The organism is Azospirillum sp. BE72, from assembly GCF_031455875.1.
Taxonomy (GTDB): Bacteria; Pseudomonadota; Alphaproteobacteria; order Azospirillales; family Azospirillaceae; genus Azospirillum.
Genome location: NZ_JAVDTO010000026.1, coordinates 1 through 50,901 on the forward strand (window position 1 = coordinate 1; position 50,901 = coordinate 50,901).

The 50,901-nt window shown below is 67.8% G+C and carries 45 protein-coding genes and 1 pseudogene; 25 read left to right on the forward strand and 21 right to left on the reverse strand.

From position 1 onward, the window contains the following. Positions 1 to 415: 415 nt before the first annotated feature. The 5 genes from J2Y49_RS30575 to J2Y49_RS30595 all read left to right on the forward strand — a co-directional run bounded on the left by J2Y49_RS30575 (position 416) and on the right by J2Y49_RS30595 (position 5,161). The gene (locus J2Y49_RS30575; RefSeq protein ID WP_098735551.1) at positions 416 to 1,189 is read left to right on the forward strand and encodes an ABC transporter ATP-binding protein; all 774 of its coding nucleotides are present in this window, start codon (positions 416 to 418) and stop codon (positions 1,187 to 1,189) included. Beyond that, the gene (locus J2Y49_RS30580; RefSeq protein ID WP_098735550.1) at positions 1,189 to 1,914 is read left to right on the forward strand and encodes an ABC transporter ATP-binding protein; all 726 of its coding nucleotides are present in this window, start codon (positions 1,189 to 1,191) and stop codon (positions 1,912 to 1,914) included. The genes J2Y49_RS30575 and J2Y49_RS30580 overlap by 1 nt, the downstream gene beginning before the upstream one ends. A 105-nt stretch (positions 1,915 to 2,019) precedes the next feature. Continuing rightward, positions 2,020 to 2,907 carry a branched-chain amino acid ABC transporter permease gene (locus J2Y49_RS30585; RefSeq protein ID WP_310119423.1) on the forward strand — a complete coding sequence of 296 codons (888 nt, stop codon included), beginning with the start codon at positions 2,020 to 2,022 and terminating at the stop codon, positions 2,905 to 2,907. A 5-nt stretch (positions 2,908 to 2,912) separates the two neighbouring features. Continuing rightward, positions 2,913 to 3,896, forward strand: a complete 984-nt coding sequence (locus J2Y49_RS30590) for a branched-chain amino acid ABC transporter permease (protein WP_310119425.1) — start codon at positions 2,913 to 2,915, stop codon at positions 3,894 to 3,896. Between the two features lie 50 nt (positions 3,897 to 3,946). Beyond that, complete coding sequence (locus J2Y49_RS30595; RefSeq protein ID WP_310119426.1) at positions 3,947 to 5,161, forward strand: ABC transporter substrate-binding protein; 1,215 nt, start codon at positions 3,947 to 3,949, stop codon at positions 5,159 to 5,161. Positions 5,162 to 5,227: 66 nt separating this feature from the next. Here J2Y49_RS30595 and J2Y49_RS30600 read toward each other — a convergent pair whose 3' ends face one another. Continuing rightward, a complete protein-coding gene (locus J2Y49_RS30600; protein ID WP_310119427.1) occupies positions 5,228 to 6,142 on the reverse strand; it encodes a LysR family transcriptional regulator in 915 nt (304 codons plus the stop codon). 151 nt (positions 6,143 to 6,293) lie between these two features. Between J2Y49_RS30600 and J2Y49_RS30605 the strand changes: the two genes are divergently transcribed. From J2Y49_RS30605 to J2Y49_RS30645, 9 genes are read left to right on the forward strand one after another with little or no spacing between them, the layout of a single operon-like run. Beyond that, positions 6,294 to 7,403 carry a glycoside hydrolase family 88 protein gene (locus J2Y49_RS30605; protein WP_310119429.1) on the forward strand — a complete coding sequence of 370 codons (1,110 nt, stop codon included), beginning with the start codon at positions 6,294 to 6,296 and terminating at the stop codon, positions 7,401 to 7,403. 37 nt (positions 7,404 to 7,440) lie between these two features. Further along, entirely contained in the window at positions 7,441 to 7,896 is a 456-nt protein-coding gene (locus J2Y49_RS30610; RefSeq protein WP_310119430.1) for a MaoC/PaaZ C-terminal domain-containing protein, read from the forward strand. 7 nt (positions 7,897 to 7,903) lie between these two features. Beyond that, positions 7,904 to 9,472 (forward strand): CoA-transferase, encoded by a 1,569-nt coding sequence (locus J2Y49_RS30615; protein ID WP_310119431.1) that lies wholly within the window; start codon positions 7,904 to 7,906, stop codon positions 9,470 to 9,472. A gap of 30 nt (positions 9,473 to 9,502) precedes the next feature. Next, the gene (locus J2Y49_RS30620; RefSeq protein ID WP_310119432.1) at positions 9,503 to 10,639 is read left to right on the forward strand and encodes an iron-containing alcohol dehydrogenase; all 1,137 of its coding nucleotides are present in this window, start codon (positions 9,503 to 9,505) and stop codon (positions 10,637 to 10,639) included. 5 nt (positions 10,640 to 10,644) lie between these two features. Next, positions 10,645 to 12,093, forward strand: a complete 1,449-nt coding sequence (locus J2Y49_RS30625; RefSeq protein WP_310119434.1) for an aldehyde dehydrogenase family protein — start codon at positions 10,645 to 10,647, stop codon at positions 12,091 to 12,093. Between the two features lie 28 nt (positions 12,094 to 12,121). Then, positions 12,122 to 13,267 carry an acyl-CoA dehydrogenase family protein gene (locus tag J2Y49_RS30630; RefSeq protein ID WP_310119436.1) on the forward strand — a complete coding sequence of 382 codons (1,146 nt, stop codon included), beginning with the start codon at positions 12,122 to 12,124 and terminating at the stop codon, positions 13,265 to 13,267. Between the two features lie 49 nt (positions 13,268 to 13,316). Continuing rightward, positions 13,317 to 14,975, forward strand: coding sequence for an acyl-CoA synthetase (locus J2Y49_RS30635; RefSeq protein ID WP_310119438.1), 1,659 nt, complete (start codon positions 13,317 to 13,319; stop codon positions 14,973 to 14,975). Next, a complete protein-coding gene (locus J2Y49_RS30640; protein WP_098735538.1) occupies positions 14,972 to 15,721 on the forward strand; it encodes an electron transfer flavoprotein subunit beta/FixA family protein in 750 nt (249 codons plus the stop codon). The genes J2Y49_RS30635 and J2Y49_RS30640 overlap by 4 nt, the downstream gene beginning before the upstream one ends. A gap of 18 nt (positions 15,722 to 15,739) precedes the next feature. Next, complete coding sequence (locus tag J2Y49_RS30645; RefSeq protein ID WP_109152132.1) at positions 15,740 to 16,678, forward strand: electron transfer flavoprotein subunit alpha/FixB family protein; 939 nt, start codon at positions 15,740 to 15,742, stop codon at positions 16,676 to 16,678. Positions 16,679 to 16,819: 141 nt separating this feature from the next. Here the strand turns inward: J2Y49_RS30645 and J2Y49_RS30650 are convergent. Continuing rightward, a protein-coding gene (locus J2Y49_RS30650) for an IS5 family transposase (protein ID WP_098736672.1) occupies positions 16,820 to 17,583 on the reverse strand; the annotation gives its coding sequence in 2 pieces (ribosomal slippage) (positions 16,820 to 17,253 and positions 17,253 to 17,583; 765 coding nt in all). Between the two features lie 208 nt (positions 17,584 to 17,791). On the opposite strand from J2Y49_RS30650, the gene J2Y49_RS30655 reads away from it, so the two are divergent. Continuing rightward, on the forward strand, positions 17,792 to 18,790 hold the full coding sequence (locus J2Y49_RS30655; protein ID WP_161958029.1) for a sensor domain-containing diguanylate cyclase: 999 nt from the start codon (positions 17,792 to 17,794) through the stop codon (positions 18,788 to 18,790). A gap of 466 nt (positions 18,791 to 19,256) precedes the next feature. Here the strand turns inward: J2Y49_RS30655 and J2Y49_RS30660 are convergent, their stop codons facing one another. The 17 genes from J2Y49_RS30660 to J2Y49_RS30740 form a co-directional block, all read right to left on the reverse strand. Then, complete coding sequence (locus J2Y49_RS30660) at positions 19,257 to 20,873, reverse strand: class I adenylate-forming enzyme family protein (RefSeq protein WP_244592444.1); 1,617 nt, start codon at positions 20,871 to 20,873, stop codon at positions 19,257 to 19,259. Positions 20,874 to 20,887: 14 nt separating this feature from the next. Then, entirely contained in the window at positions 20,888 to 21,961 is a 1,074-nt protein-coding gene (locus J2Y49_RS30665; RefSeq protein ID WP_098736675.1) for an SDR family oxidoreductase, read from the reverse strand. A gap of 27 nt (positions 21,962 to 21,988) precedes the next feature. Then, a complete protein-coding gene (locus J2Y49_RS30670; RefSeq protein ID WP_098736676.1) occupies positions 21,989 to 22,723 on the reverse strand; it encodes an ABC transporter ATP-binding protein in 735 nt (244 codons plus the stop codon). Next, positions 22,720 to 24,420 (reverse strand): ABC transporter permease subunit, encoded by a 1,701-nt coding sequence (locus J2Y49_RS30675; RefSeq protein ID WP_098736677.1) that lies wholly within the window; start codon positions 24,418 to 24,420, stop codon positions 22,720 to 22,722. Before J2Y49_RS30675 ends, J2Y49_RS30670 begins: the two co-directional genes overlap by 4 nt. A 15-nt stretch (positions 24,421 to 24,435) precedes the next feature. Beyond that, positions 24,436 to 25,296, reverse strand: a complete 861-nt coding sequence (locus tag J2Y49_RS30680; protein WP_098736678.1) for a branched-chain amino acid ABC transporter permease — start codon at positions 25,294 to 25,296, stop codon at positions 24,436 to 24,438. 109 nt (positions 25,297 to 25,405) lie between these two features. Continuing rightward, entirely contained in the window at positions 25,406 to 26,548 is a 1,143-nt protein-coding gene (locus tag J2Y49_RS30685) for an ABC transporter substrate-binding protein (RefSeq protein WP_098736679.1), read from the reverse strand. A 78-nt stretch (positions 26,549 to 26,626) separates the two neighbouring features. Further along, positions 26,627 to 27,373 carry an enoyl-CoA hydratase/isomerase family protein gene (locus J2Y49_RS30690; RefSeq protein ID WP_098736680.1) on the reverse strand — a complete coding sequence of 249 codons (747 nt, stop codon included), beginning with the start codon at positions 27,371 to 27,373 and terminating at the stop codon, positions 26,627 to 26,629. Beyond that, positions 27,370 to 27,756, reverse strand: coding sequence for a MaoC family dehydratase (locus tag J2Y49_RS30695; protein WP_098736681.1), 387 nt, complete (start codon positions 27,754 to 27,756; stop codon positions 27,370 to 27,372). The genes J2Y49_RS30690 and J2Y49_RS30695 overlap by 4 nt, the downstream gene beginning before the upstream one ends. A gap of 14 nt (positions 27,757 to 27,770) precedes the next feature. After that, on the reverse strand, positions 27,771 to 28,154 hold the full coding sequence (locus J2Y49_RS30700) for a hypothetical protein (RefSeq protein ID WP_098736682.1): 384 nt from the start codon (positions 28,152 to 28,154) through the stop codon (positions 27,771 to 27,773). Positions 28,155 to 28,174: 20 nt separating this feature from the next. Further along, positions 28,175 to 28,585, reverse strand: a complete 411-nt coding sequence (locus tag J2Y49_RS30705) for a Zn-ribbon domain-containing OB-fold protein (protein ID WP_098736683.1) — start codon at positions 28,583 to 28,585, stop codon at positions 28,175 to 28,177. Between the two features lies 1 nt (position 28,586). Beyond that, positions 28,587 to 29,747: a thiolase family protein gene (locus J2Y49_RS30710; RefSeq protein ID WP_161958030.1), complete on the reverse strand. Its 1,161-nt coding sequence runs from the start codon at positions 29,745 to 29,747 to the stop codon at positions 28,587 to 28,589. Then, positions 29,744 to 30,586, reverse strand: a complete 843-nt coding sequence (locus tag J2Y49_RS30715) for an IclR family transcriptional regulator (RefSeq protein ID WP_098736684.1) — start codon at positions 30,584 to 30,586, stop codon at positions 29,744 to 29,746. Before J2Y49_RS30715 ends, J2Y49_RS30710 begins: the two co-directional genes overlap by 4 nt. A 265-nt stretch (positions 30,587 to 30,851) precedes the next feature. Next, on the reverse strand, positions 30,852 to 32,018 hold the full coding sequence (locus J2Y49_RS30720; protein ID WP_098736685.1) for an iron-containing alcohol dehydrogenase: 1,167 nt from the start codon (positions 32,016 to 32,018) through the stop codon (positions 30,852 to 30,854). Between the two features lie 27 nt (positions 32,019 to 32,045). Further along, positions 32,046 to 32,768, reverse strand: a complete 723-nt coding sequence (locus J2Y49_RS30725) for an ABC transporter ATP-binding protein (protein ID WP_098736686.1) — start codon at positions 32,766 to 32,768, stop codon at positions 32,046 to 32,048. Beyond that, positions 32,761 to 34,557, reverse strand: a complete 1,797-nt coding sequence (locus tag J2Y49_RS30730) for an ATP-binding cassette domain-containing protein (RefSeq protein WP_098736687.1) — start codon at positions 34,555 to 34,557, stop codon at positions 32,761 to 32,763. The genes J2Y49_RS30725 and J2Y49_RS30730 overlap by 8 nt, the downstream gene beginning before the upstream one ends. Before the next feature lie 10 nt (positions 34,558 to 34,567). Further along, complete coding sequence (locus tag J2Y49_RS30735) at positions 34,568 to 35,452, reverse strand: branched-chain amino acid ABC transporter permease (RefSeq protein ID WP_098736688.1); 885 nt, start codon at positions 35,450 to 35,452, stop codon at positions 34,568 to 34,570. Positions 35,453 to 35,510: 58 nt separating this feature from the next. Next, positions 35,511 to 36,734 (reverse strand): ABC transporter substrate-binding protein, encoded by a 1,224-nt coding sequence (locus J2Y49_RS30740; protein ID WP_098736689.1) that lies wholly within the window; start codon positions 36,732 to 36,734, stop codon positions 35,511 to 35,513. Between the two features lie 364 nt (positions 36,735 to 37,098). On the opposite strand from J2Y49_RS30740, the gene J2Y49_RS30745 reads away from it, so the two are divergent. From J2Y49_RS30745 to J2Y49_RS30780, 8 genes are all read left to right on the forward strand, one after another. Then, the gene (locus tag J2Y49_RS30745) at positions 37,099 to 38,097 is read left to right on the forward strand and encodes a thiamine pyrophosphate-dependent dehydrogenase E1 component subunit alpha (protein ID WP_098736690.1); all 999 of its coding nucleotides are present in this window, start codon (positions 37,099 to 37,101) and stop codon (positions 38,095 to 38,097) included. 6 nt (positions 38,098 to 38,103) lie between these two features. Continuing rightward, positions 38,104 to 39,078: an alpha-ketoacid dehydrogenase subunit beta gene (locus tag J2Y49_RS30750; protein ID WP_098736691.1), complete on the forward strand. Its 975-nt coding sequence runs from the start codon at positions 38,104 to 38,106 to the stop codon at positions 39,076 to 39,078. 25 nt (positions 39,079 to 39,103) lie between these two features. Continuing rightward, positions 39,104 to 39,907 (forward strand): enoyl-CoA hydratase/isomerase family protein, encoded by an 804-nt coding sequence (locus J2Y49_RS30755; RefSeq protein ID WP_098736692.1) that lies wholly within the window; start codon positions 39,104 to 39,106, stop codon positions 39,905 to 39,907. A gap of 3 nt (positions 39,908 to 39,910) precedes the next feature. Continuing rightward, positions 39,911 to 41,185, forward strand: a complete 1,275-nt coding sequence (locus tag J2Y49_RS30760; protein ID WP_098736693.1) for a dihydrolipoamide acetyltransferase family protein — start codon at positions 39,911 to 39,913, stop codon at positions 41,183 to 41,185. Between the two features lie 33 nt (positions 41,186 to 41,218). Next, on the forward strand, positions 41,219 to 42,391 hold the full coding sequence (locus J2Y49_RS30765) for an acyl-CoA dehydrogenase family protein (RefSeq protein ID WP_098736694.1): 1,173 nt from the start codon (positions 41,219 to 41,221) through the stop codon (positions 42,389 to 42,391). Between the two features lie 67 nt (positions 42,392 to 42,458). After that, entirely contained in the window at positions 42,459 to 43,988 is a 1,530-nt protein-coding gene (locus J2Y49_RS30770; RefSeq protein WP_098736695.1) for an AMP-binding protein, read from the forward strand. Then, complete coding sequence (locus J2Y49_RS30775) at positions 43,985 to 45,376, forward strand: MmgE/PrpD family protein (protein ID WP_310119462.1); 1,392 nt, start codon at positions 43,985 to 43,987, stop codon at positions 45,374 to 45,376. The genes J2Y49_RS30770 and J2Y49_RS30775 overlap by 4 nt, the downstream gene beginning before the upstream one ends. Positions 45,377 to 45,447: 71 nt before the next feature. Further along, entirely contained in the window at positions 45,448 to 46,101 is a 654-nt protein-coding gene (locus tag J2Y49_RS30780) for a TetR/AcrR family transcriptional regulator (RefSeq protein WP_247870754.1), read from the forward strand. 57 nt (positions 46,102 to 46,158) lie between these two features. On the opposite strand, the pseudogene J2Y49_RS30785 reads toward J2Y49_RS30780, so the two are convergent. Further along, positions 46,159 to 46,299 (reverse strand): annotated as a pseudogene (locus J2Y49_RS30785) (IS5/IS1182 family transposase); the annotation flags it as partial. Positions 46,300 to 46,361: 62 nt separating this feature from the next. On the opposite strand from J2Y49_RS30785, the gene J2Y49_RS30790 reads away from it, so the two are divergent. Next, on the forward strand, positions 46,362 to 47,735 hold the full coding sequence (locus J2Y49_RS30790; RefSeq protein WP_098737006.1) for an ISKra4 family transposase: 1,374 nt from the start codon (positions 46,362 to 46,364) through the stop codon (positions 47,733 to 47,735). Between the two features lie 63 nt (positions 47,736 to 47,798). Here the strand turns inward: J2Y49_RS30790 and J2Y49_RS30795 are convergent, their stop codons facing one another. Then, a complete protein-coding gene (locus J2Y49_RS30795) occupies positions 47,799 to 48,437 on the reverse strand; it encodes a recombinase family protein (protein ID WP_310119465.1) in 639 nt (212 codons plus the stop codon). 95 nt (positions 48,438 to 48,532) lie between these two features. Between J2Y49_RS30795 and J2Y49_RS30800 the strand changes: the two genes are divergently transcribed. Further along, positions 48,533 to 50,901, forward strand: a 2,369-nt coding sequence (locus J2Y49_RS30800; RefSeq protein WP_310119467.1) for a Tn3 family transposase, incomplete at its 3' end; no start/stop codon positions are given.

Consider the following 50,901-nt stretch of genomic DNA (forward strand, 5'->3'; position numbering starts at 1 on the left):
GCCAGCGACTGCACTCGGCTCTCGGCTACATCACCCCGGACCAGGCCGAGCTTCGAGCCGCTTAACCCGGTGTCCTTTCTGCCGGGGGAAGGTCAGCCTGAACCAAGCCCCGAACTCAGGAAACAGCGACCGATGCCCGGACCGTGCGGCCATCCGCGCGGCTGGGCTCGATTCGGTGTCGATGGACGATGCCTTATATGAAGCCGATATAAATAAAATACTAATAATATATTTGTGGCGCCCTATCCTCTGCCCTACAGTCTTTCCGTACCAACAATCCCGTCCGCCAGCAATTCTCATCCAGTGGATGCTGGCGATTCTCGCGCGGTCACTGTGAACCAATGGTCACGGTTACCGCGTTACATGCGCCTTCTTGCGCTAGGAAAGACAAATCGGGACGGAAAGAGGAAGCGCCATGGACGATTTCGTCCTTCAGACCTATGGCATGACCAAGGAATTCAAGGGCTTTACGGCCGTCAACTGCGTCGATCTCAAGGTCCAGCGCGGACACATCCACGCGCTGATCGGACCCAACGGCGCAGGCAAGACGACCTGCTTCAATCTGCTCACCAAGTTTCTGGAACCGACCCGTGGCCGGATTCTGTTCAACGGGACCGACATCACCGGCGAAAAGCCGGCACAGGTCGCGCGCCGGGGCATCGTGCGCTCCTTTCAAATCTCGGCGGTGTTTCCGCATCTGACGGCCCTTCAGAATGTCCGCGTGGCCATGCAGCGCGGTCTCGGGACCTCCCTCCATTTTTGGAAGTCGAACCGGTCACTTGATGGCCTGAACGACCGGGCAGCGGAGATTCTGGACCTTGTCGGGCTGAAAAGTTTTTCCGGCATGGCCGCCGTGGAAATGCCCTATGGCCGGAAACGGGCGCTGGAAATCGCCACCACCCTGGCGCTCGACCCCGAGGTGATGCTGCTCGACGAACCGACCCAGGGCATGGGGCACGAGGACGTCGACCGCGTCATGGACCTGATCAAGCGGGTGTCGGCCAACCGCACCATCCTGATGGTCGAGCACAACATGAAGGTCGTCGCCGGCATCAGCGACGCCATCACCGTGCTCGCCCGCGGAGCCGTCCTCGCCGAGGGCTCCTACGCCGAGGTGTCGGACGACCCGCGCGTCATCGAGGCCTACATGGGGTCCGCCGCCAACGACGAACTGGTGGAGGCACTGTGATGAGCCGTCGGATCGAGCATACGCCCGTCGAATATCTGCGCGTCACCGATCTGCACGCGTTCTACGGCGAATCGCACGTGCTGCACGGCATGGACTTCGTCGTCAACCAAGGCGAATGCGTGTCGCTGCTGGGCCGCAACGGCGCCGGGCGCACCACGACAATGCGCGCCATCCTGGGACTCACCGGGCGACGGTCAGGGTCGATCATGCTCGATGGAAAGGATGTCATCCGGTTGCCGCCGCACCGCATCGCGCGGCTGGGTGTCGGCTATTGCCCGGAGGAGCGTGGCATCTATTCCAGCCTGTCCTGCGAGGAGAACCTGCTTCTCCTGCCCAAGGTCGCCAGCGGCGGCATGAGCGTGGAGGAAATCTACGCCATGTTCCCGAACCTGAAGGAACGGCGCCACAGCCAGGGGACCCGCCTGTCCGGCGGCGAGCAGCAGATGCTGGCGATGGCCCGCATCCTGCGCACCGGCGCCCGCCTGCTGCTGCTCGACGAAATATCCGAAGGGCTGGCGCCGGTCATCGTCGAAAAGCTTGGCGAGATCATCCGCGATCTGAAGGCCAAGGGCTATACGATCCTGCTGGTCGAGCAGAATTTCCGCTTCGCCGCGCCGCTGGCCGACCGGATGTACGTCGTGGAGCATGGTCGGGTGGCCACGGAAATCGAACGACGCGACCTGCCGTCGAAGATGGGGTTGCTGCGCGACTATCTCGGCGTCTGACCGCACCGGCGCTCCTTTGCGACGCCCCCGAAAGCGCCCCCAAACGGCGCCCCCAACGGCGCCCCTGGAAGGCGCCGCGACCACATAATTCGGAAGGTTTGGAGAATGACCGAGATCTTCGGTTTTCCCATCCAGGCGCTCATGGGGCAACTGGTCCTCGGCCTGGTGAACGGATCCTTTTACGCGATGCTCAGCATCGGGCTCTCGGTGATCTTCGGGATGCTCAACATCATCAACTTCGCTCATGGCGCCTTCTACATGATCGGTGCCTTCCTGGCGTGGATGGGACTGTATTACTGGGGGATCAGCTATTGGTGGTCGCTGATCCTTGTGCCGCTGGCGGTGGCGCTGATCGGGATCGCCGTCGAACGCACCCTGCTGCAATGGATCTACAAGCTCGACCATCTCTACGGGCTGCTGCTGACCTTCGGCATCGCGCTGGTGATCGAGGGCATGTTCCGGCACTGGTTCGGCGTCGCCGGCCAGCCGTTCGACATGCCGGACGGCCTGACCGGCGGCTTCAATCTGGGCTTCATGTTCCTGCCGAAATACCGGGCCTGGGTGATTGTCGCGTCGCTGACCGTTTGCGTCGGGACCTGGTTCGTCATCGAGAAGACCCGCCTCGGCTCCTATCTGCGGGCCGCCACCGAGAATCCGAAGCTGACGCAAGCCTTCGGAATCAACGTCCCCATCATGGTGATGCTGATCTATGGGCTTGGTGTCGGGCTGGCCGGCTTCGCCGGCGTATTGGCGGCTCCGGTGCTCCAGGTCAGTCCGCTGATGGGCTCCAACATGATCATCGTCGTGTTTGCCGTGGTCGTCATCGGCGGCATGGGATCGATCGTCGGCTCGATCGCGACCGGGCTGATGCTCGGGGTCGTCGAAGCCATCCCCAAGGTGCTCTACCCGGAAATCTCCTCGACCATGGTCTTCATCATCATGGCGATCGTGCTGCTCCTACGGCCGGCCGGACTGTTCGGCAAGGAAAGATAAAACCGATGACCGACACTCCCGTCACTTTTGACCGGTTCACCGTCAACCGCGTCCGCATTCTAGCCCTTCTCGCCCTGGCGATGGCGGCGCCGTTCGTGACCTACCCGGTGCTGGGCATGACCGTCCTGTGCTTCGGTCTGTTCGCCTGCTCGTTTAATCTTCTGCTCGGCTACACCGGGCTGCTGTCCTTCGGCCACGCCGCCTTCCTGGGCACGGCGGCCTATGTGACCGCCCACGCGCTGAAGGCGTGGGAGTTGCCGACCCTGCCCAGCCTCGCACTCGGCGCCGGAGCCGCCGCGCTGCTGGGCGCCGTGTTCGGGCTGATCGCCATCCGCCGCCATGGCATCTATTTCGCGATGGTGACGCTGGCGCTCGCCCAGATGATGTTCTTCGTCTTCTTGAAGGCGCCATTCACCGGCGGCGAGGACGGTTTGCAGGGCGTGCCGCGCGGCAGCCTGTTCGGCCTGATCGACCTTTCCGACGACACCACGCTCTATTACGTGGTTCTGGCCATCGTCGTCTTCGGGCTGTGGGTGATCCACCGGGCCATCCACTCGCCCTTCGGCGAGATCCTGAAGGCGATCCGCGAGAACGAGGCTCGGGTGACCTCGCTCGGCTACGACGTCGCGCGCTACAAGCTGCTCGCCTTCGTGCTGTCGGCCGGGCTGGCGGGGCTGGCCGGCGCCACCAAGGTGCTGGTGTTCAAGTTCGCCACGCTGGCCGATGTCCATTGGCACGTGTCGGGCGAGGTGGTGCTGATGACGCTGCTGGGCGGTGTCGGCACCGTGATCGGCCCGATGCTGGGAGCCGGCGTGGTCGTCGTGCTTCAGAACGAGTTGGCCGACAAGGTCGGATCCTTCGTGACCATCATCATCGGGGCGATCTTCATCCTGTGCGTCCTGACTTTCCGGCGTGGCATCGCCGGAGAGTTGAACGATCTGCGCCGCCGCGTCCTGGGCGATGCACGCTCCGGATCCGCGGACGGCTGATGAGGCGCTCCGCGCGCCATCCACAAACACATCCAAGAGGGGAGGAAGCCATGTTGAAGGGAAGTTCCATCGGCCTGTGCGTCGGCGCTCTGCTGAGCCTTGGCACGGCGCACGCCGAGATCACCGATGGCGTCGTCCGCATCGGCGTGCTGAATGACCAGTCCGGGATCTACGCCGGGCTGTCCGGACCGGGATCGATCTGGGCGGCCAGGAAGGCCGTCGAGGACTTCCAGCCTGAAAAACATGGGCTGAAGGTCGAGGTCGTGGCCGCCGACCACCAGAACAAGCCCGACATCGGGTCGAGCATCGCCCGCAAATGGATCGACGTCGACAAGGTCGACATGATCGTCGACGTGCCGACCTCCTCGGTGATCCTCGCGGTCAATCAGGTGGTCCAGGAAAAGAACAAGGTGATGATCGTCTCCGGCGGCGGAACCGCCGACCTGACGGGCGCCGCCTGCACCCCCAACTCGATCCATTGGACCTACGACACCTGGGCCCTGGCCAATGCCACCGGCAAGGCGGTGGTGAAGACCGGCGGCGACAGCTGGTACTTCCTGACCGCCGACTACGCCTTCGGTCATGCACTGGAACGGGACACCGAGGCCGTCGTCCTCAAGAACGGCGGCAAGGTCCTGGGCAGGATCCGGCACCCCTTCCCCGGCACCGATTTCTCCTCCTTCCTGCTCCAGGCACAGGCATCAAGGGCCAAGATCATCGGCCTGGCCAACGCCGGCGGCGACACCATCAACGCCATCAAGCAGGCCGCGGAGTTCGGCATCACCCAGGGCGGTCAGAATCTCGCCGGCCTGCTGGTGTTCATGAGCGACGTGCAGGCGTTGGGACTGAATGCCGCGCAGGGCCTGATCCTGACCGAAGCCTGGTACTGGGACATGACCGACGAGAACCGCAAGTTCGCCCAGGCCTTCACCGCCGCCAACCGGGGAGCCTTCCCGACCAGCGCCCAGGCCGGCGTCTATTCGGCGGTGACCCATTATCTGAAGACTGTGGCGACGCTGAAGGAGGATGGCGACGGCGCCAAGGTGGTCGCGGCGATGAAGGCCACGCCGACCGACGATCCGCTGTTCGGCAAGGGCACCATCCGCGCCGATGGCCGCAAGATCCACCCGCTCTATCTGTTCGAGGTCAAGAAGCCGTCCGAATCCAAGAAGCCGGGCGACTTCTACAAGCTGCGCGCCACGATCCCGGCCGAGGAGGCCTTCCGTCCGCTGGAAGACGGCGGCTGTCCGCTGGTCAAGAAGTAGAACCCGACGTCACATCGCCTCACGCCCGCCAAGCCCGACGGCTTGGCGGGCTTTCTTTGTTCCATATCATCCAGCGGCGCGCGGCGTCGGCGCGCTCATGCCGCGCACGACCGTTTTCGCGGTATCGATGAACGCCTTCAACAAGGGGGACGGCGTGCGTTGCGTCCATCCCAACAGCACCTCGATCCGGGCGTCGTCGCCCGACAGGGTCTTGTAGACGACCTGCTCGAAATGCACCCGGCGCACGGCGGACGGCACGAACGCGATCCCGGCGCCCGAGCTGACCAGCCCGAGCGCGGTGTAGACCTGCGCCACCTCCGCAGCGACCTTGGGAACGAAGCCGGCCGCGGCGCACATGCCGGCGATCATGCCGTGAAAGTCCGGGGCCGATTTCTGGCTGTAGATGATGAAGCTTTCCGAAGCACAGTCGGCGAACGGCACAGTCTCCAGCTCCGCGAAGGGATGGTCCGACGGAACGGCGAGCACGAAGGGCTCCTTGAGCAGGGAGTCGCTCGTGATGTCTTCGGAATTGAAGACCGGCCGCAGGAACGAGACGTCGATATCGCCGCGCAACAGGGCGTCGACCTGATCGACGACCGGAAACCAGCGCAATTGCACATCGACCATCGGATAGCGTTCTCGATAGGCGCGCAGGATCGGCGGCAGCACGGTGTAGGAGGTGTGCTCGAAGAATCCGACCGCCAATTGCCCGATCTCGCCACGCTGGGCGCGCTGGGCCTGGACCGCCGCCGCTTCGACCGACCGCAGAATCTGCCGGGCCAGTTCCAGATAGATGCGCCCGCTGTCGGTCAGCTCGACATGACGGCGCGTCCGGTACAGCAGGGAGACGCCGAGTTCGTCCTCAAGCTGGCGGATCTGCTGGCTGAGCGGCGGTTGGGCGATGTGCAGCCGTTCGGCCGCCCGCGTGAAGCTCAGCTCTTCCGCGACCGCGACGAAGTAACGGAGATGGCGCAGATCCATATTTATATCTTTTCCGTATAAATAACGCTTCTATAATATATTGGACGGTTGCTTTCAGCAATCCTTATCATCGCCCATATCACAGAGGGCAATGCGGACAATCGGCGACCGAAACGGTCTGCGCGACCGAACCGCCAAGAGGAAACGCATCATGATTGATCGGACCAACGCCATCGCGCGCGTGCTGGCGCGTGTCGACTCCACCCTGGCACAGCCCGGTTCGGGCTTTCCCCATTACGCCGATCCGGCCGACGGCGTGTGGGTGCGCAGCCCGGCCGGTGATTGGACCGGCGGCTTCTGGTGCGGCATGCTGTGGCTTGCCGCGCTGCGCACAGGCGACACAGCCTACCGCGACCATGCCCGCGACTGGGCCTCGCGGCTGCGTGTCCGCGCGGACTCCAACTCCGTCTTCAAGGGGTTCCTGTTCTGGTACGGCGCCGGCCTCGGCGACGTCCTGCTCGGCGATCCGGTGGCCCGCGACCTCGCCGCCGCCGGCACCGCCGGGCTGATGCGGATGTACAACCCGCGCGCCCGGCTGATCCCGCTCGGCACCGAGGCGGAGGAGGCCTTCGACGTCGGCGTGAACGAGGCCAACATCGATGCCCTGCCGGGAACCATCGCGCTGCTGCTGTCCCAGGGCGGCGACGCGGCGGTGGTCGCCCGCAACCATCTGCTCCAGCATGTCGCGCTGTGCGTACGCGACGACGGGTCGGTCTGCCAGTCGGCCAGCTTCGATCCCGAGACCGGCGCCCTGCTGCGCCGCTACACCCACAAGGGCATCCACGAGAACAGCACCTGGGGCCGTGCGCAGGGCTGGGCGATGATCGGGCTGGCCCAGGCGCTGGCGCGGGGCGAGACGGAGTTCCGCGCCGACGCCGTCCGCGTCGCCGACTGGTGGCTCGCCAACATTCCGGCCGACGGGGTCGCCTTCTGGGATTTCGACGACCCGGCGATCCCGGCGACCGAGCGCGACAGCTCGGCCACCGCCATCGGCGCCGCCGCCCTGCTGAAGCTGGCGGCGCTGATTCCCGAACACCGCGAGCGCTACGAGGCGGCGGCGCGCAAGTCCGTGGATGCGCTGGTGAACGGCTATCTGACGCCGACCGCCCCCGGCGACGCCCGCCAACCCGGCATCCTGACCGAAGGCTGCTTCAACAAGCGGAACGGCGCCGCCACCGCCCATGAACTGATCTGGGGCGACTACTTCCTGTTCGAAGCCCTGCTGGCGCTGGAGGGAGACCTCGCGCCCGAGCGGCTCTGACGGCCACACACGCCCCCGTTTTCCCGGAGGAATTCCCATGTCCGAACACCAGTATCCGCCGCCCCGCATCAACCATCGCGGCCCGGTTTCCACGCTGATCGGCACCGAGACCAGCTACACGCGCACCATCGGCGAATACGACATCTACGCCTTCGCCGGTATCAGCGGCGACAACCATCCCAATCATTGCGACGAGGAATACGCCCGCCGCGTCGGGTTGGGCGGCCGCGTCGCCCAGGGGTCGATGATGGTCGGCTACGTGTCGGGCGCCGTCACCAAATACCTCGATTGGGCCGGTCGCCCGGCCGTGTCCTACGGCTATGACCGCGTCCGTTTCACCAAACCGGTCCGCATCGGCGACACGCTGACCGTCCATTACCGCATCGTGCGGGCCGACGACGCGAAGAAGCGGCTGTGGGCCGACGCGACGCTGACCAACCAGCACGGCGAAACGGTCTGCGTCTGCACCCACATCATCCATTTCCAGGAGTGACGCCGCGATGAGCAAGGTCTGCACCGCGCAAGAGGCGGTCGCGCTCATCCAGCCCGGCCAGACCGTGGCCAGCGTCGGCGTGATCGGCTGGCTGACTCCGGACGCCCTGCTCGGCGCGCTGGCCCAGCGGTTCCGCGACACCGGCAGCCCGCGCGACCTCACCTTCTTCTTCCCGGTCAGCGTCGGTGACGCGCTGGGGATCAAGGGAATGGACCATGTCGCCATCGAAGGGCTGATGAAGCGCGTGGTGTCTGGCAACTACCTGAACGCGCTGGACCCCGCGACAGGCAAGCGGCCCGAGATGATGCGCCTGATCCGCGAGAACCGGGTCGAGGCCTATTGCTGGCCCATCGGCGCCACCATGCATTGGCTGCGCGAGGTCGCGCGGCGCGGCCCCGGCTATCTGACACCCATCGGCATCGGCTCCTACATCGACCCGCGCCAGCAGGGCGGCAAATACACCGAGCGGGCGCGGGAGGATCTGGTCCGCCTGCACAGCATCGACGGCCACGAATACCTGCATTACCCGACCTGGCCGCTGAACGTCGGCTTCATCCGCGCGACCAGCGCCGACGAGCACGGCAACCTCAGCTTCGAGGACGAGCCGATCACCTCTTCGGCCCTGGCCGTGGCGCTGGCGGTGAAGGCGTCGGGCGGCACCGTGATCGCGCAGGTCCGCAAGCTGGTACCCCGCCGCTCGCGGTCCGTCCATGAGGTGCGCGTGCCGGGCGAACTGGTCGATCATGTCGTGGTCGCGCCCGAACCGATGATGACCACCGGCATCCGCTACGACGACCGCTACCTCGGCCGCCAGATCTTCGACGGGCGGACGACCGAGCGGCTGCCGCAGGGCGCCGACAAGGTCATCGCGCGGCGCGCGGCGGCGGAGGTGCGCCCGGGCGTGGTCACCATCTTCGGCTTCGGCGCCTCGTCCGACGTGCCGACGGTGATGATGGAGGATGGCGCCTTCGCCGACGACGGCCTGCTGCGCTACAACTTCACCACCGAACACGGCCCCTTCGGCGGCGTGGTCATGAGCGGCTGGCAGTTCTCCGCCAACATGTACCCCGAGGCGCTGATCGACGGTCCGTCGCAGTTCGACTTCATCGACGGCGGCAACTGCGAGGCGGCGGCGCTGGCCTTCGCCCAGTTCGACCGGGCCGGCAACGTCAACGTCAGCCGCTTCGGCGCCGCCAACCCCGGCCCCGGCGGCTTCATCGACATCGCCTACAACGCCCGCGAGCTTGTCTTCACCGGCACCTTCACCACCGCCGGGCTGGGGGTGGTGGTCGGCGACGGGCGGCTGACCATCCAGCGCGAGGGCAAGGTCCGCAAGTTCGTCGAGCGGGTCGACGAGATCACCTACCCGTTGCTGCGCAACGTGGCGGAGCGCGGGCAGAAAGCGAAGATCGTCACCGAACGGGCGGTCTTCGCGGTGGAGCCGGACGGTCTGGTGCTGACCGAGGTGGCGCCGGGCATCGACGCGAAGACCCAGGTCATCGACCTGATGGACTGCCCGCCGCACCGCGTTCTCGACCCGCTGCCGCGCATGGCGGACCGGCTGTTCCGCGACTGACGCGCTCACGAAGAAATCCGAGGGAAAATCATGGCGACCATCAGTTATCTGACGACGATCCAGTTCGATTACGGCGCGCTCGGCACGCTGCCGGCCGAATTGCGCCGGCTCGGCATCCGCCGTCCCTTCCTGGCCACCGACAAGGGCGTCGGCGCGGCGGGGCTGCTCCAGCGCGTGCTCGACGCCATGGGCGACAGCGAGGGCACCGTCGTCTATGACGACACCCCGCCCAATCCGACAGAGGACGCCGTCGTCGCCGCCACGGACCTGTACCGCGACCACGGTTGCGACGGCATCGTCGCGGTCGGCGGCGGGTCGGCGATCGATCTGGCGAAGGCGGTGGCGCTGCTGGCGACCCACCCGGCCCCGTTGCAGCAATACGCAGCGGTGGAGGGCGGCGCCGCCCGCATCACCGCCCAGGTGGCTCCGCTGGTCGCCATCCCGACCACGGCCGGCACCGGCAGCGAGGTCGGGCGCGGTAGCGTCATCGTCATGCGCGACGGCCGCAAGCTGGGCCTGCTCAGCCCGCATCTGCTGCCCAAGGTGGCAATCTGCGATCCGGAACTGACGCTCAGCCTGCCGCCGCTGCTGACGGCGGCGACCGGCATGGACGCCATCGCCCATTGCATCGAGACCTTCCTCGCCCCCGCGGTCAACCCGCCGGCCGAGGCCATCGCCCTGGACGGCCTGCGGCGCGGTGTCCGCCACATCGAGCGGGCGACCGCCGACGGGACCGACCGCGAGGCGCGCTGGAACATGATGATGGCGGCGATGGAAGGCGCGATGGCGTTCCAAAAGGGTCTCGGCGCCGTGCACGCCCTGTCGCATCCGCTGGGTGCCGTGCCGCTGCGGCTGCATCACGGCACCTTGAACGCCATCCTGCTGCCCGCCGTGCTGCGCTTCAACAAGCCGGCGGTCGCGGCGAAATGGGCAACGCTGTGCGAGGCGATGGGACTGCCGCAGGACGGCGATCCCGCCGCCTTCATCGCGGATCTCAACCGCCGCCTGGGTCTGCCCTCCGGGCTGGAGGCGCTGGGGCTGGAGCGGGCGCAACTGCCGGAGATCGCTGAAAAGGCGCTGAAGGACCATTGCCACGCCACCAACCCGCGGACGGCCACGGCCGACGACTATCTGGGCATGCTCAACGATTCCTATCCGGCCGGGTGATTGCGATGACCAGCACGACCACCATCCACAAGAACTTCATCGACGGCGAATGGCTGGCCGGCAGCGACGCCACGGTCAACGTCAACCCGTCCGATCTCGACGACGTGATCGGCCGCTACGCCGTCGCCGACGCGGCGCAGGTCGAACACGCAGTCGCGGCGGCCCGGCGCGCCTTCAAGCCCTGGTCCGCCGTCGGCGTCCAGGAGCGCTCCGACATCCTGGACCGGGTCGGCACCGAAATCCTGGCGCGGCGCGAGGAACTCGGCCGCCTGCTGTCGCGGGAGGAGGGCAAGACCCTGCCCGAGGGCATCGGCGAGGCGACGCGCGCCGGCCAGATCTTCCGCTTCTTCGCCGCCGAGGTGCTGCGCGGGCGCGGCGAGCTGCTGGATTCCGTCCGCCCCGGCGTCGGCGTGGAGATCACGCGCGAGCCGGTCGGCGTGGTCGGCCTGATCACCCCGTGGAACTTCCCGCTGGCGATCCCGGCCTGGAAGATCGCGCCGGCGCTGGCCTATGGCAATTGCGTCGTCTTCAAGCCGGCCGAGCTGGTGCCCGGCTGCGCCTGGGCGCTGTCCGACATCCTGTCGCGCGCCGGCCTTCCCGACGGCGTGTTCAATCTGGTGATGGGACCGGGCGCCGTGGTCGGCGACGCCATCGCCCGCTCTGCCGGGGTGGACGCCATCAGCTTCACCGGATCGGTCTCTACCGGCAAGCGGGTGGCGGCGGTCGCCGCCGAACGTCTTGCCAAGGTCCAGTTGGAGATGGGTGGCAAGAACCCGCTGGTGATCCTGGACGACGCCGACCTCGACATTGCCGTGCGTTGCGCGGTGCAGGGATCCTATTACTCCACCGGCCAGCGCTGCACCGCCTCCAGCCGGCTGATCGTGGCCTCCGGCATCCACGACCGCTTCGTGAAGAGCCTCGGCGAGGCGTTGCGCCGCCTGACCGTCGACGACGCGCTGGCTCCCGGAACCGACATTGGCCCGGTGGTGGACGAGCGGCAGTTGGCCTGCGATCTCGGCTACATCGAATGCGGCACCGGCGAGGGTGCAACGCTCGCCTTCGGCGGCAACCTGCTGACGCGGGCCAAGCGCGGTCATTACCTGTCGCCCGCCCTGTTCACCGAAACCACGCCGGAGATGCGGATCAACCGGGAGGAGATCTTCGGGCCGGTCGCCACGGTGCTGCGCGCCGACGGCTATGAGCACGCGCTGGCCATTGCCAACGACACGCCGTTCGGCCTGTGCGCCGGCATCGTCACCGGCTCGCTGAAGCATGCCGCGCATTTCAAGCGCAATGCCGATGTCGGCATGGTGATGGTCAACCTGCCCACCGCCGGCGTCGATTACCACACGCCGTTCGGAGGTCGGAAGGCGTCCAGCCACGGCCCGCGCGAGCAGGGCGCCTACGCCCGCGAATTCTTCACCACCGTCAAGACCAGCTACGTCCAGGCCTGACGGCGGCGGCACGCGAAAGGACAGGATCATGAGTTCCGTCATCAAGGACCATCACGAGGCGATCCGCGACGCCGTCCGCCGTTTCGCGGAAAACGAGATCGCGCCGGTCGCCGAGCATCTCTGGCAAGCGGAGGAGTTTCCTTACGCCGCCTGGAAGCTGGCCGGCGAACTCGGTTTCATCGGCCTGCCCTACCCCGAGGCCCATGGCGGCGGCGGCGGCGACTGGCTCGGCTTCACCATCGTGCTGGAGGAGATCGCGCGGGTCGATTGCGCCGTCGCCGTGTCGATCATGGCGAACTCGACCATCGCCAGCCTGCTGAACAATTTCGGGACCGAGGAGCAGAAGCGCCGCTTCCTCCGCCCGATCCTGGAGGGCACCCAGGTCGGCTGCATCGCGTTGACCGAACCCGGCGCCGGGTCCGACAGTGCTAACATCCAGACGCGCGCCGCCTTGCGCGACGGCAACTGGGTCATAACCGGATCGAAGACCTTCATCAGCAATTCGGGCACCGACATCACCGGCCCCATCGTCATCGCCGCCGTCACCGGCACCCGTCCGGACGGCCGCAAGGAGATCTCCAACTTCATCGTGCCCACCGGAACGCCGGGCTTCACCTCCGGCCGCAAGTTGCACAAGATCGGCTGGCGCGGCTCCTCCACGCACGAGCTGTTCTTCGACGAGTGCGTGCTGACGCCCGACCATCTGCTGGGTCAGGTCGGGTCGGGGCTGAAGCAGACGCTGGCGCAGATCAGCACTGGGCGCATCCTGATCGGCGCGCTGGGGCTGGGAATCCTGCAAGCCTCGCTGGAACGGTCGACGGCCTACATGAAGGAGCGCCATGCCTTCGGCAAGGCGCTGACCGAGTTCCAGGCGTTGCAGTTCAAGATCGCCGACATGGCGACGCACGGCCACGCCGCGCGGCTGATGCTGTACGACGCCGCGGCGCGCAAGGACGCGGGCGAGCGGTTCGACCGCGAGGCGTCGATGGGCAAGCTGTTCGCCACGGAAAAGGCCATGGAGGCCGCGCACCAGGCGGTCCAGATCCATGGCGGCAACGGCATCATGATCGAATACCCGGTGTCCCGCGCCTTCGGCGACGCCAAGGTCCTGGAGATCGTCGAGGGCACCTCGGAAATCCAGCGGATGATCATCGCGCGCGAACTGCTTCGGTAGAGGCATTGATAGTGGCGCCCCCTCCTTTCAGGACGGAACAGACAGGACCATGCCCGCCAACAGTCCCTTCCACGCCGACGGCCTCGGCAAGACCGCGGCCAACCATGCGCCGCTGACACCGCTGTCGTTGCTCGCCCGCACGGCGGAGGTCTACCCGCACCACCTTGCGGTGGTTTACGGGGCGCGGCGCTACACATGGGCGCAGACGGCGGAACGTTGCCGCCGTCTCGCTTCGGCACTGGCGGCGGCGGGGGTCGGATGTGGCGACACCGTCGCCGTGATGGGCGCCAACACCCCCGAGACCATCGAGGCGCATTTCGGCGTCCCAATGGCCGGGGCCGTGCTCAACACGCTGAACACCCGCCTCGATGCTCCCACGCTGGCCTTCATGCTGCGGCACGCCGAGGCCAAAGTGCTGATCGCCGACACGGAGTTTTCCGCGACCGTCCGCGACACGCTGGCCCTGCTCGACCGGCCACCGCTGGTGATCGACATCGATGATCGGCAAGGTCCACGCGGCGCACGGATGGGCGCGGTCGATTACGAAGGGTTCATCGCCCTCGACGACCCGAATTTTACCGGTGGGCAGCCGTTGGACGAGTGGCAGGCCATCGCTCTCAATTACACCTCGGGCACCACCGGGAATCCCAAGGGTGTCGTCTATCATCATCGCGGCGCCTATCTGGCCGCCCTGTCGAACATGATCGACTGGGGCATGCCACGGCATTCGGTGATGCTGTGGACCCTGCCGCTGTTCCACTGCAACGGCTGGTGCTTTCCCTGGACCATGGCCGCCAACGCCGGCACCAACATCTGCCTGCGCCGTGTCGATCCGGAGCGGATCCTGTCCCTCATCCGCGAGCACTGCGTCACCCATTATTGCGGTGCCCCGGTGGTGCACGCGATGCTGGCCAACGCGCCCGATGCCTGGAAATCCGGGATCGGCAACCCGGTCGAGGCGCTGATCGGCGGCGCCCCGCCACCGGTTCCGGTGATCGCGGCGATGGAACGGATGGGCTTCTCCATCACCCAGATCTACGGTCTGACCGAGGTCTACGGGCCGGCGGCGGTGTGCGCCCCGCAACCGGATTGGAAAGATCTGGACACGGCAACACTCGCCAGCCGGAAAGGAAGGCAGGGGGTGCGCTACACCGCGCAGGAGAACATGGCAGTGCTGGACCCGAGCACTATGGCGCCGGTTCCCCCCGACGGCGTCACCATCGGTGAGGTCATGTTCCGCGGCAACATGACGATGATGGGATATCTGAAGAATCCCGAGGCAACGGCGGAGGCCTTCGCCGGCGGCTGGTTCCATTCCGGCGATTTGGCCGTGGTCCAGCCGGACGGCTATGTCCAGATCAAGGACCGCTCCAAGGACGTCATCATTTCCGGCGGCGAGAACATCAATTCCGTCGAGGTCGAGGAGGCGCTCTACCACCATCCGGCGGTGCTTGCCGCGGCGGTCGTGGCGCGTCCGGATGCCAAATGGGGCGAGACCCCTTGTGCCTTCGTGGAACTGAGGCCGGAGACGTCGGCGACGGAAACCGAACTGATCGCGCATTGCCGAGCGCGGCTCGCCCATTTCAAGGCGCCGAAGACGGTGATCATCGGCGAATTGCCGAAGACTTCTACGGGGAAAATCCAGAAATTCGCACTACGCGAAGCCGCGAAACAGAGTGGCACACATGTTGAGGGAAGCAACCGATGAAGATCCTCGTCCCCGTTAAGCGAGTGGTTGACTACAACGTGAAGATCCGCGTGAAGGCGGATGGCAGCGGCGTCGAGACCGCCAACGTGAAGATGAGCATGAACCCCTTCGACGAGATCGCCGTCGAAGAGGCGGTGCGTCTGAAGGAGGCCGGCACGGCGACCGAGATCGTCGTGGTCTCCGTCGGCCCGACCCAGGCCCAGGAGACCCTGCGCACCGCTCTCGCCATGGGTGCCGACCGCGCCATCCTGGTGCAGACCGACGTGACGACCGAACCGCTGGCCGTCGCCAAGGTGCTGAAGGCCCTGGTCGAGAAGGAGGCCCCCGGCCTCGTCATCCTCGGCAAGCAGGCCATCGATGACGACTGCAACCAGACCGGCCAGATGCTGGCCGCCCTGCTGGGCTGGGGCCAGGGCACCTTCGCCTCGAAGGTGGTGCCCGGCGACGGCAAGGTCGCGGTGACGCGCGAGATCGACGGCGGCTTGGAGACGGTGGAGCTGAAGCTGCCGGCGGTGGTGACAGCCGACCTGCGCCTCAACGAGCCGCGCTACGCCTCGCTGCCCAACATCATGAAGGCGAAGAAGAAGCCGCTGGAGACCGTTGCTCCGGACGGGCTCGGCGTCGACGTGACGCCGCGGCTGACCACGGTGAAGGTGACGGAGCCGCCGAAGCGCCAGGCCGGCATCAAGGTGCCGGACGTCGCCACGCTGGTCGACAAGCTCAAGACCGAAGCGCGCGTGATCTGAGGGGGATGAACTAAGACCATGGCCAACATTCTCGTCATCGCCGACCACGACGGCGCCTCGCTGAAGCCCGCCACCCTGAACGCCGTCACCGCCGCTGCCAAAATCGGCGGCGACATCCACATCCTGGTCGCCGGCAAGGGCGCCGAGGCCGCCGCCGAGGCGGCATCCAAGGTCGCCGGCGTGTCGAAGGTGCTGCTGGCCGACGACGGCTCTTACGAGCACCAGCTGCCGGAAGACGTCGCCCCGCTGGTGGTGTCCGCCGTCAAGGGCGGCGGCTACGGCCATGTGCTGGCCGGCGCCACCTCGGCCGGCAAGAACCTCCTGCCGCGCGTCGCCGCCTTGCTGGACGTCGCCGCCATCTCCGACATCACCGCCGTGGTGTCGGCCGACACCTTCAAGCGGCCGATCTACGCCGGCAACGCCATCGCCATCGTGCAGTCGGCCGATCCGGTGAAGGTCGTCACCGTCCGCACCACCGCCTTCGAGACCGCAGCATCCGAAGGCGGTTCGGCAGCCGTCGAGCAGGTCGCGGGCGCCGGTGCGGCCGGCCTGTCGAGCTTCGTCTCGGCGGAGCTGACCAAGTCGGAGCGTCCGGAGCTGACCGCCGCCCGCATCGTCATCTCCGGCGGGCGCGGTATGCAGTCGGGCGACAACTTCCCGATGCTGGAGGCTCTGGCCGACAAGCTGGGTGCCGCCGTGGGTGCCAGCCGGGCCGCGGTCGATGCCGGATACGTGCCGAACGACTATCAGGTCGGCCAGACTGGCAAGATCGTCGCGCCCGACCTGTATGTCGCCGTCGGAATCTCGGGCGCCATCCAGCATCTGGCAGGCATGAAGGACAGCAAGGTGATCGTCGCCATCAACAAGGACGAGGAGGCGCCGATCTTCCAGGTCGCCGACTACGGCCTCGTCGCCGACCTGTTCACCGCGGTGCCGGAACTGACTGCCCATCTCTGAAGCAAAACCGATTGCTGCTCTCGACAAGTTCACTCCCGCGATGTGTTGGTCTGACGCGGCTAGGTACAAAGGAGTTTATGGACGTCCCGGTATTGCATTCAGGAGCATTAGAACCAGACGACCTCACACTAGGCCGTAGACTCATAATCCCTGGCACCATAGCCTGACGGCGACGAGCTTCACGGCCGCCAGGAAATTTTCGGGTCGTTTGTCGTATCGGGTGGCGATACCTCTGAACTGCTTGATCTTGTTGAAGAACCTTTCGACAAGGTTCCGCTGACGATAGACCCAGGACGAGAAGACGAAGCTGCCCTTGCGGTTGGTTTTGGGCGGAATGTTGGCCCAAGCCTTCCACTCGGCGGCTTTGGCGCGGATGGCATTGCTGTCATAGCCTTTGTCGGCCAACAGGATGGCCCCCTCGCCAAGATCCTCCGTCAGGGCGTCGGCTTCGATGCAGTCGGCAACCTGCCCGGCAGTCAGGCGCAGACGGACGGGGCGGCCTTCCGCATCGACGAGCGCGTGGATTTTGCTGGTGAGGCCCCCACGGGAACGTCCCATGCCGCCATCGTCTCCAGCCCCCTTTTTCCCGTGGCCGCGTGCTGGTGCACGCGAACACAGCTGCTGTCGATCATCACGATGTCGCCGTCGTAGGCTGCCGATACCGCTTCCAGAAGCCGATCCCAGACCCCGGCCTTCCGCCATCGCACGAAACGGTTGTAACAGGTCGTCGAAGGACCATACCGTTCCGGTATCTCCGCCCAGGGCGATCCGGTGCGGAACCGCCACAGAATACCATTCAGAACCCGGCGATCATCCACACGCCGCACACCGCGCGGCTTGTTCGGCAGTAGCGGCGACAGGATCGACCATTCCTGGTCCGTGAGTTCGTAGCGGCGGCTTGTCATCAAGGGCTCCTTCGGGAAACCCTTGAATCACGACACTACTCTCTAGGCCAAGACGATTTATGAGTTTACCGCCTAGTCCCAGCAAGATTGATACTTGTTAGATTTTTTTTGCGTCTCGTACAGAAAACCTGACGAATCATTTGTGGAACATCGCAGCAGAATGATACAATCCTTTCGGATTGCCTGCATCGTTCCAGAGCCCCGCATCGTGCTTACCGCTGATGAACTTCGACGCATTATTGACATGCAGATAGAAATCACCCGACAGGGCCTCGACCTGAGCGGCGTGATGGCCATAGTGGTCGAACACGCCCTGGCACTGACCGCCGCAGATGGCCTCGCCATCGAGTTGGTCGAAGGTGACGAGATGGTCTATCGCGCAGTCTCCGGCATTGCACATTCACAACTTGGCTTGCGCATTCCCCGCGAAGGCAGCATGTCCGGGCTGGCCGTCAGGACGGGCCAGCTACAGCATTGCCATGATTCGGAAACCGATCCGCATGTGTATCGCGAGGCATGTCGCCGCGTCGGGCTGCGCTCCATGGTAGTGTTGCCACTGACCTTCCGCCAAGTGACGGTGGGCATCATGAAGGCCATGTGGCGCTCGCCCCAGGCCTACACCGAGACCACGGTCGAGCTGCTGAAACTCGTAGTCGAAATGATTGCGTCCGCCATGTATTTTGCGACGCGCTACGACGCAGACAGCCTCTATCACCAAGCCACGCATGATAGCATGACAGGCTTGGCCAACCGGTCGTATTTCATGGACCGCCTGCGCAGCCTAGTGGACAGCAGCGTGCGCAATAGGTGTGCCTGTGCAGTGCTGGTGCTCGACATGGACGAACTGAAGCAGGTCAACGACCAGTATGGCCACCGCCAGGGCGACGCGATGATCGTCGAGTTCTCCCGCCGCTTGCGCGCCAGCGTGCGCCAGACCGATCTGGTAGCCCGCATCGGTGGCGACGAATTCGCGTTGCTGCTCTCTCCGCTGGCCTCCGACAGCAATCTCCAGGCCGCAATGCATCGGATCAACGGTAACATCGAGCGTCCCTGGCGTTTCGAGGGGGCTGACTTCGCCATGCGCGGAAGCCTGGGCGCGGCACACTGCCCAGACGAAGGCGTAGACCCGGCCGGCCTGTTGCATCTGGCCGACTTGCGCATGTACGAAGCCAAACGCGCGCGCAAGGTGGCGGAACCGAACCCATGAGCAAGCTCTGGAAGCTATCGGGATCAATCCGGGCAAGGCTGCTGCTGACGCTCATTTTCTCGGTCATCTCGCGCTGACTCTTCGGCTGGCCCTGGAACGGTGTCAGTGCCGGCTGGATACTGGCCCATCCGCATTCTTGATACTGCTGGCGAATTCAAGAAGTGGGGAGGTGCGCGCGAACTCAACGAGTTGGCCGAAGTGCGAGCGCTAGGTTGGCGCGATCGGAACGTCAGCCATCCAGTTGCCGATCCTGACCAAATTCATGGCAGCGGCGACGCCGATCACCCCTGAAACTGGGCCAGTGTTGCAGGCCGATGCACAGCGAGATTGTAGTAGTGCCGTGAGAAGCTGTTCGCAGGCGACACGTGCCGCCTACGAACAGCTTCTCAGTCTCCTCGCCACCGTAACCCGGACCATCTACGCAAAGTGCGCAAGAGCCACCAAACCGGGGCAAGATCATCACACCTTATCCGGCTTGGCGCTCGCGGTCCCAGACACGGTCGTTCGGCAACTCCCGCAATTTGTGGCGTTCGATCTCGCGCTTGGTGACGGAACGCGGGAAATCGTCGACGAAGGCAATGAAGCGCGGGATCTTGAAGGCCGCCATGCGGCCCTCGCACCACGCGGCGATGGTGGCGGGCGCCACGTCGCAGCCGGCCTCACGGATGACGAACGCCTTCACGTCCTCCTCCCCCTTCTCGGAAGGTGCGCCGACCACCACCACCTCGCGCACGCCGGGGCAATGGCTGAGCACGCTTTCCACCTCGTAGGCCGAGATGTTCTCGCCCCGGCGGCGCAGCCAGTGGGCCTGCCGGCCGGTGAAAAAGAGGAAGCCATCCTCGTCCAGGTATCCCAGATCGCCCGTGTGCATCCACTGGTTCGACAGGCACTCCAGCGTGCGTTCGGGCGCGTTGAAATAGCCCGACATGAAAATGTGCGGGTAGCGCGGGCGCAACGCAATCTGGCCGATGGAGCCGGGCGGCATGGGCTGGTCGCCGTCGTCCAGGATGGCGACCTCGGCCCAGCCATGGGTCCGGCCGTTGGCGCGCGGCTTGGGCGAGTCCATCCGGTTGTTGACGATCAGCACGCCGCCGGTCTCGGTCAGCGAATAGACATTGACGAAGCCGACGCCGAAGCGCTCGACGAAACGGTCGGCCACGGCGGGCGGGATCTGCCCGGTCACGCCCAGCGAAACCCGCACCCGGTGCTCACGATCGCCCGCCCCTTCGGGCTGTTCGACCAGCACGGTGATCATGGTGCCGATCAGATCGACGATGGTCGCCCCGGTCTCGCGCGCCCGCGCCCAGAAGTTGCTGCCGCTGAAGCGGCGGTCGATGACGGTCGGAATGTCGGCGACCATCGGCCCGACCACCCCCAGCATCAGCCCGCCGACGTGGAACAGCGTCAGGATCGAGTAATGCACGTCGTCCGGCTTGGTCTCGAAGGCCTCCACATAGCGCATCCCCGCCGCGATCCAGGCGAAATGCGGCAGCAGGGCCCCCTTGGGCAGGCCGGTGGTGCCGCCGGTGTAGATGATCACCGCCGGATCGCCGCCGGACACCTCGACCACCGGCGGCGTAGAGCCCGGTTCCAGCAGTTCGGTGAAGGCGGGACGGCGCCCGCCGCCCCCTATCTGCCCCTCTGCCGTCTGCCCCTCTGCCACTTGATAGACCCGCATCGGCGGCAGCCGGTCCTCGACCGCCGCGACCCGCTCCGCCAACTCCCCGTCCACCACCAGCACGGCGGGCGCGGCGTCGGTCAGGGTGTGGACGAGATCCTCGCCAACCAGACCGGCGTTCAGCGGCACCCAGATCGCCCCCAGCTTTCCGGCGGCGACCCAGGTCACAAGATGCTCGGGCGCGTTGCGCAGGAAGCAGGCGATCCGGTTGCCCCGGCGCACCCCCAGCCGGTGCAGGTTGGCGGCCACCAGGGAGGACTCGTCGTCCAGATCCCGGTAGCTCATCGCCCGCCCGGCGACGGTCAGCCGGGGAAGGTCCCCGTGCTGCGCCGCGCGGGCCGCGACCAGCGCCGGCAGAGTCTCCCACTCCACCGGAACGCCGTGAACGCTGCGCTTGGTCGTCATGGCGGCGGCCCTCCTCATTCCGGCAGGATGCGCCGCTTCTGCAGCTCCTGCAGGAGATCGACGAACATCTCCTCGGTGTCGACGCACTCGTGGAAGCCCAGCTTGCGCGCCTTGATCGTGCTCATGTGGTGCGGGTTGGGCCGCTGGCCGTAGCCGAACAGGAAGTCGGCAAACTGCCAGGACGGCACCACCTCGCCATACTTGTAGGGCTTCAACTGGTGCTTGGCGACGACGCGGTCCCAGATCGGTTCGTTCTGCGGCATGATGCGGGCCAGCGAGAAGGGCTGCGCCGGTTCCAGCTCCATGCGGAACAGCTCGGCCACCTTGGGGAAGACGTTCTCCCAGACATAGACGTCGCCGTTGGCGATGTTGAAGACTTGGTTGGCGCATTGCGGGCTGGTTCCGGCCCATTCGGCGGCCTTGGCGATCAGCCGCGCGTCGGTCGCCTCGCCGATGCGCGACGCACCGCCGGGGAAGCGCAGCGGCAGGCCGTATTCGCGCGACACGGCGGCGAAGACGCCGATGGCGGTGATGATGTTCAGCGGGCTGCCGATGGCGAGGCCGCAGACGATCTGCGGGCGCAGCACGCTCCAGCTCCAGTCCTTGCCCTGCTGGCGCTCGGCAATCCAGTCCTGCTGGTCGTAGTAGAAGTTCGGCCGCATGTAGCGTTTGTCGCTCTCGCGCGCCGGCTGGCGGAAGGGCCCGAGATGGCCGCCATAGGCCTTGGTGCCCTGCAACAGCGTGACGTGGCGCAGGTTGGGCGACACCGCCTCGACGTTCTCCACCACGTTCTTCAGCATGGCGAGGTTGGTCTCGACATGGTCCCATTCCGACCAGCCGCGCGTCACGTCGGGCTTCTCGTAGACGGCGGTGTAGCAGATGTTGGTGACGCCCTTGATCTCGCGCAGCTTGCGGCAGTCGTCAGGGTTGCGCAGGTCGATGGCCGCCCATTCGGCCGTGGTTTCGAAATCGGGGGTGCGGCGCGACACGCCGCAGACGTCCCAATCGGGCGACGCCTCGAAATGTTCCAGCATCGGGCGGCCGACGGTGCCGAGAGCGCCGACGATCAGCATCTTCTGACGGGCCATGAAGTCGATCCTTGTGTGGGAAGTTTCTTAGAAAAGCGTCATCAGGTATTGGCGGTCGCCCAGCGGTTCGGGCGCGCCTTCGTAAATCTTGCGGCCGGTGCGCAGCACGGTGACGCTCTGCGCGATCGGCAGGGCGTGGACGACGTTCTGCTCGACCATCAGCACGGCCATGCGCAGCGCCCGGTTCACCTCGGCGATGGCCTCCATGACGCGCTGGACGAGGTTGGGGGCGAGGCCGATGGAGGGCTCGTCGAGGATCATCACGTCGGGCCGGTGCATCAGTGCCATCCCCATGGCGAGCATCTGCTGCTGCCCGCCCGACATGGTGCCGGCGATCTGGCCGGCGCGCTCGCGCAGGATCGGGAAGAGATCCATCACCGCGTCGCGGTTGGTCCGCGTGGCGGCCGGGTCGTCGGCGGTGTAGGCGCCGAGTTCCAGGTTCTCGCGCACCGTCAGGCTGCGGAAGATGCCGTGCCCCTGCGGGACCAGCGCGATCCCCGCCTTGACGTTGTCGGCGCAGCGCCGCTTGGTGATGTCCTCGCCCCGGTAGCGGATGCTGCCGGAGGACGGCCGGATCAGCCCGAAGACCGAACGCACCAGCGTCGTCTTGCCGGCCCCATTGTGGCCCAGCAGCACGCGGATCTCCCCGGCCCGCACCGTCAGGTCCATGTCATGGACCACGGCCCGCTTGCCGTACCCGGCACTCAAGCCCCGCACCTCAAGCAGAGGTTCGGCAATCGGCATCGCATGAATCTCGGTCATCCAAAATACCTCTCGGCCAGTTCGCGGTCGCGCATCAGCGTCTCCGGCGGTCCTTTGGTCAGCACGCGGCCCTCGTCAATGAAGACGATCTCGTCGCAGACGCCGCGGATGACCTCCAGATTGTGTTCGATGATGCAGATGGCCTTGTTGGCCCGCGCCAGATCGCGCAGCACACCGCAGATGCGCTCCACCGTGCCGGTGTCGAGGCCCGACAGCGGTTCGTCGAGCAGCAGCACGTCGGCCCCAGTCGCCAGAAGTCGGGCGATGACCAGCAGCTTCTCCTCGGCGTAGGACAGGTTGGCGGCGACCTCGTCGGCCTTGGCGAGCAGCCCGACGAAGGAGGCGATCTCCAACGCTCGGGCGAGGTTCTCCCGCTCGGCCCAGCGGACGCGGCCGGGCCGCAGATAGACGTCGAACAGGCGGTCGCCCGGCTGTTTAGGCAGCGAGACCAGGATGTTCTCGGCGACGCTGAGCTTGGTGAACAGCTTGAGATCCTGGAAGGAGCGCGCCAGCCCGGCGGCGACGACCTCGTGCGGCTTCAGCACGGTCAGGTCGCGGCCCCGGTAGAGGATGGTGCCGCTCGTCGGCCGCAGGAAGCCGGAGAGCAGGTTGAAGGCGGTCGTCTTGCCGGCACCGTTGGGGCCGATCAGCCCGACGATCTGGCCGCGCCGCAGATCGATGGTCAGATCCTTGACCGCCTTGATTCCGCCAAAGTTCTTGGCCAGCGCCTTGGCGGAGACTACCACCTCGCCCGGCGTGCCCTCGGCGCGGACCAGCGTCGACGCGGGACCGTTGGCGGGAACCGTCGGCAGAACCGCGCCGGTCGGCGGACGGAATACCGTCTCGGGGAATAGCCCCTCGGGACGCAGCCGCAGGATGACGATCAGGACCACGCCGTAGATCACCTGCCGCACCATGTCGGCGATGTCGCCAGGCACATGCACGAACTTCAGCCCCTCGGGCAGCAGCACCAGGATCGCGGCACCGGCCAGCGAGCCCCACAGATTGCCCATGCCGCCGAGGATCACCATAGCGAGGATGAGGATGGTCTCCTCGATGGTGAAGGATTCCGGGTTGACGAAGGCGATGTAGTGGGCGACCAACGATCCCGCGACCGACGCCAGCCCGGCCGACAGGGCGAAGACCACCAGCTTCATGCGGACGAGGTTCTTGCCGACCGCCAGGGCCGCCGCCTCGTTCTCGCGCATGGCGCGCAGCGAGCGGCCGAAAGGCGAGGCGCCAAGCCTCCAGGCCACCGCGCAGCACAGCGCCGCCATCACCGCCGCCAACGGCAGGAAGGCCACCGGATTGTTCAGAGCGGTGCCGAACAGCGACACCGGGGGAATGCCGCCGATGCCGTCCGGTCCGCCGGTGACCGGCTTGCTGTTCATCAGCACGTCGATGGTGATGGCCTGCAGCGCCAGCGTAATGACGACCAGATAATGGCTGCCCACCCGCATGGCAGGGAAGGCGACCAGCAGGCCGATGGCGGCGGTGACGACGATCCCGGCAAGCATGGTGAAGGGAAAGCCGATGCCGAGCTTCGTTGCCAGAATGCCGGCGGCGTAGGCTCCGCTGGCGTAGAAGGTGGCATGCGCCAGGGCGAAGATGCCGCCAAAGCCGATCAGCAGGTTGAAGGAGGTCGCCAGGATGCCGTAGAGGCAGACCATGACGAGGACGTGGGCAAGGTATTCCATGGTTTCCGGGCCTCCTCACGCCCGCCGGACGATGCCGGACGGCCGGGCCAGCAGGAACCCGAACAGCACGACGAAGACGATGGTGTTCTGCCACTCGGTCGGGATCTGCCACATGCCCAGACTCTGCACGAAAGCCAGCAGGAAACCGGCGACGACCGCGCCGCGCAGCGAGCCGACCCCGCCGACGATCACCGCGACGAAGGCGACGAAGACGGCGCCGAAGCCCATGTTGGGGTTGAGCCCGTCGCGCAGCAGCACCAGCGCCCCGGCGACCGCCGACACCGCCGAGCCCAGCGCGAAGACCAGGATGGACAGCCGCGTGGTGTCGATGCCGATGACGGTCGCCATCTCGCGGTTGTCGGCCATGGCGCGGATGGCCTTGCCATAGCGGCTGGTGCGCAGGAACAGCGCAATGCCGCCGCCGACCAGCAGCGCCGCCAGCACCTGGCCTACCTGCACCGTGGTGAAGAAGGCGTTGCCGACGAAATGGACGTCGTAGGCGACGTCGACCGTCTTGACGTCGGTGCCGAAGACGATGCCGATCAGGTTCTTGATGACGATGAACAGGCCGAGCGAGGCGACCAGCACGACGAAGGGGGGGCTGCCGCCGATCTCGAACGGGCGGTAGATGAAAAGATAGCTCGCAACCCCCAGCGCCGCCGTGGCGGCGACGCCGAGCCCCACCGCCACCCAGAAGGGTAGCCCGGCCAGCGCCACCAGCGCCCAGACGACGTAGGCGCCGACCGCGTAGACCGGCCCGTAGGCGAAATGCACGACCCCGGTGGTGCCGAAGATCAACGCGAAGCCCATAGCCAGCAGGGCGAAATGCGCGCCGTTGAACAGGCCGTTCAGGGTCAGTTGAATGAGCAGATCCATGGGATGGGCTCCTGGGCGAAGACGCCCCCTTGCGGGCGCTTGAGGCACCGGCGGAAACCCTCTCCCCCCTGGGGAGAGGGTTGAAAAAGAGGGCGCATCGGAACGGCGATCACTCGGCCGACGTGAACTTCACGAATTTCGGTTCGCCGTTCTCGAGGCGGAAGACCGCCACCGGCTTCTGCGCGACACCGTTCTTGCGGAAGGTCAGCGTCTTGCCGTAGACGCTGTCGAAGGTCGGATTCTCCCACAGCGCCTCCACCAGACGCTCGCCGGTGTAGTAGTCGCCGCCCTTGGCCTTCGACCGCCGGATCAGCTCGGCAATCACGTAGACGCCCTCGTAGTAGTTCGCGGCGTAGAAGTCCGGCATGTCGCCGAATTTCGCCTTGTAGGCTTCGGCGAAGCGCTTGGACCACGGGTTCTCGTCGGTGGCGGCGAAATAGTCTGTGACCACCTCGACGCCCTCGGCGTGCTTGCCGGCGACCTTGGTGTCCTCGGCGGTCCATTCCATGCAGTAGACCGGCTGCTTCATGCCCAATTCGCGCAGGCGCTTCACCGCCAGACCGGCCTGCGGGGTCGTCGGCCAGTTGGCGATGGCGTCGGGCTGCGAGGCGCGCAGCTTGGCGACCTGGGTGTCGATGTTGGCGGCGTCGGCCTGGAACTGCTCGGCGGCGACCATCTTCAGCCCCATGCCTTCCCAGGCCTTAGTGGTGGCGGCGATGGTGGCGTCGCCGAACTCCGACTTGATGGCGATCTGGGCGAGCTTCTTGGCGCCCTGCTCCGCCGCGCGGTGGGCGATGCCGCCGGCCAGATCCGACGCCATCGAGCGGATGTTGAACATGTAGGGCGAGGTGCCGACCGTCTGGGCGCTGACCCCGCCGCCGTTCAGCATCAGGATCTTCTTCTGGTCGCCGATCGGCATGGTGGCGAGCGTCACCGTGGAGAAGGACGGCAGCACCGCCTTCACCCCCTCGACGTCGATCAGCCGGTTCATCCCGGCGACGGCGGCCTGGGCGCTGCCGCTCTTGTGGTCCTCGATGACCAGTTGCAGCTTGGTGCCGTCGATGCCGCCCTTGGCGTTGATCTCGTCCACCGCGAGCTGCGCGCCGCCGCTCATCACCTTGCCGTAATGGGGCGAGGCGCCGGTCATCGCGAAGATGCCGCCGATCTTGTAGACCTCCGGGTCGGCGGCCAAGGCGCTGCCGGCGAAGACGGTGCCCAGAGCCAAAACGGCGAAACTGGTGCGTATCGACATCGTTCCCTCCCAGGAATCGGGTGTTGGGGGTGACGCGGTCCCGTTGACGGGACTCGTTGTCGTTTCGAGGCCCGCGCCTCAGCGGGCGAAGGACAGATCGGCCAGAAGCCGCCGGACGGACGGGGCCGCGTGGTTCTCGGCCAGCAGCGGTGCCAGCCGCCGGGTCTTCTCCGCCATCGACGGGCGGTCCTCCATCCGCAGGATGCGGCGGCCGATGACAAGCGCGTCGATCCGCTCACGGTAATGGGCGATGCGCGCCTCGGCCGACTCGGCGAACCCGCCGTCCGGCAGGATTTCGGTCAGGAAACCGAAGCCGTAGGCCTCGGCCGCCGTCATCATCCGCCCGCCCGCCAGGATCTGGAAGGCGAGCGCCGCCGGCAGCCGTTCGGTCAGCGCGGCGTGGACGAAGGCCGGGTAGAGGCCGAAGCGCATCTCGGGAAAGCCGAACTGCACGCTGTCGGCGCCCAGCACCAGATCGCTGAGGCAGGCCACGATGCATCCCGCCCCCAGCGTCCGGCCATGCACAACGCTGACGACCGGCACCGCCGACCCGTACAGCGCCTGCATCGCGGCCCGCAGCGCCTCCTCCTGCGCGGCGAAGGCCTCGGCCCCGCGCCCCATCTCGGCGACGTCGCCGCCGGCGCAGAAGCCGCGCGGACCGGTGCCATCGATCGCCACAAGGGCGGCCCCGGCATCCGGCGCGCCGTCGATGGCGGCGGCCAGGGCCCGCAGCATCGCGGTGTCGAGCGCGTTGATCTTCTCCGGCCGGTTCAGCGTCACCCGGCGCAGGTCGCCGTCGTCGCGGACGAGCAGGCTGTCCGTCATGGCGCCGCCCTCCCCTCCGCGGGATGCGCCATGCGGCCGGAAATCACCGTCTCGCCGTGCTGGTTGGCGATCCACACGTCGTAGCCGTTGCCATCCGCCCGCCGCCGCCCGCCCGCCGTCACCACGTCGTCCTCGCGCACCGGGCGCAGGAAGCGGATGTCGAGCGTCGCGTCGGACACCGCCGCCTCACCCAGGCTGATCCGCACCGACTGCCACAACAGATTCACCGACAGCAGGCCGTGGGCGATGATGCCCTTCATCGGCGACTTCGCCGCGAAATCGGGGTCGAGATGGATCGGGTTGAAATCGTCGGTCAGCTCGGCGTAGAGCCGGATCGCCGTGCGGTCGATGCGCTTGGAGACCGGAGCCAGCGTATCCGTCATGGCGACATCCCCCCTCATGCCGCCCACAGCACGATCATCCGGCCGCGAAAGCAGGGCGTGCCGTCCTCTCCCACCGTCTCGGTGTCGAAATGGACCCAGCGGCGGTCGCGCTTCACCTCCTTGCAGGCGCAGGCGATGGTGGTGGTCAACCGCTCGCCCAAGGCGGGTCGGCGCAGCATTTCATAGCGTTGCGAGCCGTGGACGTTCCCCGGCGGGCGCGGCGCCACCAGATCGGAGTAGGCCCGCATGGACGCCACCGCGATCATCCCGGCGGGCATCCGCCCGTCCGCCGCGTCATCGGGGTATAGGCTGGCCCAGCGCCGCATCAGCGCATCGGACAGGTGAAGCTCCTGGGCGCCGAAGGCGGCCCCCACGGGAAGCGAGTCGAACACATACATGGATGTCCCTCCAGAAGGGTTCACTCCAGCGGCCGGACCTGCGGCAAGGCGCCGCCGCCGGCCAGCGGCTCGAAGATGACGCGGATCCGCAGACCGATGCGGACCTCCGCGGGCGGGCAATCGCGCAGGTTCGCCATCAGGCGGAACCCTTCGTCGAGATCGACCAGCGCGACGACGTAGGGCACGTCGTCCTTGAAGGCCGGTGTCGGTGCCCGGTGGACGGTGGTGTGGCTGTGAATGGCGCCGACCCCTGCGGAGCGCTCCTCCACCGGACCGGCGGCCCGGCAAACGGTGCAGAAGGGACGCGCCGGGAACTGGACATGGCCGCAGGCGGCGCAGCGCTGGTAGGTCAGCACCCCCCGCGCGCAGGCGTCCCAGAAGGAACGGGTGTCGGCGGTGATCAGCGGGGCGGGCTTCACGGCGGCGGTCATCTCAGGCCCTCCCCAGGATCAGCGAGCAATGCGCCGACAGAATGCCGCCGTCGCCGTGGACGAAGGCGGTTCCTGCTCCGGCCACCTGCCGGTCGTCGGCCTCCCCGCGCAGTTGCCGCACCGCCTCGACGATGTGGAACATGCCCCCGGCGGCGCCGGAATGCGCGTAGGACAGCAGGCCGCCATGGGTGTTGCAGGGCAGGAGCCCGTCCAGTTCCAGCGCGCCGTCGAGGATCGCCGGACCGGCCTCCCCCTTCGGGAAGAAGCCGATGGATTCCAGCTCGGCCAGCAGGGTGATGGTGAAGCTGTCGTAAATCTCGGCGACGTCGATGTCGGCAGGCGTCAGCCCGGCCATGGCGAAGGCTTGCGCCGCCGATTGCCGACAGCCGAAATCGGTCAGCGACGGCATGGCGAAGGTGTGCTCGTGCGTGTTCATCTGCCCGTAGCCGAGGATCGACACGGGCCGGCCGGTGTGGTCGGCGGCGGAATCGGCGGCGCTGACCACGATGGCGGCCCCGCCGTCCGACACCAGACAGCAGTCGAACAGCCGCAGCGGGTCGGCGATCATGCGGGCGGACAGCGCCTGCTCCATGGTCAGCGGGTCGCGGGCCTGCGCCTTGGGATGACGGCGGGCGTGGCCGCGCTGGGTCACGGCGATGGCGGCGAGCTGCTCGGCGAAGACATCGGGAGCGACGCCGCGCTCGTGCATGCAGCGGCGGGCCACCAGCGCGTAGGCCGCCGGGATCGACAGGCCGTAGGGGCGCTCGAACTGCGGGTGCCCGACCTCGGAAAGCGCCGCGACGGCCCCGCCCCGGCCCATGCCGCTCAGGCGGTTGTCGGCGCAGACCGCCAGCACGTTGCGGCAGATCCCCGCCCGTACCAGGGCGGCGGCCTGCATCACCAGCGCGCAGGCGGTCGCCCCGCCGGCCTGGATGGCGGCGCTGTAGGAGGGCGTGATGCCGAAATACTCGTTGAAGACCGACGAGAGCATCAGATGCGGCTCGGCCAGCGAATAGGCGCAGAGCACGCCGTCCACCTCGTCCGCCCGCAGGCCCGCGTCGGCCAGCGCCGCCGTTGCCGCCTCGGCATGGAGCGCCATGCAACTCGTTCCGTCCAGCCGGCCGACGGCGGTGTCGGCAACCCCGGAGATGACGGGGGTCATCGCGTGCTCTCCCGGTGATGAGGAAGGGGGCTGAACGAGCCGGCCAGTTGCCGGCTGATCCGCCGCGTGGTGTCTCGCAGGTCGGCGGCCATCGCCGCGACTCGCTCATCGGAGAATTGCGCCGTCAGCCCAACCGCCGACAGCGCCAGGAACGGCGTGCCCTCGGCGTCGAGCACCGGGCTGGACACGGTCGTCACGCCGCGCGCGAAGCCGTCTCGGTCCACCGCATAGCCGTCGACCCGCGCCGCCTCGACTTCTTCCAGGAAGTGCTCGAAGGATGGCGGGCCGTCCTGCCGGACCTTGGCGTATTGGCGCCTCATCTCGTCGACGGGGAAACCGGCGTGCGCCGCCATGCAGCGGCCGAGCGCGCCGACCAGCAGCGGCAGGCGGTGGCCAATGCGCATGTGGATCTGGATGGTCGAGGTCGCCTCCGCCCGGTCCACCAGCATGACGCGGGCGTTGCTGACGCGCAGCCACGCCGTCATCGGCGTCTGCCACGCGGCGGCGAGCCGCTCCAGCTCCGGGTGGATCAGCCGGGCGTAACCGACCTGATCGAGCGCGCTGCCCGCCAACTCCACCAGCCCGGCGCCCAGCCGGTAGGCCTTGCCGGCCTCCTCGAAATGGACGACGCGCTCGGCGACCAGGGTCTTGAGGATGTTGAAGCAGGTGCTGGGGTTCAGCCCCAGCGCCCGGGCGGTCTGGATGCTCGACACCGCGCCGTCCTGGGACGCCAGATAACGCAGGATCGCCAAGGCGCTGACCACCGCGCCGACCGGCTTGCCGATGTTGAGCGCCGCGATGTCCCTATCCTTGTCCTGATCCTGATGATCGGCGAGCATGGCGCGCTCTCCATTCTCTATTGAGAATTTCATTCTGTATTAAGATTGTGCCTCCGATCTTATTGTTAGTCAAAACAATCGTTCGCTGCGAGGACTGCTTGATACGCATACCACCATAGTCATTTCGCAGAGCTGGGAGCCGAGGGGCCCGAAACAAGCAGTCCTCAAGCGGACCTCGGAAAAGACGAATGGCCCTGCCGGGAGGCAGGGCCATTCGTTCCGTGACGGCGGTGGCGCGGTCCGGTTCAGGACGGACCGGCTCCCCTCACCAGGCCAACTCCAGAATGTCGCGGATGTCGGCCTCCCCGGTGATCGGGCGCGGGTTGCTGCGGACCATCATGTTTTGCATGGCCCCGGCCGCGATGGCGGCGAAGTGGTCGCGCGTCACGCCCACCTCGCGCAGGCTGCCCGGCTGCCCCAGGTCGCGGACGAGACCGGCGACCGCCGCCGCGGCGTCCCCATCCTCGCGCCCCAGCGCGCGGGCCACCAGCGCCTGACGGTCGGCGTTCACCTCCCGGTTCCAGCGCAGCACGCTCGGCAGCATGACGCAGGAGCAATGACCGTGCGGCACGTTGGCGACCGCGCCGAGCTGGTGACCGATGCCGTGGCTGGCGCCCCACTCCACCCGGCCAAGCCCGGTCGAGGCCAGCCAGACGCCGAGCTGGCTCTCCAGCCGGGCGTCGAGGTCGTCCGGCTCGGCCTGGTTGACGCGCAGGGAACGCGCCAGCATGCCCAACCCGTGCAGGCAGGTCGCGTCGGTGAAGGGCTGCGGCTTGCGGGAGCACACCGTCTCCACCGCGTGGTCGACGGCGCGGATGCCGGTGGACAGCCACAGCCGGTCGGGCGTGTGAACGGTCACGGCGGGGTCGAGGATGACCACCTGCCCACCGATGTGGCGCCCGGTGTAGAGATCCTTCACCTGGCGCGTCACGTCGGTGGCGCCGCCGAGGTTGGAGAACTCGGCCCCCGACAGGGTGGTCGGCACGATGATCTGGCGCAGCGGCAGGTCCTTCACCGCCGGGACGATGCGAGTGCCGTCCTCCGCCACGCGGATGCGCACGGCGTCGAAGCCGGCCTCGTCGGCGATGCCCTCGGCCAGCGCCACCAGCGTCACCTTCACCGTGTCCATCGGGGTGCCGCCACCGACCGTGACGATCAGGTCCGGCTGCAGCCGCCGCACCTCCCCGGCCAGGGCGAGGACGGAGGCGCGCGGCACATGCTCGACGCAGGAATCGAACACGCCGATGCAGCGGTCGCCCAGCGCCTCGCGGATGGCGGAGACGACGCCGGTCGAGCGGCTCAGCGTCCGGCTCGCCACGATCAGCAGACGGCTCTTGCCCAGCCGCCCGGCGGTCTCCGCCACGGCCTCGGCCGCCGGGCGACCATAAATGACACGATCCTGCGCCAGGAACTCATAGACACCCGATTGCATGCCGTTTCCCTCCCAGTTTCTACGATGCTACCCGCCCAGATAGGCCGCCGACAGCGTTGGATCGGCGGCGAGATCGGCCGCCTCACCGCTGCGCACCACCTGCCCGCGCCGCAACACGCAGCCGGCGTGGGCGACGCGCAGCGCGATGGCCGCCACCTGTTCGCACAGAAGGATGGTGGTGCGGCGCTCGCGGCAGACGGATTCGATGAAGCCGAAGATCTGCTGCACGATGACCGGCGCCAGCCCCAGCGACGGCTCGTCGAGCAGCAGGTAGCGCGGCTCGTGGATCAGCGCCGCCGACAGGATGACCATCTGCTGCTGCCCGCCCGACAGCATGCCGGCCGGCGTGTCGCGCCGCGCCGTCAGCATCGGGAACTGGTCGTAGACCCGGTCGGCGACCGCCTTGAAGCTGCCGCCCCGGTTGCGGAAATCCCAGGCGACCCGCAGATTTTCCTCGACCGACATGCGGTGGAACAGCCGGCGTCCCTCCAGCGCGTGGGACAGGCCGCGCCGCGCCCGCTCGTGCGGGGACAGCCGGGTGATGTCCTCGCCGTCGAGCCGGATGCTGCCCGCCGCCACCGGGGCCAGCCCGGAGATCGCCTTCATCAGCGAGGATTTGCCGGCCCCGTTGGCGCCCAGGATGGCGGTGATGGTCCCCGGCTCGGCCCGCAGCGAGACGCCGCGCACCGCCTGGACCGGGCCGTAGCGGACCTCCAGCCCCTGGATGTCGAGACCCGTGTTCTCAGGCATGGACGGTCTCCCCCGGATGGGTTTCGGTGCCGAGATAGGCGGCGACCACGGCCGGGTCGCGGTACATGCCGGCCATGGCGCCCTGGTAGATGACCCGCCCGCTGTCCAGCACGACGACGCGGTCGACCAGTTCGTTGAGGAAGTCCATGTGATGCTCGATCAGGATGACGCCGACGCCCTGCTCCTTCAGATGGCGGACCAGACCGCCCAGCTTGTGCAGCTCGCCTTCCGAAAGGCCGGCGGCGGGCTCGTCGAGCATGACGAGGCGCGGATTCGCCAGGATGACGCGCGACAGTTCCGTCATGCGCTGGTCGCCGTAGGGCAGGTCGCGCACGGGCGTGTCGGCGAGGTGCGACAACCCGGCCATCGCCAGGATCGCCTCGGCCCGGCCCAGCATTTCGGCGTCCTCACGCAGCGCGCCCGGCAGGTTCAGCGACGCCGCCAGCGGATTCTGCCGGTAGAGCCGGTGCCCGCCGAGCAGGACATTCTCCCGCACCGTGAAGGACGGCACCAGACGCGGGTCCTGGAAGGTGCGCAGCACGCCGCGCCGCGCCACCGCGTGGTCGGGCAGGCCGGTGAGGATTCCGCCATCGAACGACACCTTGCCGTCGGTCGGGCGGTAGATGCCGCTGATGATGTTGACCAGCGTGCTCTTGCCCGAGCCGTTCGGCCCGACGAGGCCGAGGATCTCGCCGGCCCCCAGCGTCACCGACGCGTTGTCCAGCGCGCGCAGGCCTAGGAAGCTGATGGACACGCCCTCGGCGCTCAGCAGCGGCCCGGTTCCGGCCGCGGCGCGGTGAGCCGGCGGCGGCGGCGGCAGCGCCTCCACGTCCTTGGAGAAGCGTGGGCGCGGCAGCAGCAGCCCGGCCAGCCCGCGCGGCAGCAGCACGAAGGACAGCAGCAGGATCAGGCCGTAGACCATGAACTGGTACTCGGCGAAGACCTGGAGCTTTTCCGGCAGGTAGGTGAAGACGACGGCGCCCAGGATCGGGCCGGTCAGCGTGCCCAGCCCCCCGACCACCGCCATGACCAGCGCCTCGACGGACCGGTGCAGGCCGAAGGTCTCCGGCCCGAGATAGCCGACGAGATGCGCGTAGAAACCGCCCGCGAGCCCGGCCAGCGCCGCGCTCAGCGTGTAGGCGTTGCGTTTGGTCGCGGCACGGGCGACGCCGATGCTGCCGGCGGCGACCTCGCTGACGTGGATGGCGAAGAAGGCCCGGCCGTAGGGGCTGGTGATGAAGTTGCGCAGCAGCCACACCACCCCGGCGACCACCGCCAGCGTGATCTGGAAATAGGCCACCGGGTCGATGCGCCAGCCGAACAGGGTCAGCGTGCGCAGGCCCGGCGACGGCACGCCGCTGAGGCCGACGACGCCGCCGGTCAGCGAGGTCCACTCGCGCACCACCTCGTAGAAGATCATGCCGAAGCCGAGCGTCATCATGGCGAGGTAGAACTCGCGCACCCGGCCGGCGGCGAAGGACAGCAGCCAGCCGCCCGCACCGCCCATGCCCGCCCCGGCGACCAGCGCCAGCGGCAGGGGAAGCCCCAGGTTCTTCATTAGTAGGGCCGACCCGTAGGCGCCGATGCCGAGAAAGCCTGCGTGCCCCAGAGAGATCTGCCCGGCGACGCCGGTCAGCACATTGATGCTCTGGGCCAGCAGGATATTGACCAGAAGAAAGGACCAGATCTGCACGGTGGAGCCGCTGGCGAATTCCGCCGCGACGCCGAGCGCCACGAGGAGTGCCGCGACCACCGGGGTCCGAGTGAGAAACGTGAGGGAGTTCCGCATCGCTGGCGCCTTACACCTTCGTGAATTCCTTGCGGCCGAACAGGCCCTGCGGGCGGATGGCGAGGATCACCATCAGGATGGCGAAGGCCATGCCATGTTCGGCCGCGGTGGAGACGTAGCCGCCGACCAGCTTCTCGATGACGCCGAGCGCGATGCCGCCGACCAGCGCGCCGGCCGTGTTGCCCATGCCGCCGAACACCGCCGCGACGAAGCCCAGCACCATCAGGTTGAAGCCGAAACCGGGATCGACCGTGCCGGTGATCTGGGCGACCATCACGCCGGCGATGCCGGCGAGCACGCCGCTGGCGACGAAGGACAGCACGATCACCCGGCGCACCGGAATGCCGGCCAGCGCCGCCGCGTCGGCGTCGTGCGACACCGCCCGCACCGCGCGGCCCCAGGCCGACCGGCGCAGGAACAGCTCCATCGCCACCATCAGCGTCAGCGACAGGCCCAGCACGGCGAGATACTGCGAGGACACCTGGACGCCGGCCAGATCGACAAAATCCATGCTGTCGAAGACCAGCGACGGAAAGGCGATGGCCTGCGACCCGAAGACCGTCGAGACGAAGCCCTGGAGGAAGATCCCCAGCCCCAGCGTCGAGACCACCCAGCCCATGCTGTCGCCCGCCTTCAACAGTGGGCGGATGGCGATGCGCTCGGCAATCACCATCAGCCCGCCGGCCAGCAGCACGCCGAGCGGCACGGCGACAGCCGCCGGCATCCCGGCCCCCAGCATCGCCACGGTGCCGACAGAGGCGGTCATCAGCAGCGACCCCTGGCCGAAATTCAGGGTGCGCGTGGTCCAGAAGGTCAGCGACAGCCCCATGGCGATGAGCGCGTAGACCGCGCCGACGCAGACGCCGGCGAAGATGAGTTGCAGCACGAAATGCATGGCGTCGTCCTCGTTATCCCTCTCCCGGGCGGGAGAGGGAAACCGGTCAGTCCCTGGGTCAGTCCTTGACGATCTTCAGCCCGATGTTGTCGCCGGACTTGGCGTACTCGAAGATCGCGACGTCCTCCGGCGCGATGGCGTGGTGCTTGGCCGCCGAGAAGGAGTAGGTCGCGTTGACCCCGCGCAGGCCCTGGATGCCCTCGATGGCCGTCGCGATGGCCTTGGGATCGGTCGAGTTGGCGCGCTTGATGCCTTCGAACAGCACGTCGGCGGCGTCGTAGGCGTTGCTGACCGACAGCGACATGAAGATCTGCGGGCGCTGCGGGTCCTTGCCCCACCAGCGGTCGGTGCCGTACTTCGCCTTGTAGGCGTCGGCGAAGCCCTGCGCCGCCGGGTTCAGCGTGTCCTCGCCGAAGACGTAGACCATCGACCCGCGCGTGCCGACCACCAGATCGCCCGCCGCTTCCTGGTAGGGGATCGACAGCGCGCCGTTCGAGGCGACCAGCGGCACGTTGTAGTTCAGCCGCGCCATGGTGCGGCGGATCACCGCCAGATCGGCGCCCAGCCCGACGCAGACCACCACGTCGGCGCCGGCCCGCTGCAGGCGGGCGACCTGGGCCGTCATGTCCTGGGTGCGCTGGTTGTAGGTTTCCACCGCGACGGGGGCGGCGTTGCCCGCCGCCTTCAACTCCTTGCCGATCATGTCGGCGCCGGACACGCCGTAGGCGGTGCTTTCGTGGACCAGCCCCGGCTTCTTGAAATTCTTGGCGACGTAACGGCCGAGCACCATCGACTCGACGTCGTTCTGGAGCGCAAAGGAGAAGACGTTCGGGCGTGGCTTGCCACCGTCGGGGTAGGTGACGGTCGGGGTTTGCGCCACCGGATTCATGTAGGGGCGCCCGTCAGCGGCGGCCATCTCGATCACCGCCAGGGTCGGACCGCTGCCCGCCGGGCCGATGAAGGCAACCAGATCCTTGTTGTCGAGCAGGCGGCGCATGTTCTGCACCGCGCGGTCGGGCACCAGCTGGTCGTCGAGCAGCATCGCCAACTCGATCTTCTTCCCGTTGATGCCGCCCTTGGCGTTCCACTTCTCGATGGCAAGTTCGACGCCGCGCCGCCCGCCCTCGCCATATTCGTTGTAGGGGCCGGTGAGGGCCGAGGTCATGCCGATCTTGACGCTGTCCTGCGCGGCGGCGGTGCCGGCCGACAGGGCGATGGTGGCGGCGACGGTGGTGGTCAGGGCGGCGGCCCCGATTAGGCCAATGACGGAACGGCGGTGCATGTCAGTCCTTTCCTCCCATGAGCGGCGAGCTGTACGTTGCACGCCTTATGAAATGAACTGTGAGTCATTTTTCATGGAGACTGTATCCTGAGCGAACTGTAGGCGCAACGGCATAATTGGGAAATCTGCACTTGGTCCCGCTCATCCTCATCTACCAAGCGGGAAAAGGGCTGGCGCAGCCTAATTGATCAACTCCTTGACCGTCCATGCGGCTCCTTCGCTCCCCTCTCCGGATCAATGGGTGAGGGCTAGAGAGGGGCGAGCCCCTCCAAAACAGTTGCTTGACTGAATGCCGGTTCATGGTTCATTGTTTGCTCAACAAGCGGAGCATCGTCTCCGCGACAAGACGCGAAGGGAGGCACCCATGCCGTCATCCGCCGCACGCAACGACCGTTTCCCGCCCGACCGGCTGCTGGCGCTCCACCGCACCATGCAGTTGATCCGCGCGACCGAGACCACCCTGTCCAAGCTGTTCGCCGACAGCGAGATTCCCGGCTTCATCCATCTCAGCGTCGGGCAGGAAGCGGTGGCCGCTGGGGTGATCGGCGCTTTGGGCCCCTGCGACACTTTCGCCACTACCCATCGGGGTCATGGCCACGTCCTGGCGCGCGGCGTGGCGCTCGACCTCTTCTTCAAGGAGATCATGGGACGGGCCGGCGGCATCTGCGGCGGACGCGGCGGCTCCATGCACGTCGCCGATCTGACGCTCGGCGTGCTGGGCGCCAACGGCATCGTCGGCGCCGGGCTGCCGCTCGCCACCGGCAGCGCGCTGGCCCATCAGACGCGGCGCAGCGGCGGCGTGGCCGTCGCCTTCTTCGGCGACGGCGCCATGGCGGAAGGCGCGCTGCACGAATGCCTGAACATGGCGGCGCTGTGGCGGTTGCCGATGGTCTTCGTCTGCGAAAACAATGGCTGGTCGGAATTCTCGCCGACCTCGCGCCAGTTCGCCGCCACCCTCGACAAGCTCGGCGGCGCCTTCGGCATTCCGCACCGCCAAATCGACGGCAACGACCTCGGTGCCGTCGCCGAGGCCGCGACCGAGGTGGTGGAAGCCGCCCGCACCGGCGGCCCGCGCATCCTGGAATGCATCACCACCCGCTGGCACGGCCATTTCGAGGGCGACCCGCAGCGATACCGCAACGCCGACGAGATCGCAGCCCTGCCGGAGAACGACCCGCTGCGCCGCTCCGCCGAGGCGCTGCTCGCCGCTGGGATCGAAGAGGAGGCGCTGGCCACCCTGGTCGCTTCCGTGGACGCCGACATCGCCACGGCCCTGGAGGCCGCCCGCGCCGACGTCCTGCCCGACTTCGACGCCGCCTTCCGCGACGTCTACACGCCAACCACGCTCACCGCCGGGGCCTGAAGTCTCATGTCGAAGCCGTTGCGCTATGTGAACGCCATCGCCCAGGCCCTGTCCGACGCGATGACGGACGACCCCTCGGTGATGCTCTTCGGCGAGGACGTCGCCGCCGCCGGCGGACCCTTCAAGGCGACCCGCGGCCTGCTGGACACCCACGGTCCCGACCGGGTCCGCGACACGCCGATTTCCGAGGCCTCCATCGTCGGCGCCGCCGTCGGCGCCGCGCTGACCGGCATGAAGCCGGTGGTCGAGATCATGTTCATGGATTTCGTGGCGCTCGCCATGGACGCCGTGGTGAATCAGGCCGCCAAGGCGCGCTTCATGTTCGGCGGGCAATGCAGCGTGCCGATGGTGCTGCGCACGCCGCACGGCGGAGGCTTGAACGCAGGGCCGCAGCATTCGCAATGCCTGGAGGCGTGGTTCGCCCACATCCCCGGCCTGCGCGTGGTCTGCCCGGCGACCGTCGCCGACGCCTACTCACTGCTCCGCGCGTCCATCGAGGCGCCCGACCCGGTGGTGTTCGTCGAGAACAAGGCGCTCTACGCCCTCCAGGGCGACATCGACGTGAACGCCCCGCGCGAGATCGGCAAGGCAAGGATCGACCGGCCAGGGCGCCACGTCACCATCGTCACCTACGGCGCCACCCTCTACGCCGCCCGCGCCGCCGCCGACCGGCTGGCGCAGGACGGCGTCGAGGCGGAGATCATCGATCTGCGCTGGATCCAGCCTTGGGACGAGGAGACCGTCTTCGCCTCGGTCGCCAAGACCCACCGCGTGGTGATCGCGCACGAGGCGGTGCAGGCCTTCGGCGTGGGCGCGGAGATCGCCGCGCGCATCGCGTCGGACCTGTTCGACGAACTGGACGCCCCGGTACTGCGCGTGGGCGCGCCCTTCATGCCCATCCCCTTCGCCAAATCGCTCGAGACGGCCTATCTGCCCGACGCCGACCGGATCGTCGCGGCGGTCAAAGACACGCTCGCCTGACGGACCCACGGGAGGAACCAAGACCATGACCGCTGAAACCACCGCCGGTAACAACGCCATCCTGACGACCCGCGACGGCGCCGTGGGGACCATCACCATCAACCGTCCGGACACGCTCAACGCGCTGAACATCCCGACGCTGCTGGAGCTGGAACGGGCGCTGACCGAACTGGAAGCCGACGACGGCGTCCATGTCATCGTCGTGACCGGGGCCGGCGAGCGCGCCTTCGTGGCCGGTGGCGATATCGCCGACCTCGACAGCCGCCAGGGCCTCGCCCATTACCTGGACTTCGCCGAGGTCATCCACCGGGTGTTCCGCCGCTTCGAGACCTGCGATAAGCCGACCATCGCCGCCGTCAACGGCTGGGCGCTGGGCGGCGGGACCGAGCTGCTGCTGTCGCTCGACATCCGCATCGCCGCCGAGACCGCCAAGTTCGGCCTGCCCGAGATCAACCTCGGTCTGTTCCCCGGCGCCGGCGGCACCCAGCGCATCCTGCGCCAGATCCCGTCCTGCCGGGCGCGCGAACTGGTCTTCACCGGCGACCAGTTCACCGCCGCCGAGGCGGTGGCCTGGGGCCTGATCAACCGCACCGTGCCCAAGGCCGATCTGATGGCGGAAGCGATGGCGACCGCCAACAAGATCGCCGCCAAGTCGCCGCTGATCCTCAAGATGATCAAGCGCACGCTCCGCCATGGCGCGGAGATGCCGCTGGGCGCCGCGCTGGCCTACGAGCAGGCGATGATCGGCCTCGTGCTCGACACCGAGGATTCGCACGAGGGGTGCAAGGCCTTCCTGGAGAAGCGCAAGGCCGCCTTCACGGGGCGCTGACCGATGGTCCGTGATCTGGTGATGCCCAAACTGGGGCTGACGATGACCGAGGGGGTACTTGCCGAATGGCGAGTGCTGCCGGGCCAGCCCTTCAAGACCGGCGACGTGCTGGTCGTGGTCGAGACCGACAAGATCGCCTCGGAGGTCGAGGCCGACAGTGACGGCGTGCTGATCGAGACTACCATCCCCGCCGGCGAGACGGTGGCGGTCGGCACCCTCATCGCCCGCTGGTCTGCGGATGGATCGGGCGCGGCGCCCGCACCGGCGGACGGCGCCGCTCCGCCGACGGTCGGGACTCCCGCGCCTCCCGCGAAGAGCGGCACCACAGCGGGCACGAGGAGCGGCCCCCCGCCCGCCCCAGTCCGAGACGGCGAACGCGTCCTCTCGACACCGCTGGCACGCCGCCGCGCCCAGGCTCTCGGCGTCGATCTGACAACCGTGACCGGCAGCGGCCCACGCGGCCGCATCAAGATGGCCGACGTCGAGGCGGCGGCGCAGCGGCAGGCGTCAGCGCCCGCCGCGATGCCGGAACCGATCCGCACCCCGGCGGCGGACCCGATCGCCACACCGGCGGGCGGGCGGTCGAAGCCCAGCGCCACGCAGGCGACCATCGCCCGCCGCCTGACCGCCGCCAAGCGCGATGTGCCGCATTTCTACCTCGCCGCCGAGGCTGAGGTGTCGGAACTGATGGCCCTGCGCGAAAGGCTGAACGCCGACGCCGAACCCGGCCTGCCGCGCATCTCGATGACCCATCTCGTGCTTGCCGCCGTCGGGCGGGCGCTCGCCGCGACGCCCGACATGGATCGCGTGTGGGACGATGCCACCCCCGGCGGCGAGATCCTCTCGCTCGGCCAGGGCGACATCGGCATGGCGGTTGACACCCCGCGCGGGCTGGTCGCCCCGGTGCTGCGCGGCGGCGCCCATCTGCCGCTCGACCAGCTGGCGCGGGAAGCCGCGGCGCTGACCGAGCGCGCCCGCAACGGACGGCTGACCGGCGAGGACCTCCAGGGCGGCGCCATCACCGTGTCGAACGCCGGCATGCACAACGTCACCTTCATGTCCTCGATCATCAACCCAGGCCAGTCGAGCATCCTCGGCGTCGGCAGCGTGCGCTCCGTGTTCCGCCCCGACGAGTCGGGTGCCCCGGTGTTGAAACGTGAACTCGGCCTCGTGCTGTCGGCGGACCACCGGCTGTTCGACGGCGTCGCCGCACTGGCCTTCCTCAACCGCATCATCGCCGGGCTGGAGCGGCCGTTGCGCCTGCTTCGCGCACCCTGACCCGACGACGCCTGACCTGGAGAAGAGACTCCCATGGATTTCCAGCTTTCCGAAGAACAGCGCCTGATGATCGAGACGGCGTCGCGCGTCGGCACCGAATTCGGCCTCGACTATTGGCGCGAGCAGGACGCGAAGAAGAGCTTTCCCACCGAGGCCTGGATCGCCTTCTGCGAGGCCGGCCTCGGCGGCGTCGCCCTGCCCGAGGAGTATGGCGGCTCGGGGCTGGGCATGCTCGACATGGCCCTGGTGATCGAGGCGCTGTCGGCGGCCGGCGGCGGTTCCACCCTGGCCCAGCTCTTCATGATCAACCCGATCTTCGGCGGCGTGGCGCTGGCGAAGTTCGGCACGAGTGCGCAGAAGGACGCGATGCTGCCCGCCCTAATCCAGGGCAGGATGAACTTCTGCATGGCGCTGACCGAGCCCAACGCCGGCTCCAACAGCCTGGAGATCCGCACCTTCGCCCACGCCGACGGGCAGGGGTGGCGCCTCAAGGGTCAGAAGATCTGGATCACCGCCGTGCCCGACGCCCACAAGATGCTGGTCGTCGCCCGCACCACCCGCCTTGAGGAATCCTCCCGCCGCACCGCCGGCATCAGCCTGTTCCTGATCGACGTGGACCGCGCGGGCCTGGACCATCAGGCCATCGACAAGGTCGGCACCCACACGCTGGCGTCGAGCACCGTCTATTTCGACGACGTGCGGGTCGAGCCGGACGAACTGATCGGCACGCTCGACCAGGGCTGGCACCAGCTGCTCGACGTGCTGAACACCGAGCGGATCGTCACCACCGCCGGTCTGGTTGGCGCCGGCACCCTGGCGATCCGGCTCGGCGTCGACTACGCCAAGGACCGCAAGGTGTTCGGCGACAAGCCGGTGGCGTCCTACCAGGGCGTCCAGTTCCCGCTGGCCCAGGCCCACGCCGAGCTGCAATGCGCCCGGCTGATGAACCTGAAGGCCGCGACGCTGTGCGACCAGGGGCAGCCCTACGGCAGCGAGGCCAACATTGCCAAGCTGATCGCGGCGCAGGCGGCGGGCCAGGCGATCGAACGCTCGATGCAGGCGATGGGCGGCATGGGCTACGCCAAGGAATACCACGTCGAGCGGCTGTGGCGCGACGCAAGGCTGTTCCGCTTCGCCCCGGTGTCGGAAGAGATGGTGCTGAACTTCATCGCCATGCACGATCTCGGCATGCCGAAATCCTATTGAGCGGAAATCTTCCGAACGGAGCTGGCGGACAACGCCGGCCGCTCACGTCCCGAGGGAGGGTGACATCGTGGTGAATCTCAGCGCCTTCATCCGTTTCCACGCGCTGCGCACGCCTGACCGGCTGGCGCTGGTCTACGGCGATCGGCGGATCACCTACGCCGGTTTCCTCGACCGCATCGAACGCATGGCCGGCTTCCTGCACAGGGGCGGCGTGCGCGAGGGCGACGTGGTGGCGGTGCTGATGAAGAACAGTGCGGCCTTCCTGGAGATCGCCTTCGCGGCCAGCCACATCGGCGCGGTGTTCCTGCCGATCAACTACCGGCTGGCCGCCGCCGAGGTGTCCTTCATCACCGGCAACGCCGGCGCCAAGCTGATCTTCGCCGACGCCGAACTGGCGGCGGCGGTGGCCGACGACCCGCGCGCGGTGCTGGTGGACACGGCGGCCCAGTTGGACGGGCGCGTCCTTGCCGGAACCGCCGGCGCCGGCAAGGATGCTCCGGTCCCGCCGATGCGGGTGCGCGGCACGCAGGATCTGTTCCGGCTGATGTACACGTCGGGCACCACCGATCACCCCAAGGGGGTCATGCATTCCTACGAGAACTTCTACTGGAAATGCATGGACCACGTGACGGCGCTGGGGTTGTCGGCGCAGGACCGGCTGCTGGCGGTCGGGCCGATGTACCATGTCGGCGCATTCGACCTGCCGGGCGTGGCGGTGTTGTGGCAGGGCGGCATGATCTGCGTCCTGCGCGACTTCGACCCCGACGCCGTGCTGGCCGCCATCGAGCGGGAAAAGCTGACCGGCGCATGGTTCGCCCCGGTCATGGTGGGCCGCGTGCTGTCCCATCCGGGTCGCGAGCGCTACGACGTCTCCAGCCTGCGATGGGCGGTCGGCGGCGGCGAGCGCACGCCCGAACAGCGCATCCGCGACTTCACCGGACTGTTCGCCAACGCGCGTTACGTGGACGGCTACGGTCTGACCGAGAGCTGCAGCGGCGACACCCTAATGGAGGCGGGCCGCGAGATCGAGAAGATCGGCTCGACCGGTCGGGCGCTCGCTCATGTCGAGATCGGGATCCGCGACGAGTCCGGCACCCCCCTTCCCCCCGGCGAGGCGGGCGAGATCTGCCTGCGCGGTCCGAAGATCACCAAGGGCTACTGGAAGGATCCGGAAAAGACCGCGCGCAGCTTCTTCGGCGACTGGTTCCGCACCGGCGACGTGGGGTATCTGGATAAAGACGGATTCCTATTCCTGACCGACCGCAAGAAGGACATGATTATCAGCGGCGGCGAGAACATCGCCTCCTCGGAGATCGAGCGCGTCATCTTCCTGCTGCCCCAGGTCGTCGAGGTCGCCGTCATCGCCGTCCCGGACGAGCGCTGGGGCGAGGTTCCCGCCGCCGTAGTGGTCCTACAGGAGGGCGAAAGCCTGGACGCCGAAGCGCTGGACCGCCACTGCCGCCAGCACCTCGCCGGCTTCAAGCTCCCCAAGCGCCTGCTGATCCGCGAGTCCCTGCCGCGCAACCCGTCCGGCAAGGTGTTGAAGCGGGTCCTGCGCGACGAACTGATCCCCACCTCCCAGGAGGACGCGCCGTGACCGCTTCCGACAACCCTGCGATCCTTCCCCTGGCCTCCGCCATCGCCCGATTCGTCGCCGGCCTGACCCTGGACTCACTGCCGCCCGACGTGGTGGAGAAGGCGCGGGTCTGCCTGCTGAACGGCTACGGCATCGCCCTCGGCGGGCACGACACGCCCTACGCCCCGGTGGCGCGGGCGGCGGCGCTGGCCATGCACGGCGAACGTCATGACGGCGGTGGCGGCGGCGCCACCATGCTCGGCGATGGGCGCAGGACCGGCGTGCCCGGCGCGGCGCTGGCCGGTTCGGCGCTGTTCCACGGCCGCGCCCAGGAGGACACCTGCGGCGCCGCCCACATCGGCGCCATCCTGATCCCGCTGCTGACCGCCATGGTCGAGGCCGGACAGGGGCCGGTCGAGCGGCTGCTGCCGGCGCTGGTCGCCGGCTACGAGGCGGGCGGCCTGCTGGAGACCGCCTATTCGCCGCTGACCACGCCGGCCGGGTTGCGCGCCTCGCCGCTCTACGGCACGGTCGCGGCGGCCGCCGCGGCGGCGTATCTGTTGGACCTGCCCGAGGACCGCATCGCGGCGGCGCTCGCCAACGCCGCCTCCTTCACCGGCGGCCTCCTGCAATCCTTCGACGACGGCACCGACGAGTGGCGTTATCAGGTCGGCGTCGCCGCCGTGAACGGGCTGACGGCGGCGCAGCTGGCGGCGAACGGCTCGGTGTCCGCCCCGGGCGCGTTCGAGGGGCGGACCGGCTTCGTCCGCGCCTTCGCCCGCACTGGCTGCGACGTCACGGCGCTGGCGGCGAAGCTCGGAACAGTCTGGTCGATCCGCCGGGTGACCTTCAAGCCCTACCCGGTCTGCGCCTTCAACCAGACACCGGTCACCGCCGCCCTAGCCTTGCGGGACGAACTGGCGGGACGCGCCGTCCGCGCCGTGACCGTGCGCATGAATCCGTTCGAGACCGGCTACGCCGGGATGGATTCCAAGGGGCCCTTCGCCAGCATCTCCGGCACGCTGATGAGCATCCCCTTCTGCATCGCGCTGACGCTGCTGCGCGGAGTGCCGACCATGCGGACGATGACCCGCTACGACGACGCGGCGGTCAACGCCCTGGTCGCCCGCGTCGACCTGATCGCGGACGAGAGCGTCGCCCGCCTGTGCTGCGCCATCGAGGCGACGCTGGACGACGGCACGGTCCTGACCCGGCGGCAGGACATGACGACCGACGATTTCGCCTTCTCCTGGGACGAGGTCGGCGCGCTGGTCCGCCGCATCGGGGGCGAGACCGGGGTGCCATCCGAGGCCTACGACCGGATCGAAGGCTTCGCCCGTGCCTTGCCCCGCGCGAACATCGGAGATCCCTTGGCGGCCTTCTCCTATTTGCCGCACTCCGCACGCTAGTTTCTCTCGTTAAGCGGGCGGGGAACAGCTAGATCCGGATCAGGAACCAAGAGGTAGGAACGAGGATGGCAATGGCCCGGACGGCGACAGGAAAGAAGACCAGGGTGCAGCGGTCGGAAGAGGTGCGCGATGCGTTGTTCCAGGCCGCAGCCGAAGTGGTCGGCGAATATGGCTACGTCGACGCATCAATCACCCGGATAACCCAGCGGGCCAATCTGGCACAGGGCACATTCTACAACTACTTCGCCTCGCGTCAGGAAATCTTCGACGAGTTGCTGCCGGTGCTCGGCGCCAAGATGCTGGCCCACATCCGCCAGCAGGCCGGCGGCGCCAGAACCTTCCTGGAGAAGGAGGAGCTGTCGTTCCGTGCCTTCTTCTCCTTTCTCAAGCGGATGCCTTATTTCCTGCGCATCCTCAACGAAGCCGAAATCTTTGCGCCCAAGGCGCACCGCCAGCATTTCCGCAACATCACCGCCAGCTACCTGCGCTTCCTGCAGAAGGCCCGCGCCGCCGGCGAGATCGCCGATCTCAGCGACGATTCCCTGGAGCCGCTCATCTACATGCTGGTCGCCACGCGCGGTTATCTTGCCTTGCGTTACACCAACGAGAATGGTGTGGTCAATCTGCCGGAGGAGGCGGTCACAGTCTATCTCCAGCTTCTGTCGAACGGGTTGATTGCGCCAAGTCTCGTGCCCATCAACATTGAGGGCAGAAAAGAGCCTTGATTTCGGGGCGGCCGTGTCCCGCCAGGTGGTGTCCGAGACGTGAGGCCGCCCCGCCGGTGTGCTCTCCATAGCTGTCGCAGGCGGGCCGTCCGTCCTGGCCAGCGCTGACGCGCCCTCCAGATTGGCGCTGCGCCGGGAGAGAGTCGTGTGATCCGGGACTGGCAGTTCCAGGCCGAGCAGACGCATAAGGGAGCCGAGACCGTCGCAAACCTGGGGGGAGAATGGTACGGCGTGTCCGGATGGCCGCGGTCGGGGGCACGATGAAGTGGCGGGTCATGGCTGAGGTCACGGGCGAGGATGGTGCGGTGACGCGTCACGTGATCTCCGAGGGTGAGCGCACCGAAGTCGGTCAGGCGGCGACGCTCGGGCTGAGCTTGGCTGAGGGCAAGGCAACCCTGTCCGGCCTGCAGCGCGTCCTGGTCACCGCCCAGGCCGACACGCACTGTCGCCGCCGTCGCCAGTGCAGCCACTGTGGGGCATTGCGCCCGCTCAAGGACCACCGCACCCGCACATTGGTGTCGCTGTTCGGCACGGTGGAGGTGCGCGCGCCCCGCTTCGGCCCCTGCCACTGTGGTGTGGCCTGCCGGCGCAGCCTGACCCCGGTCGCGGAGATGATGCCCGATCGCTGCACTCCGGAGTACGAACGCGTCCTGGCCGAGATGGGCAGCGCGCTGCCGTACCGGCGGGCGCGGGCGCTGCTGGCCGATCTGCTGCCCTTGGATACGGCTCCGGATGTGGAGACGATCCGCCGGCGCACACTCCAGGTTGGGGCTCGGCTCGAACGGGCGGCGCTGGTTCCGCCGGACGAGGGATCGCCGGCCCCGGCGCAGGCGATCACGCTGGCCATCGACGCGGGGCACGTGAAATCGGTGCGGACCTACCAGATGCGCTCGTTCGAGGTGATGATCGCCCGGGCGGCCAAAGATGAGGGTCAGGAGGTGGTCTTCGGCAGCATGCCGGCCGAGGCTGACCGCCAGGTGAAGCAGCTTCATCACGTCCTGCGCCGTCTGGGAGCGACGGCGAGCACGCCGGTCACCATCCTCAGCGACGGCGCGGAAGGCCCCCGGTCCTTGGCCGGGGCGGCCAGTTGCGGCCCGGTGCGCCACGTCCTCGACTGGTTTCATCTGTCGATGCGGGTCCAGCATGTGGCGCAAGCGGTCAAGGGCTGGACAGCGGCGGAGCCGGCCGCCGCGGAGCGGACGGTGCCCCTGGCCGACGCTGTCTCCCGCGTCCGCTGGCGGCTCTGGCATGGCCAGACCGAGCGGGCGCTGGGCTTGATCGGTGACACCCTGACCGACCTCGACGCCCTGTTGGATACCGCCGACGACCGGCAGGTCCGGAAAGTGGCTACGCTGCTGCGCGCTCTGGAGATCTATGTCGTCGGACAGGCCAACCTGATCATCGACTATGCGGCCGCCCGCGGCCGGGGCGATCCCATCTCCACGGCGACGACCGAAAGCACGGTCCAGCGCCTGCTGCACCGGCGCATGGGCGCCAATCAGCAGATGCGCTGGTCCCCGCGTGGCGCTCACCGCATGCTGAAGGTCCGCACCGCAGTGATGAACGGGACATTCGCCGCGGATCACGCCGCCGCCGAGCCATACGCCGGCCGCCCCTTCCGCCCCGCGGCGTGAAGGCCCCCCAGGTTTGCGACGGTCTCATATACGCTAAGCGGACAAAGCTGGAACGTGGCCGTTTCACGGGGCGTCGCGCGCCCCTCCCGGATCAGCCGCGGCTCCGTCGCGTGCGCGTTTTACGATGCCGGCCACGGTGTTCTTGCTGAGCCCCAGTTCCCGGCCGATCAGGCGATAGCTGCGCCCCTGGGCAACCAGCGCCAGCACCTTGGGCGCCAGCCGGTCCGATTTCGGCCGTTGCCCGGGCTGGCGGCCGAGGGTCTTGCCGCGGGCCTTGGCCGCGGCGAGGCCGGATCGGACCCGTTCGCGCAGCAGGTCGCGTTCGAACTCGGCGATGCCGGCCAGCACGGTGGCCATCATGCGGCCGGCGGCGCTTGCCAGGTCGAAGGTCATGCCGCTCAACGCGATCACCGAGACCCGCCGAGCTTCCAACTCGCGTAAGGTCTCCAGCAGGTCCAGCGTGCTGCGGCCCCACCGTGACAGCTCGGTCACCAGGATAACGTCGATGTGCCGGGCCTGGGCGAGCGCCATCACCTTGCGGCGTTCGCCGCGGTCGAGCTTCACCCCGGAGCCGGTCTCCTTGAAGACGCCCACCACCTCGTAGCCGGCGCGGGCGGCGAAGGCGAGGAGGTCGCGCTCTTGTCGCGCGCACGACTGGTCGGCGGTGGAGACCCGGCAGTAGAGGGCGGCACGCTGTCCCATTTGAACCTTCCCGGATCGATGGTCGGCAAACCCGCGTCCCGGCTAGGGTCGCCACCAGCCAAAACAGACTATACTTCAACTGGGACAGCCTCTCCATGCCGCGCCGCCGCGTCCTCACCGACGCCCAGATCACCACCCTGTTCGCCTTGCCGACCGCCGGGGCCGACCTCATCCGCCACTACACCCTTGGTCCCGACGACCAGGCGGTCATCGCCCGGCGCCGCCGTCCCCACAACCGTCTCGGCTTCGCCCTTCAGCTCTGCGCCCTGCGCTATCCCGGCCGGTTGATCCGGCCCGGCGAGCTGGTCCCCCTGGAGATCGTCACGTTTGTAGCGGAACAACTGGACATCGACCCGGACGCCCTCGCCGACTATGCGGCCCGCGCGCCGACCCGCTACGATCAGCTGGGCGCGCTGCACGAGGCCTTTGGCTTCCGCACCTTTTCCCAACCTGACCACCGGGAGCTTTCGGCGTGGCTGGTGCCGATCGCTCTGGCGACGGTCAGCGCGATCGCGGTCGCCGAGGCGCTGATGGCGGAGTTGCGGCGGCGGCGCATCGCCGCTCCGGGAACCACCACCGTCGAGCGCATGGTGGCCACCGCCCTTCTGCAGGCGGAACGCCATGCCGCCGCCAAATTGAGCGGCACTTTGTCCCCTGAAAAACGCACCGCGTTGGACGCGCTGCTCGACAACCATCCGGGAACTGCGGTCAGCTCCCTCGCCTGGGCCCGCCAGTCGCCTGGTGCGCCCGGTCATCGGTCCATGGCGCGCCTGGTCGATCAGCTCCGGCATCTCCGGCAGGTGGGGATCGGCCCCGCGGCGACCGATGGCATCCACGCCGACCGGATCCGGCAACTCGCCCGTGAGGGAAGCCGCCTGACCGCCCAGCACCTCCGGGCGCTCGGCCCGCTCCGCCGCCACGCTGTCTTGATCGTGACGGTGCTCGATACGATCACCCGCCTCACCGACGAGGCCATCGGCCTCTTCGACCGGCTGATCGGGCGGATGTTCCGGCGGGCCGAGCGGCGCGCCTCGGCCGATCTGCAGAACAATGCCCGGTCCCTGAACGACAAGGTGCGCCTGCTGAGCAAGCTCGGCGATGCGCTGATCGAGGCCAAGGAAACCGGGGGCGACGCTTTCGCTGCGGTCGGCAAGGTGATCCCCTGGGACCGGTTCGCCGCGGTCATCGCGGAAGCCAAGGGGCTGACCCGGGACGATGGTCCGGACTACCTCGCGCTCGCCGAAGCGAACCATGTCCTGCTGCGGCGGGTCGGCCCGCTGTTCCTGGACGCCTTCGAGTTCCAGGGTATCGCCGCCGTGACCGGGCTGCTCCGCGCGGTGACGGCGCTGCGCACCTTCTATGCCGGCAGCCGGCGAACCCTGCCGAAGGACCTCCCGATCGGTTTCATCCGACGGAGCTGGCGGTCCGCCGTCTTCCGCGACGGCGCCATCGATGGTCAAGCCTACGAACTGTGCCTCTTCGCGGAGCTTCGAGACCGGCTGCGCGCCGGCGACGTCTGGGTGGTCGGCAGCCGGCAGTACCGGGCGGTGGAGGATCAGCTCATTTCGAAGCTGCTGTTCGCCGAGATGCGGGCGACCGGCCCGCTGCCGGTGGCCGTGCCGAGCGATGCCGCACGCTACCTCCAGGACCGCAAGGACCTGCTGGAAGCGCGGCTGCGGGAGGTCTGCGAGAAGGCCGCCCAGGACCAGCTTGTGGATGTTCGCCTCAGCGGCGACACCCTCAAGATTTCCCCGCTGCAAGCGGTGACGCCGGAGGAAGCGGAACGGCTGGCCGACCGGGTCTACGCACGGATGCCGCGGGTGCGGATCACCGATCTCCTTGATGAGGTCGCCGAGTGGACGGGCATCGCCGACTGCTTCACGCATCTGCGCACCGGCCTACCGGCCGAGGACCGTCGCGTGGTCCTGACCGCCGTGCTGGCCGACGCCACCAACCTCGGCCTGACGCGGATGGCCGAGGCGTGCAGCGTCGCCAGCTACAAGCAATTGGCCTGGACGGCGGGGTGGCACGTCAGCGAGGACGCCTATGGCCGGGCTCTGGCCCGGATCGTCGCGGCCCAGCAGGCGCAGCCCCTGGCCGCCCACTTCGGCAGCGGAACGGCCTCCAGTTCCGATGGCCAGCACTTCCCGCTCGGCGGGCGGGGCGAGGTGACCGGAGCCGTCAACCTATACAAGGGGGCCGGCCCGGCGATCTCCTTCTACACCCACATCTCCGACCGCTACGCGCCCTACCACACCAAGGCCATCTCGGTGGCGGAGAGCGAGGCCGCCCACGTCATTGACGGCCTGCTCTACCATGGCACGGATGCCGGGATCGCCGTCCACCATGTCGATGGAGGTGGCGTCTCGGTTATATGGACATTTGGCTCCAAGGAGCCTTTCGAGCATTCTTGTGACGACATCGGACACAGGGGGCGTCTATGGCCAGGATCGAGCGCACGGAG

Excerpts from the sequence above, each read along its gene's own strand:
- J2Y49_RS30615 (WP_310119431.1), top strand. The coding sequence starts at position 7,904 with ATGAGCAAGGTCTGCACCGCGCAAGAGGCGGTCGCGCTCATCCAGCCC.
- J2Y49_RS30675 (WP_098736677.1), bottom strand. The coding sequence starts at position 24,420 with ATGGAATACCTTGCCCACGTCCTCGTCATGGTCTGCCTCTACGGCATC.
- J2Y49_RS30795 (WP_310119465.1), bottom strand. The coding sequence starts at position 48,437 with ATGGGACAGCGTGCCGCCCTCTACTGCCGGGTCTCCACCGCCGACCAG.
- J2Y49_RS30685 (WP_098736679.1), bottom strand. The coding sequence starts at position 26,548 with ATGTCGATACGCACCAGTTTCGCCGTTTTGGCTCTGGGCACCGTCTTC.
- J2Y49_RS30690 (WP_098736680.1), bottom strand. The coding sequence starts at position 27,373 with ATGACGGACAGCCTGCTCGTCCGCGACGACGGCGACCTGCGCCGGGTG.
- J2Y49_RS30765 (WP_098736694.1), top strand. The coding sequence starts at position 41,219 with ATGGATTTCCAGCTTTCCGAAGAACAGCGCCTGATGATCGAGACGGCG.
- J2Y49_RS30610 (WP_310119430.1), top strand. The coding sequence starts at position 7,441 with ATGTCCGAACACCAGTATCCGCCGCCCCGCATCAACCATCGCGGCCCG.
- J2Y49_RS30640 (WP_098735538.1), top strand. The coding sequence starts at position 14,972 with ATGAAGATCCTCGTCCCCGTTAAGCGAGTGGTTGACTACAACGTGAAG.
- J2Y49_RS30575 (WP_098735551.1), top strand. The coding sequence starts at position 416 with ATGGACGATTTCGTCCTTCAGACCTATGGCATGACCAAGGAATTCAAG.
- J2Y49_RS30620 (WP_310119432.1), top strand. The coding sequence starts at position 9,503 with ATGGCGACCATCAGTTATCTGACGACGATCCAGTTCGATTACGGCGCG.
- J2Y49_RS30595 (WP_310119426.1), top strand. The coding sequence starts at position 3,947 with ATGTTGAAGGGAAGTTCCATCGGCCTGTGCGTCGGCGCTCTGCTGAGC.
- J2Y49_RS30665 (WP_098736675.1), bottom strand. The coding sequence starts at position 21,961 with ATGGCCCGTCAGAAGATGCTGATCGTCGGCGCTCTCGGCACCGTCGGC.
- J2Y49_RS30625 (WP_310119434.1), top strand. The coding sequence starts at position 10,645 with ATGACCAGCACGACCACCATCCACAAGAACTTCATCGACGGCGAATGG.
- J2Y49_RS30725 (WP_098736686.1), bottom strand. The coding sequence starts at position 32,768 with ATGCCTGAGAACACGGGTCTCGACATCCAGGGGCTGGAGGTCCGCTAC.
- J2Y49_RS30790 (WP_098737006.1), top strand. The coding sequence starts at position 46,362 with ATGAAGTGGCGGGTCATGGCTGAGGTCACGGGCGAGGATGGTGCGGTG.
- J2Y49_RS30710 (WP_161958030.1), bottom strand. The coding sequence starts at position 29,747 with ATGACCCCCGTCATCTCCGGGGTTGCCGACACCGCCGTCGGCCGGCTG.
- J2Y49_RS30695 (WP_098736681.1), bottom strand. The coding sequence starts at position 27,756 with ATGACGGATACGCTGGCTCCGGTCTCCAAGCGCATCGACCGCACGGCG.
- J2Y49_RS30670 (WP_098736676.1), bottom strand. The coding sequence starts at position 22,723 with ATGACCGAGATTCATGCGATGCCGATTGCCGAACCTCTGCTTGAGGTG.
- J2Y49_RS30730 (WP_098736687.1), bottom strand. The coding sequence starts at position 34,557 with ATGCGGAACTCCCTCACGTTTCTCACTCGGACCCCGGTGGTCGCGGCA.
- J2Y49_RS30705 (WP_098736683.1), bottom strand. The coding sequence starts at position 28,585 with ATGACCGCCGCCGTGAAGCCCGCCCCGCTGATCACCGCCGACACCCGT.
- J2Y49_RS30660 (WP_244592444.1), bottom strand. The coding sequence starts at position 20,873 with ATGACGACCAAGCGCAGCGTTCACGGCGTTCCGGTGGAGTGGGAGACT.
- J2Y49_RS30735 (WP_098736688.1), bottom strand. The coding sequence starts at position 35,452 with ATGCATTTCGTGCTGCAACTCATCTTCGCCGGCGTCTGCGTCGGCGCG.
- J2Y49_RS30580 (WP_098735550.1), top strand. The coding sequence starts at position 1,189 with ATGAGCCGTCGGATCGAGCATACGCCCGTCGAATATCTGCGCGTCACC.
- J2Y49_RS30590 (WP_310119425.1), top strand. The coding sequence starts at position 2,913 with ATGACCGACACTCCCGTCACTTTTGACCGGTTCACCGTCAACCGCGTC.
- J2Y49_RS30635 (WP_310119438.1), top strand. The coding sequence starts at position 13,317 with ATGCCCGCCAACAGTCCCTTCCACGCCGACGGCCTCGGCAAGACCGCG.
- J2Y49_RS30760 (WP_098736693.1), top strand. The coding sequence starts at position 39,911 with ATGGTCCGTGATCTGGTGATGCCCAAACTGGGGCTGACGATGACCGAG.
- J2Y49_RS30720 (WP_098736685.1), bottom strand. The coding sequence starts at position 32,018 with ATGCAATCGGGTGTCTATGAGTTCCTGGCGCAGGATCGTGTCATTTAT.
- J2Y49_RS30715 (WP_098736684.1), bottom strand. The coding sequence starts at position 30,586 with ATGCTCGCCGATCATCAGGATCAGGACAAGGATAGGGACATCGCGGCG.
- J2Y49_RS30605 (WP_310119429.1), top strand. The coding sequence starts at position 6,294 with ATGATTGATCGGACCAACGCCATCGCGCGCGTGCTGGCGCGTGTCGAC.
- J2Y49_RS30750 (WP_098736691.1), top strand. The coding sequence starts at position 38,104 with ATGTCGAAGCCGTTGCGCTATGTGAACGCCATCGCCCAGGCCCTGTCC.
- J2Y49_RS30700 (WP_098736682.1), bottom strand. The coding sequence starts at position 28,154 with ATGTATGTGTTCGACTCGCTTCCCGTGGGGGCCGCCTTCGGCGCCCAG.
- J2Y49_RS30755 (WP_098736692.1), top strand. The coding sequence starts at position 39,104 with ATGACCGCTGAAACCACCGCCGGTAACAACGCCATCCTGACGACCCGC.
- J2Y49_RS30600 (WP_310119427.1), bottom strand. The coding sequence starts at position 6,142 with ATGGATCTGCGCCATCTCCGTTACTTCGTCGCGGTCGCGGAAGAGCTG.
- J2Y49_RS30740 (WP_098736689.1), bottom strand. The coding sequence starts at position 36,734 with ATGCACCGCCGTTCCGTCATTGGCCTAATCGGGGCCGCCGCCCTGACC.
- J2Y49_RS30780 (WP_247870754.1), top strand. The coding sequence starts at position 45,448 with ATGGCCCGGACGGCGACAGGAAAGAAGACCAGGGTGCAGCGGTCGGAA.
- J2Y49_RS30630 (WP_310119436.1), top strand. The coding sequence starts at position 12,122 with ATGAGTTCCGTCATCAAGGACCATCACGAGGCGATCCGCGACGCCGTC.
- J2Y49_RS30680 (WP_098736678.1), bottom strand. The coding sequence starts at position 25,296 with ATGGATCTGCTCATTCAACTGACCCTGAACGGCCTGTTCAACGGCGCG.
- J2Y49_RS30585 (WP_310119423.1), top strand. The coding sequence starts at position 2,020 with ATGACCGAGATCTTCGGTTTTCCCATCCAGGCGCTCATGGGGCAACTG.
- J2Y49_RS30745 (WP_098736690.1), top strand. The coding sequence starts at position 37,099 with ATGCCGTCATCCGCCGCACGCAACGACCGTTTCCCGCCCGACCGGCTG.
- J2Y49_RS30645 (WP_109152132.1), top strand. The coding sequence starts at position 15,740 with ATGGCCAACATTCTCGTCATCGCCGACCACGACGGCGCCTCGCTGAAG.